Annotated in this window: 61 protein-coding genes (2 of these 61 only partly in view); 27 read left to right on the top strand and 34 right to left on the bottom strand. The window is 60.1% G+C overall.

Annotation, left to right across the window (positions count from 1 at the left end; genetic code table 11):
* Window positions 1-46: the final stretch of an ester cyclase gene (locus WG900_RS14335; RefSeq protein ID WP_264415333.1), read on the top strand. Its footprint begins 485 nt before the window's first position; the window shows 46 of its 531 coding nt (coding positions 486-531); its start codon lies beyond the left edge, outside the window; it ends in the stop codon at window positions 44-46.
* Between the two features lie 73 nt (window positions 47-119).
* Here WG900_RS14335 and WG900_RS14330 read toward each other — a convergent pair whose 3' ends face one another.
* The 19 genes from WG900_RS14330 to WG900_RS14240 form a co-directional block, all read right to left on the bottom strand.
* Complete coding sequence (locus tag WG900_RS14330; RefSeq protein ID WP_339967972.1) at window positions 120-458, bottom strand: nuclear transport factor 2 family protein; 339 nt, start codon at window positions 456-458, stop codon at window positions 120-122.
* Window positions 459-474: 16 nt separating this feature from the next.
* A complete protein-coding gene (locus WG900_RS14325) occupies window positions 475-1,107 on the bottom strand; it encodes a glutathione S-transferase family protein (protein WP_339967971.1) in 633 nt (210 codons plus the stop codon).
* 1 nt (window position 1,108) lies between these two features.
* Entirely contained in the window at window positions 1,109-1,534 is a 426-nt protein-coding gene (locus tag WG900_RS14320; RefSeq protein ID WP_339967970.1) for a limonene-1,2-epoxide hydrolase family protein, read from the bottom strand.
* The gene (locus tag WG900_RS14315; protein ID WP_339967969.1) at window positions 1,531-2,283 is read right to left on the bottom strand and encodes an SDR family NAD(P)-dependent oxidoreductase; all 753 of its coding nucleotides are present in this window, start codon (window positions 2,281-2,283) and stop codon (window positions 1,531-1,533) included. Before WG900_RS14315 ends, WG900_RS14320 begins: the two co-directional genes overlap by 4 nt.
* The gene (locus tag WG900_RS14310; RefSeq protein WP_339967968.1) at window positions 2,280-3,128 is read right to left on the bottom strand and encodes an alpha/beta fold hydrolase; all 849 of its coding nucleotides are present in this window, start codon (window positions 3,126-3,128) and stop codon (window positions 2,280-2,282) included. The genes WG900_RS14315 and WG900_RS14310 overlap by 4 nt, the downstream gene beginning before the upstream one ends.
* 1 nt (window position 3,129) lies before the next feature.
* Complete coding sequence (locus WG900_RS14305; RefSeq protein WP_339967967.1) at window positions 3,130-3,681, bottom strand: VOC family protein; 552 nt, start codon at window positions 3,679-3,681, stop codon at window positions 3,130-3,132.
* 16 nt (window positions 3,682-3,697) lie between these two features.
* Window positions 3,698-4,087, bottom strand: a complete 390-nt coding sequence (locus WG900_RS14300) for a MaoC family dehydratase (protein ID WP_339967966.1) — start codon at window positions 4,085-4,087, stop codon at window positions 3,698-3,700.
* Window positions 4,084-4,536 (bottom strand): hotdog family protein, encoded by a 453-nt coding sequence (locus tag WG900_RS14295; RefSeq protein WP_339967965.1) that lies wholly within the window; start codon window positions 4,534-4,536, stop codon window positions 4,084-4,086. Before WG900_RS14295 ends, WG900_RS14300 begins: the two co-directional genes overlap by 4 nt.
* Window positions 4,537-4,550: 14 nt before the next feature.
* Entirely contained in the window at window positions 4,551-5,714 is a 1,164-nt protein-coding gene (locus WG900_RS14290) for an acyl-CoA dehydrogenase family protein (RefSeq protein ID WP_339967963.1), read from the bottom strand.
* Between the two features lie 80 nt (window positions 5,715-5,794).
* Window positions 5,795-6,346: an NADPH-dependent FMN reductase gene (locus WG900_RS14285; protein WP_339967962.1), complete on the bottom strand. Its 552-nt coding sequence runs from the start codon at window positions 6,344-6,346 to the stop codon at window positions 5,795-5,797.
* The gene (locus WG900_RS14280) at window positions 6,343-7,107 is read right to left on the bottom strand and encodes an SDR family oxidoreductase (protein WP_339967961.1); all 765 of its coding nucleotides are present in this window, start codon (window positions 7,105-7,107) and stop codon (window positions 6,343-6,345) included. Before WG900_RS14280 ends, WG900_RS14285 begins: the two co-directional genes overlap by 4 nt.
* Window positions 7,107-7,832: an alpha/beta fold hydrolase gene (locus WG900_RS14275; RefSeq protein WP_339967959.1), complete on the bottom strand. Its 726-nt coding sequence runs from the start codon at window positions 7,830-7,832 to the stop codon at window positions 7,107-7,109. Before WG900_RS14275 ends, WG900_RS14280 begins: the two co-directional genes overlap by 1 nt.
* Window positions 7,832-8,767, bottom strand: coding sequence for a VOC family protein (locus tag WG900_RS14270; protein WP_339967958.1), 936 nt, complete (start codon window positions 8,765-8,767; stop codon window positions 7,832-7,834). Before WG900_RS14270 ends, WG900_RS14275 begins: the two co-directional genes overlap by 1 nt.
* A gap of 49 nt (window positions 8,768-8,816) precedes the next feature.
* A complete protein-coding gene (locus tag WG900_RS14265) occupies window positions 8,817-9,656 on the bottom strand; it encodes a fumarylacetoacetate hydrolase family protein (RefSeq protein ID WP_339967957.1) in 840 nt (279 codons plus the stop codon).
* 23 nt (window positions 9,657-9,679) lie between these two features.
* Window positions 9,680-10,453: an SDR family NAD(P)-dependent oxidoreductase gene (locus WG900_RS14260; RefSeq protein ID WP_339967956.1), complete on the bottom strand. Its 774-nt coding sequence runs from the start codon at window positions 10,451-10,453 to the stop codon at window positions 9,680-9,682.
* A gap of 10 nt (window positions 10,454-10,463) precedes the next feature.
* The gene (locus tag WG900_RS14255) at window positions 10,464-12,101 is read right to left on the bottom strand and encodes a class I adenylate-forming enzyme family protein (RefSeq protein WP_339967955.1); all 1,638 of its coding nucleotides are present in this window, start codon (window positions 12,099-12,101) and stop codon (window positions 10,464-10,466) included.
* A 138-nt stretch (window positions 12,102-12,239) separates the two neighbouring features.
* A complete protein-coding gene (locus tag WG900_RS14250; RefSeq protein WP_339967953.1) occupies window positions 12,240-13,019 on the bottom strand; it encodes an SDR family oxidoreductase in 780 nt (259 codons plus the stop codon).
* Window positions 13,016-14,017, bottom strand: a complete 1,002-nt coding sequence (locus tag WG900_RS14245; protein WP_339967951.1) for a quinone oxidoreductase family protein — start codon at window positions 14,015-14,017, stop codon at window positions 13,016-13,018. Before WG900_RS14245 ends, WG900_RS14250 begins: the two co-directional genes overlap by 4 nt.
* A gap of 19 nt (window positions 14,018-14,036) precedes the next feature.
* Entirely contained in the window at window positions 14,037-15,200 is a 1,164-nt protein-coding gene (locus WG900_RS14240; protein ID WP_339967950.1) for an acyl-CoA dehydrogenase family protein, read from the bottom strand.
* Between the two features lie 197 nt (window positions 15,201-15,397).
* Here WG900_RS14240 and WG900_RS14235 point away from each other — a divergent pair, with 197 nt between their 5' ends.
* From WG900_RS14235 to WG900_RS14215, 5 genes are all read left to right on the top strand, one after another.
* Window positions 15,398-18,076 (top strand): winged helix-turn-helix domain-containing protein, encoded by a 2,679-nt coding sequence (locus tag WG900_RS14235; RefSeq protein ID WP_339968144.1) that lies wholly within the window; start codon window positions 15,398-15,400, stop codon window positions 18,074-18,076.
* Between the two features lie 82 nt (window positions 18,077-18,158).
* The gene (gene kce, locus WG900_RS14230; RefSeq protein ID WP_339967949.1) at window positions 18,159-19,088 is read left to right on the top strand and encodes a 3,5-dioxohexanoate:acetyl-CoA acetone transferase; all 930 of its coding nucleotides are present in this window, start codon (window positions 18,159-18,161) and stop codon (window positions 19,086-19,088) included.
* A gap of 21 nt (window positions 19,089-19,109) precedes the next feature.
* Window positions 19,110-21,428: a 5-amino-6-(D-ribitylamino)uracil--L-tyrosine 4-hydroxyphenyl transferase CofH gene (cofH, locus tag WG900_RS14225; RefSeq protein WP_339967947.1), complete on the top strand. Its 2,319-nt coding sequence runs from the start codon at window positions 19,110-19,112 to the stop codon at window positions 21,426-21,428.
* Between the two features lie 12 nt (window positions 21,429-21,440).
* Complete coding sequence (gene cofC, locus WG900_RS14220) at window positions 21,441-22,091, top strand: 2-phospho-L-lactate guanylyltransferase (protein WP_339967946.1); 651 nt, start codon at window positions 21,441-21,443, stop codon at window positions 22,089-22,091.
* The gene (locus WG900_RS14215; protein WP_339967945.1) at window positions 22,088-23,008 is read left to right on the top strand and encodes a TIGR03619 family F420-dependent LLM class oxidoreductase; all 921 of its coding nucleotides are present in this window, start codon (window positions 22,088-22,090) and stop codon (window positions 23,006-23,008) included. Before cofC ends, WG900_RS14215 begins: the two co-directional genes overlap by 4 nt.
* A gap of 41 nt (window positions 23,009-23,049) precedes the next feature.
* Here WG900_RS14215 and WG900_RS14210 read toward each other — a convergent pair whose 3' ends face one another.
* Genes WG900_RS14210 through WG900_RS14200 form a run of 3 tightly spaced genes read right to left on the bottom strand, consistent with a single transcriptional unit; the run spans window position 23,050 to window position 26,305 of the window.
* On the bottom strand, window positions 23,050-23,865 hold the full coding sequence (locus tag WG900_RS14210) for an SDR family NAD(P)-dependent oxidoreductase (protein WP_339967944.1): 816 nt from the start codon (window positions 23,863-23,865) through the stop codon (window positions 23,050-23,052).
* Window positions 23,866-23,867: 2 nt separating this feature from the next.
* A complete protein-coding gene (locus tag WG900_RS14205; protein WP_339967943.1) occupies window positions 23,868-25,019 on the bottom strand; it encodes an oxidoreductase family protein in 1,152 nt (383 codons plus the stop codon).
* A 2-nt stretch (window positions 25,020-25,021) separates the two neighbouring features.
* On the bottom strand, window positions 25,022-26,305 hold the full coding sequence (locus WG900_RS14200) for an MFS transporter (RefSeq protein WP_339967942.1): 1,284 nt from the start codon (window positions 26,303-26,305) through the stop codon (window positions 25,022-25,024).
* Window positions 26,306-26,431: 126 nt separating this feature from the next.
* Between WG900_RS14200 and WG900_RS14195 the strand changes: the two genes are divergently transcribed.
* Genes WG900_RS14195 through WG900_RS14185 form a run of 3 tightly spaced genes read left to right on the top strand, consistent with a single transcriptional unit; the run spans window position 26,432 to window position 28,920 of the window.
* Entirely contained in the window at window positions 26,432-26,818 is a 387-nt protein-coding gene (locus WG900_RS14195; protein ID WP_339967940.1) for a nuclear transport factor 2 family protein, read from the top strand.
* A 4-nt stretch (window positions 26,819-26,822) separates the two neighbouring features.
* Window positions 26,823-27,266 carry a limonene-1,2-epoxide hydrolase family protein gene (locus tag WG900_RS14190; protein ID WP_339967939.1) on the top strand — a complete coding sequence of 148 codons (444 nt, stop codon included), beginning with the start codon at window positions 26,823-26,825 and terminating at the stop codon, window positions 27,264-27,266.
* Between the two features lie 4 nt (window positions 27,267-27,270).
* Entirely contained in the window at window positions 27,271-28,920 is a 1,650-nt protein-coding gene (locus tag WG900_RS14185; protein WP_339967938.1) for an FAD-dependent oxidoreductase, read from the top strand.
* A gap of 35 nt (window positions 28,921-28,955) precedes the next feature.
* On the opposite strand, the gene WG900_RS14180 is transcribed toward WG900_RS14185, so the two are convergent.
* From WG900_RS14180 to WG900_RS14145, 8 genes are read right to left on the bottom strand one after another with little or no spacing between them, the layout of a single operon-like run.
* On the bottom strand, window positions 28,956-30,023 hold the full coding sequence (locus WG900_RS14180) for a class I SAM-dependent methyltransferase (protein ID WP_339967937.1): 1,068 nt from the start codon (window positions 30,021-30,023) through the stop codon (window positions 28,956-28,958).
* Window positions 30,024-30,033: 10 nt separating this feature from the next.
* The gene (locus WG900_RS14175; protein ID WP_339967935.1) at window positions 30,034-31,095 is read right to left on the bottom strand and encodes an LLM class flavin-dependent oxidoreductase; all 1,062 of its coding nucleotides are present in this window, start codon (window positions 31,093-31,095) and stop codon (window positions 30,034-30,036) included.
* Entirely contained in the window at window positions 31,092-32,171 is a 1,080-nt protein-coding gene (locus tag WG900_RS14170) for an oxygenase (protein ID WP_339967933.1), read from the bottom strand. Before WG900_RS14170 ends, WG900_RS14175 begins: the two co-directional genes overlap by 4 nt.
* Window positions 32,172-32,189: 18 nt before the next feature.
* Window positions 32,190-33,107 carry a Rieske (2Fe-2S) protein gene (locus WG900_RS14165; protein ID WP_339967931.1) on the bottom strand — a complete coding sequence of 306 codons (918 nt, stop codon included), beginning with the start codon at window positions 33,105-33,107 and terminating at the stop codon, window positions 32,190-32,192.
* Complete coding sequence (locus WG900_RS14160; protein WP_339967930.1) at window positions 33,100-34,122, bottom strand: LLM class flavin-dependent oxidoreductase; 1,023 nt, start codon at window positions 34,120-34,122, stop codon at window positions 33,100-33,102. The genes WG900_RS14165 and WG900_RS14160 overlap by 8 nt, the downstream gene beginning before the upstream one ends.
* Window positions 34,123-34,124: 2 nt before the next feature.
* Window positions 34,125-34,502, bottom strand: coding sequence for a limonene-1,2-epoxide hydrolase family protein (locus tag WG900_RS14155; protein WP_339967929.1), 378 nt, complete (start codon window positions 34,500-34,502; stop codon window positions 34,125-34,127).
* 2 nt (window positions 34,503-34,504) lie between these two features.
* Window positions 34,505-34,822, bottom strand: coding sequence for a 2Fe-2S iron-sulfur cluster-binding protein (locus WG900_RS14150; protein ID WP_339967928.1), 318 nt, complete (start codon window positions 34,820-34,822; stop codon window positions 34,505-34,507).
* Between the two features lie 20 nt (window positions 34,823-34,842).
* On the bottom strand, window positions 34,843-36,114 hold the full coding sequence (locus WG900_RS14145; RefSeq protein WP_339967926.1) for a sulfotransferase family protein: 1,272 nt from the start codon (window positions 36,112-36,114) through the stop codon (window positions 34,843-34,845).
* A gap of 140 nt (window positions 36,115-36,254) precedes the next feature.
* On the opposite strand from WG900_RS14145, the gene WG900_RS14140 reads away from it, so the two are divergent.
* From WG900_RS14140 to WG900_RS14085, 12 genes are read left to right on the top strand one after another with little or no spacing between them, the layout of a single operon-like run.
* Window positions 36,255-37,040, top strand: a complete 786-nt coding sequence (locus WG900_RS14140) for an SDR family NAD(P)-dependent oxidoreductase (RefSeq protein WP_339967924.1) — start codon at window positions 36,255-36,257, stop codon at window positions 37,038-37,040.
* A gap of 38 nt (window positions 37,041-37,078) precedes the next feature.
* Complete coding sequence (locus WG900_RS14135; RefSeq protein ID WP_339967923.1) at window positions 37,079-37,852, top strand: hypothetical protein; 774 nt, start codon at window positions 37,079-37,081, stop codon at window positions 37,850-37,852.
* A gap of 11 nt (window positions 37,853-37,863) precedes the next feature.
* A complete protein-coding gene (locus tag WG900_RS14130) occupies window positions 37,864-38,370 on the top strand; it encodes a VOC family protein (protein ID WP_339967922.1) in 507 nt (168 codons plus the stop codon).
* A 5-nt stretch (window positions 38,371-38,375) separates the two neighbouring features.
* A complete protein-coding gene (locus WG900_RS14125; protein WP_339968142.1) occupies window positions 38,376-39,128 on the top strand; it encodes a tyrosine-protein phosphatase in 753 nt (250 codons plus the stop codon).
* 32 nt (window positions 39,129-39,160) lie between these two features.
* Window positions 39,161-40,024 (top strand): NAD(P)-dependent oxidoreductase, encoded by an 864-nt coding sequence (locus tag WG900_RS14120; protein ID WP_339967921.1) that lies wholly within the window; start codon window positions 39,161-39,163, stop codon window positions 40,022-40,024.
* Between the two features lie 24 nt (window positions 40,025-40,048).
* Window positions 40,049-40,435 carry a carboxymuconolactone decarboxylase family protein gene (locus WG900_RS14115; RefSeq protein ID WP_339967920.1) on the top strand — a complete coding sequence of 129 codons (387 nt, stop codon included), beginning with the start codon at window positions 40,049-40,051 and terminating at the stop codon, window positions 40,433-40,435.
* Window positions 40,436-40,437: 2 nt separating this feature from the next.
* Entirely contained in the window at window positions 40,438-41,262 is an 825-nt protein-coding gene (locus WG900_RS14110; protein WP_339967919.1) for an SDR family NAD(P)-dependent oxidoreductase, read from the top strand.
* Complete coding sequence (locus WG900_RS14105) at window positions 41,259-42,071, top strand: SDR family NAD(P)-dependent oxidoreductase (RefSeq protein WP_339967918.1); 813 nt, start codon at window positions 41,259-41,261, stop codon at window positions 42,069-42,071. The genes WG900_RS14110 and WG900_RS14105 overlap by 4 nt, the downstream gene beginning before the upstream one ends.
* The gene (locus tag WG900_RS14100; RefSeq protein WP_339967917.1) at window positions 42,068-43,237 is read left to right on the top strand and encodes a sulfotransferase family protein; all 1,170 of its coding nucleotides are present in this window, start codon (window positions 42,068-42,070) and stop codon (window positions 43,235-43,237) included. Before WG900_RS14105 ends, WG900_RS14100 begins: the two co-directional genes overlap by 4 nt.
* The gene (locus WG900_RS14095) at window positions 43,234-44,010 is read left to right on the top strand and encodes an SDR family NAD(P)-dependent oxidoreductase (protein ID WP_339967916.1); all 777 of its coding nucleotides are present in this window, start codon (window positions 43,234-43,236) and stop codon (window positions 44,008-44,010) included. Before WG900_RS14100 ends, WG900_RS14095 begins: the two co-directional genes overlap by 4 nt.
* Window positions 44,007-45,260 carry a hypothetical protein gene (locus WG900_RS14090; RefSeq protein WP_339967915.1) on the top strand — a complete coding sequence of 418 codons (1,254 nt, stop codon included), beginning with the start codon at window positions 44,007-44,009 and terminating at the stop codon, window positions 45,258-45,260. The genes WG900_RS14095 and WG900_RS14090 overlap by 4 nt, the downstream gene beginning before the upstream one ends.
* Window positions 45,247-45,792, top strand: a complete 546-nt coding sequence (locus tag WG900_RS14085; RefSeq protein ID WP_339967914.1) for a VOC family protein — start codon at window positions 45,247-45,249, stop codon at window positions 45,790-45,792. Before WG900_RS14090 ends, WG900_RS14085 begins: the two co-directional genes overlap by 14 nt.
* Here the strand turns inward: WG900_RS14085 and WG900_RS14080 are convergent.
* Window positions 45,789-46,604 (bottom strand): SDR family NAD(P)-dependent oxidoreductase, encoded by an 816-nt coding sequence (locus WG900_RS14080; protein ID WP_339967912.1) that lies wholly within the window; start codon window positions 46,602-46,604, stop codon window positions 45,789-45,791. The two genes, WG900_RS14085 and WG900_RS14080, sit on opposite strands and share 4 nt — an antisense overlap.
* Window positions 46,605-46,727: 123 nt before the next feature.
* Between WG900_RS14080 and WG900_RS14075 the strand changes: the two genes are divergently transcribed.
* The gene (locus WG900_RS14075) at window positions 46,728-47,507 is read left to right on the top strand and encodes a hypothetical protein (protein WP_339967911.1); all 780 of its coding nucleotides are present in this window, start codon (window positions 46,728-46,730) and stop codon (window positions 47,505-47,507) included.
* Window positions 47,508-47,509: 2 nt separating this feature from the next.
* Entirely contained in the window at window positions 47,510-48,841 is a 1,332-nt protein-coding gene (locus WG900_RS14070; protein ID WP_339967910.1) for an MFS transporter, read from the top strand.
* Here the strand turns inward: WG900_RS14070 and WG900_RS14065 are convergent.
* Window positions 48,836-49,711, bottom strand: coding sequence for an alpha/beta hydrolase (locus WG900_RS14065; protein ID WP_339967908.1), 876 nt, complete (start codon window positions 49,709-49,711; stop codon window positions 48,836-48,838). The genes WG900_RS14070 and WG900_RS14065 overlap by 6 nt on opposite strands.
* Window positions 49,712-49,826: 115 nt before the next feature.
* Here WG900_RS14065 and WG900_RS14060 point away from each other — a divergent pair, with 115 nt between their 5' ends.
* Both WG900_RS14060 and WG900_RS14055 read left to right on the top strand, forming a co-directional pair.
* Window positions 49,827-51,023: a DUF1214 domain-containing protein gene (locus tag WG900_RS14060; RefSeq protein ID WP_339967907.1), complete on the top strand. Its 1,197-nt coding sequence runs from the start codon at window positions 49,827-49,829 to the stop codon at window positions 51,021-51,023.
* A 12-nt stretch (window positions 51,024-51,035) separates the two neighbouring features.
* Window positions 51,036-52,250 carry a cytochrome P450 gene (locus tag WG900_RS14055; protein ID WP_339967906.1) on the top strand — a complete coding sequence of 405 codons (1,215 nt, stop codon included), beginning with the start codon at window positions 51,036-51,038 and terminating at the stop codon, window positions 52,248-52,250.
* 5 nt (window positions 52,251-52,255) lie between these two features.
* On the opposite strand, the gene WG900_RS14050 is transcribed toward WG900_RS14055, so the two are convergent.
* Window positions 52,256-52,702, bottom strand: a complete 447-nt coding sequence (locus WG900_RS14050; protein WP_339967905.1) for a nuclear transport factor 2 family protein — start codon at window positions 52,700-52,702, stop codon at window positions 52,256-52,258.
* A 127-nt stretch (window positions 52,703-52,829) separates the two neighbouring features.
* Between WG900_RS14050 and WG900_RS14045 the strand changes: the two genes are divergently transcribed.
* Window positions 52,830-53,906 carry a TIGR03857 family LLM class F420-dependent oxidoreductase gene (locus WG900_RS14045; RefSeq protein WP_339967904.1) on the top strand — a complete coding sequence of 359 codons (1,077 nt, stop codon included), beginning with the start codon at window positions 52,830-52,832 and terminating at the stop codon, window positions 53,904-53,906.
* A 2-nt stretch (window positions 53,907-53,908) separates the two neighbouring features.
* Window positions 53,909-55,039, top strand: coding sequence for a phosphotransferase family protein (locus WG900_RS14040; RefSeq protein WP_339967903.1), 1,131 nt, complete (start codon window positions 53,909-53,911; stop codon window positions 55,037-55,039).
* Here WG900_RS14040 and WG900_RS14035 read toward each other — a convergent pair.
* Window positions 55,024-55,225, bottom strand: the 3' end of a protein-coding gene (locus WG900_RS14035) for a MaoC/PaaZ C-terminal domain-containing protein (RefSeq protein ID WP_339967902.1). Its footprint extends 674 nt past the window's final position; only the last 202 of its 876 coding nucleotides appear in the window; the start codon falls outside the window, past its right edge — the gene reads right to left on this strand; its stop codon occupies window positions 55,024-55,026. The genes WG900_RS14040 and WG900_RS14035 overlap by 16 nt on opposite strands.

The raw sequence follows: 55,225 nt of genomic DNA, 5'->3' as shown, positions 1-55,225 counted from the left end.
TCTGGAAGTGATTCAGGCGCCGCAGCCGGTTGACCCTTACAAGTAAGACTTTTCAGCTTCTGGAGAGGAGGAGGGGGGAGGCTTTCGGGCCTCCCCTTTTTCGTATCCGGTTCCTGGACTTAGGCAGTCTGGTGGAAATAACGGACTTCCAGAACGCCGTCGGACACCTTGTAGGTCTCGATGCTGGGCATCGTCACGATCCCGTCATCCTGCTTCAGGTTGTTGTGGATCAGGGCGGCGGCTTCGTTGCCGTTGACCAGCAGTGTCACCACATCGGTCGTGCAGGAGCCGGCATATTGCTCCCACATGTCGATAATGGCCTGCGTGCCTTCCAGCGGTTCGCTGCCGACATATTCGATGGTGAAGCCTTCGGGGCCAAGCGTTTGAAAAGCCGCCAGAACGCCATCGCGGTCCTGCGCGTTCCAGAGCGCGTAGATCGAACGGATTTTTGTTTCCATGGTCGTGAACCTCAGGTCAGATGGGCTGGGCAAAGTCGTAGGCACCGCCGCGGGCAATGGCGCGGTGGAAGGCGGGGCGGGCATAGAGCCGCTGTTGCCATGCGGTGATCGTCGGATGGCCCGAGAAAGCGCCCACCGCCTTGGCCAGCTCGGGAATGAAGCTCATCTGGATGTCGGCGGCAGTGAACAGATCCCCCATCAGCCAGGTCTGGTCCCCCAGTAGCGTGTCGATATAACCGAGCGCCTGCTCAAGCTCTGCCGTGGCGGCGAGGTCGATCGGCTCGTCAACCAGATTGAACGCCCGGGCATAGACCTTGAACATCACCGGGTTCATGCCCGCTGAAACGGCGAAGTACAGGCATTCCAGAAAACGCATCTGGCTAGGCCCGGCCGGATCAGGCGCGAGGCGCCCTTCGCCATAGCGTGACAGCAGATACTGGGTAATCGCCCCCGATTCGCTGATCAGGCAGCCGTCCTCGTCCAGCACTGGCGACTTGCCGAGCGGATGCAGCGCCTTGATCGCTGGCGGGCCCATCAGCGTCACGGGATCGCGCTGATAGCTGACCAGTTCATAGGACAGTTCCAGTTCCTCCAGCAGCCAGACGATTTTCTGCGAACGCGAATTGTTGAGGTGGTGGAGCGTGATCATCCTACATCGCCGCCATGACGTCTTCGGCGCTCACGCCCATCTGGCGCATGACATCGCCGGTATCCCAGTATTCGCGCCAGCCGATGATCAGCCCGGCATCGTTCAGTTCGAAGACCGCGCAGACCCGCGATCCGACCTTGCGATCCGCTGCGTGCAAGGTGACGTGATCGGTGCGCTCGGTGAAGACGAACGGCCCCATCGCCGCCGACGCATGAATTTCGCAGCGGCATTCGTAATAGGTCTGGTACTGCTTTTCGAGCGCAGCGGCGATGGCGGTGCGGCCGACGATCCGGCTGGTTGCCGGAACCAGCGGTTGGTAATAGCCATCCTCGGCAAAATAGCTTGCCAGCTTGGCGAAGTCAGGTGTTCCCTCGACGTGGAAATCATCGAGAAATGCGATGACACGGGCATGGTTGGCTTGGCTCACAGGCTGAATCCTCCATCTACGATCAAAGTTTGCCCGGTGATGTATCGCGCTCGATCAGAGGCAAGGAAGGCCACAGCCTCACCAATGTCCGCGCCTGATCCAAACGATTGCAGCGCGATTTTCTTGCGTTGGGCTTCCCAGATCTGCGGTGTGTACATGGTCTGGAGATAGCTTGCCCCAAGGCCGGCATCGATAATGCCGGGAGCAACCATGTTGGCGCGAATGCCATTGCGCCCCTCTTCCTTTGCGATCGCGCGGCCCAGCGATTCCATGGCCGCCTTTGGGACTGATGACAGGGCGTCTCCCGGCGGAAAAGCATAGTTGGCGACCGAAACCACGATGACGAAATTGCCGCCGCCTTGTTCCCGGAACACCGGCAGAGCGGCCGCCACGACGCGGGTCAGGCCGATCACTTCCGTTTCGATCACCTCCCGCCATTGCGCTTCATCGATCTTGCTGACGTAGGGCTGTTCAATTGCGACGCCAGACGCGAAAACCACGGTGCCGATCTGCCCGAAATGGGCCTTCGCCCCCGCAATTGCGGCGCCAACAGATGCGCTATCGGTCAGATCGCAATGAACTGGCCAGCCTGCGCATCCCGGTGCCAGTTCTGCCGCCAGTTGCTTGGCCTTGTCGGCGCTCGAGTGATAGCCGATGGCCACGCCGTCCCATTCGTTAGCCAGTGCCAGAACGCTCTCCCGGCCAAGCCCGCCGGTCGCGCCAACCACAAAAGCCGCACTCCTGGTCATGCCGCTATCCTTTCCGGCGTCCGTGCCAGCCAATCGAGCAGTTCGGCGGCAAAGCCGTCATTGCGGTCAGCCGTGAACATATGACCGACGCCCATGGCCATGACCACCTGCAGCTGTGGCGTCAGTTCGCGGAACCGGGCGACGCCCTCATTGGTGAGGAGGTGGCTCAGTTCTGCGCGCACCAGCACGACAGGTGAAGTGATCCGGGCTGCCGCAGCCAGAATGGCCTCGCCCTCGCTGGGCGGATGCAGGAATTCGGCATGGCCAGTCGCGGGATCCCAGCGCCAGTGCCAGCGCCCGGCTGCATCGCGCCGCATCGAGCGGGCGAGGCGTGAGGCCTCGCCCAATCGCGGCTGATCCAGATGGCGGGCGAGCGAATCTGCGGCCTGGTCGAGCGTTTCGAATCCGGCTTCGCCCTCGGCAAAGAAAGCGCGGATGCCGTCAACGCCATCGTCGCGCATCATCGGGGCAACATCGGCCAGCATGACCAGCCTGACCCGGTCCGGATGCCGCGATCCACCGACCAGCGAAGCCTGCCCCCCGCGTGAGGCACCGACCAGTGTCACCGGGCGGTCGAAGTGCTGAAGCAGGCGTTCAACATCGCGTCCGTAGGCCTCAAGCAGATAGTCTCCGTCCGCCGCCCAGTTGCTCTCGCCATGTCCGCGCAGATCGAAAGTCACGCCGTAGAATCCGGCATCACCGACAATCCGCGCCGATCCGCGCCAGGCGCTGCGGCTTTGTCCGCCGCCATGGAAAAAGAGGACCGGCGGAGCTGCCGGATCGCCAAAGGCTTCCCCGACCAGATCCAGCCCGTCCCCCTTAATCCGGACGATTGACCCGGACAATTCAGCCTGCCGTGATTGGCACGGTTTCGGCGTGGCTGGGATGCTCGCCCGGGCCCTTGTAGGCGAACTTGTTCGGCGCATGGTGCCACTTGCCGTCGTTGCGGCTTTCATAGGGCGAAGCGACTTCGATCAGGCAGCCATGGGTGGACTGCGCGCCGACCCAGGACCACTTCTGCCAGGTCATGTCGGGATCGTTGTAGGTCTCTCCATCACCGGGAAGGTGCAGCCCCTCGGCCTTCAGCTTTGCCATCGCGCCGGGGACGTCATCGGTCGAGAAGCACAGGTGGTGAACATGTTCGCCCACCTTGTCGAGCCGGCGACCCATCGGGGTGCCGGGGCTGGGCTGGATGAACTGGATTTCGGTCGAATGGTCGTTGACGAAGGTTGCCCACTTCATGCCCTCGTCGTCCCCGCTGGAGAACTCGTCATACTTGACGATGCGCTGTTCCAGGCTCTGCGGATCGAGCACGCGCAGGATCTTGGTCCAGTCCTCGATCGCCTTGTCGAGATCGCGTACAACCATGCACACATGGGCAAAAGGTCCGCTGGGCATCAGTATTCTCCTATCATCAGATTATCAGGGTGGCGGTGCCGCTGTTGACCGTTCCGCGGTCCGCGACATTGAGAGTGAATTCGCAGGACACACGATTGCCATCGACTGCCGTCACTGTGCCGGAAGCCGTCAGGTGGTCTCCCTCATAAACATTGTCGAGAAAGCGCGAATCCATGGATTCGATGCGGCAACCCGGAAAGGCGGCCATCAGCATGTTCATCATGAAGGCCACATTCATCGGGCCTTGATTGATCCGCTTGTCGCCCAGACCCTTGGCTTTCACCACGTCGACATCAAGATGGATCGGATTGGGATCGGCGAGGAAAACCGCCCAGTGCTTCATCGCATCGGGACTGGCAGCGGGAATGACGAAAGGGGGGAGGGCATCTCCGACCGAGTAGCTCATGCGGCCAGCTCCTTGCGCGGCAGAACCCAGACATTGTCGGTTTCGAGCAAGGCATCGCCGCCGTCTGCGGGGTGCAGGCGCAGCCGGTATGTCAGTACGTCCATCACGCCCAGCTTGCGGCTCAGCTTGCGAACCAGGCTAAGGATTTCACCCGTTACCCTGTAGCTTTCACCCACCATCAACGGTGCGTTGAAGCGCACGCCGGACGAGCCCATCATCGGGCCATCCTCGACATCGAATTCGCAGGTATCGCACACGCCGGCGACGGTCTTGCCCATCGCGACCTGGGTGGCGATGTAGTAATAGATTGGGTGCGCAGAGCCATCTGCGGCAGGCTCGACCCCGGTCGAGCGGCACAGCGCGGCGTTTTCTTCTGCGGTGATGGTGAACACCTTCGTGCCATCAAGCGAGGTGCCGGCAACGGCGGGGGCGGGGGGGAATTCGTCCATCGGAACAGCCCTTTTCAGAACGAGCGTGGCAGGCCGAGATTCTCGGCAATGGTGTTGCGCACCATTTCGTTCGAGATCGGCGTCATGCGAAGGATGCGGTGGTCACGCCAGTAGCGTTGCATGTCGGTTTCCGCTGAATAGCCCATGCCGCCCAGAATCTGGATGCCAAGGTCCGCCGCTTCGACTGCGCGTTCGGTGGCGACCATCTTGAGCATGTTGGCCTCATTGCCGCAGGGCATGCCCTTCGCCTGCATCCACGACACGTTGTAAAGCAGCAGTTCGACGAGCTTCTGCGAAGTGGCAATATCGGCGACATAGTGCTGCAGGATCTGGAACTGGCCGATCGGTTTACCAAAAGCGTGGCGCTGCTTCATGTAGTCCAGCGCGTCTTCCAGCACACCGTCGATGGCGCCAAGGCACTGGGCGCCAACCATGATCCGTTCATTGTTCAGGCTGGGTAGCATCGCTTTCCACGCGCCATGCGGCTCGCCCAATACGTCGCTGTCGGGCACGAATACATTGTCGTAATGGACCTCGCAGCTGCCCATGGCGCGCATGCCCAGCTTGGGCAGCAGGCTCGCGGTTATGCCGGGGCTCTTGGCATCGACGAAGAACGCAGTCAGTCCGTGATGCTTTTTGACAGCATTGCGATCCGATCGCGCCAGTACCAGCAACCGGTCGGCAACCTTGGCGCCCGTGGTCCACATCTTGGCGCCGTTGATCACCCAGCCGCCATCCACCTTGTCAGCAAAGGTCTTCATCGCGCCAAGAACATCGGTCCCGCCATCGGGCTCGGTCATCGACAGCGAAACGCGCAGGTTCCCGGCGGCCATCTCGGGCAGCCATTTCTGGCGCTGCTCTTCGGTCCCGGCAACCGTAAGCGTCTTCGCCCCGCCGAATGAGGTCAGGCCCCAGACCCACAGCAGCCCGCCTGCCGTGCGCGCCATTTCCCGCGCGAAGATCATCTGCATGACGACATCGCCGCCAAGGCCGCCGTATTCCTCGGGAATACCGATGCCGAAAAAGCCCTGCTCTTTCAGCTTGTCCCAAATGACGAAGGGGTAATTTTCTTCGTCAGCCTCAAGCTGGCGCATGAGGTCCTTGGGAAGTTCGGCGTTCACCCAGCGACGTACGATGTCGCGGAAAGCCGACTGTTCCTCGGAAAGCTCAAAATCCATCGCTCGCAATACCTCTGACTTCCGCTCCCTGATCAATGCAGCCACGTTTGCGGACACCTGTCGCGCGATAGGGCGGAAGATCACCTTCGCAGAAATGAAATCTGCTGATCAACCATCATGCGGATCTGGCTTTGCACAGCATCAGACTGCACTGGATCAAGACCATCAGGTCCAGGAATGCTGTTGATCGCAACACCAATCGGTGTCGGCCAGCCCCGCAGGGCGTGGGTTATGCTGCGCAGCTGGTTCATTGTCGCAACAGCTGCCTGCCATCCGGCTGCAGTCGCCAGGCAGCCGACCGGGATACCGCTCAGATAGCAACGCTCATCCCGGCTTGTGTCCTCGATATAGTCGAGTGCATTTTTGACCAGTCCGGACAATGCTCCATGATATCCCGGTGATCCGATTATGAGCGCATCTGCATCTCGCACAGTTTCGACCAGCCGCAATGCTTCAGCGCTTCGCTCGGTCTTTTCCGGAGCATAGTGCGGCAGCGCAATGGCCTCGGCGCCAAGGAGAGTGGTTCGCGCGCCTAATGCCTCGGCAAAGCCCAAGGCACTGGCCAACGCTCTCTCGGTTGAACTCCCGGGTCTCGTCGTACCGCCGATAGCGACGAAATGCGGCTGGCTCATATCGACAGCCCCCCTTCAACAGCCAGGATCGAACCGGTCACATATGCGCCGGCGCGTGAAGCAAGGTAGATTGCGGCCCCGGCCACATCTTCCGGTGTACCGGTGCGGCCCCGAGGAACGGCCGATTCTACCATCTTGCGCATCGCATCGTCGGTGATCACCGTCATGTCGCTTTCGAAGAAACCGGGAGCGATGGCGTTCACGGTAATGCTTTCTGCCGCCAGCTTTTTCGCAAGTGACCTCGTCAGCCAATGGACCGCGCCCTTGGACGCCTGATAGCTATAGACCTCGCGCGGACCGACCTTCAGCGCGCCGACCGATCCGATATTGATCACGGATGCTGGCCGTTCTGTGCTGCCGCCGGCGCGCAGCAGCGGCAAGAGCTTCTGGATCAGGAAAAACGGTGCTTTCAGGTTCAGGTCCAGCACGCTGTCCCATTGTTCCTCACTGAAGGAATCAATCGGGGCGTCGGATAGTGTTCCGGCATTGTTGACCAGGATGTGCAACGCAGGCTCAAGCAAAGAGACCTGCTCGACCAGTTGGGCAATGCCTTCGATGGTTGAAACATCCCCGGCAATGCCAACAACGTCTCCGTCCATCTCGGCGGCGGCGGCGGCAACCTTTTCCGCATTGCGCGCGCAGATGTAGACACGTGCGCCTGCCGCGGCGAGGCCCGATGCGATCATGCGGCCGATGCCCGCGCTTCCCCCGGTGACCAGAGCCAAGCGGCCCTTGACCGAGAACAGGTCCGAAATGTCCATCAGCGGGCGATCTTCAGGATGATGTCGCAGACGCCTTCGGGATCGCCGACATTGAAGGCGTGATCGCCAGGATGGTCATGCACCGGCCAGCCCAGGGCCCGGGCACGATCGTGCATCATGCCCATGATCGTGTGCTGGGCCGCGACATAGTCGGCCGGGTGGGTGATCGATTCCGCGCCAACGGCAATGGCGCAACTGGTTGCGCGCATCGGCTGGTCGGAAAGATGATCGAGCAGCCATTTCTCACGCGCTGGGTCCATCATGTGCGGATGCTGCTTGGCCATTTCGCGCTGCTGAAGGTGTACGCCAGAGCCGATCGGACCTTCGCCTGATTCCAGCATGGCATCCAGCCCGGCTGCTTCGGCTTCGCTGGCAAATCCCATCAGCGAGGCAATGCGTTCCCCGGCATATGTGATGATCGAATCGAGGAAGATCACGCGCGACACCCGGTCGCCTGCCTGAGCCAGCACGCCGGGAGCTACCGTTCCGGCATAGGAGTGTGCGACCAGCACGACATCGGTCAGATCCTCATACTTCAGGACATTGACCACATCGAGCACGTGAACGTCATTCCCGGCGCTGCGGCTGATCAGATGCTCGCGCTCACCAAAACCGGTGAAAGTTGGCGTAAAGACCTTATGGCCCTTCGCTTCGAGGATCTCTCGGCAGAACTTCCACGTCCAGCCGCCCATGCCGCCGCCGTGCATCAGGACAAATGTCGTCATTATGCGGGTGCTCCGGGTTCGATATTGGTGACGAGATCCGGTGGAACGTCAGGTCCCCAGAGGTAGAAGCTGTCTTCCGGCGCGTGCTGGGCCGCAGGCCATTCGCAGTCAGCTGGAATATAATCAATGTCTGCCGAAAACTCGCAATAGCTGCCCCATGGATCGCGTGCGTAGTAGAAATAATTTCCCCCCAGAACATGGCGGCCTACGCCCCAGCCTTCCTTGAAGCCCGCGCGGAACATCTGCGCTGACCCAAGGCCGACTTCCTGAATGGAACCGACATCCCAGCTTGCATGGTGCATGCCGCGGTGGGTGGAGCCTACCAAGGCAAGCATATGGTGGTCGCTGCCATGCGCACCGTGCAGGAACGCTACGACGGGACCGCTGCCATCGGACAGGCGCAGACCGAGTACCTGTTCATACCAGGCTGTCGCTGCGATCGTGTCGGTCGTGTAAATCGCGAAGTGAGACAGGTTGCGGGGGTGTGTTTTTGGTGCTGCCGAATTAAAGATCGCACCCGATGTTCCTGCGGCCGATGAGACTGCTTCAAACCGCGTCTTGTCATCCGGCGAGCATTTTTCCGCGACCCGGATATTGAGCGGCAGGCCATCGAAGCCTTCGAACCAGATGCCCTCGGCGCTCGCTCCAGCCGGCGCGGAAATCCGCTTGACGCCCAATGCAGCAAGATGGTCTGTGAAAGCAGCTTCGTCATCTGCGTAAATGCCGAAGCAGATGTAATGCAGACGCTTTGCAGCGGCTTTGTAAAGGCGGCCCCAGCAATGCGGATGGCCGGCAGTGTAAAGCGCCAGGCCGCCGGCTTCGTCACGCACATCAAGGCCGAATGCGTCATAGAAGCGGCGCGCTTCTTCAAGATCAGGCACTTCGAGTCCGAAGTGATCGATTGAATGGACGGCCAGAACGTTCGGGCGCTTCATCACTCTCTCCTTCAATCCTGCCTCTCCGCTTGGAAAGGTCATCTCTCTGTTATTCGGCGACAATCGGGTTGCTGAGCAGGCCGATTCCTTCGATCTCGACTTCGCAAACGTCGCCTGCCTTCATGAAGACCGGAGGATTGCGGGCAAGGCCGATTCCGCCGGGTGTGCCCATGACCAGCACGTCGCCAGCTTCGAGTGTCATGAAGGTGGAGAGCAGCGAAATGGTGCTGGCAACGTTGAAGATCAGTTTGTCGGTGTTCGAACTCTGCATGACCTGACCATTCACACGGCACTCGATCTTCAGGCCAGCTGCGCCAGCGGGCAGCTCATCAGGCGTCACCAGCCAAGGCCCAAAAGCGCCGGTATCATCAAAGTTCTTGCCTGCAGTCCACTGCGGGGTGCGCATCTGGTAATCACGGATCGAACCGTCATTGAACGCGGAATAGCCCGCGACGTGGCTCAGAGCATCGGCTTCAGCGATGTTCTTGCCGCCCTTGGAAAGCACTGCCACCAGTTCGGCTTCCCAGTCCAGCTGGCTGGAAACCTTGGGTAGAATGATCGGCGCACCATGGCCGATAAGGCTGGATGGAAAACGGGCGAACAGCACCGGGAATTCTGGAATGCCAAGGCCTGCTTCCTCGGCATGGTCGCGATAGTTCAGGCCCAGGCAGATGATCTTGGAGGGGCGGACCAGCGGCGACAGGAAGGTGAGGCTCCCCTCATCCACTGCCTCTCCCGCTGCTGCTTTCGCTCCGGCTTCAGCCAGCGTACCGGCAGCAATGTGGGCATCGAGATCGGCAATGGCATCGCCATAGGCGATGGTGACCTTGCCACCTGCAAGGGCAGCAAGGCCAATGTTACCGTCTTTGGTGACTCGAGCGAGACGCATGGTATTCTCCGTGTAAAAATGGCTTATTTGCTGGCCTTTTGCCCGGTTCCGCCACCGGTTGCAGGCATGAGATTATTGCTCATCCCGCCATCAACGAGCATGTCGATACCGGTGATGTGGCTGGCCTGAGGGCCAATCAGAAACAGTATGGCATTGGCGACATCTTCGGCCGTGCCCAGCTTTCGCAGCGGGATCATGGCTTCGCGGGCTGCGCGGCGATCCGGATCGGCATAGCCCGCCTGCGTCATCGGGGTATAGGTCGGCCCGGGAGAGACAGTATTGCAGCGGATCCCGTCTGGCCCCCACTCAAGGGACAATTGGCGCACCAGCATCAGCAAGGCGGCCTTGCTCGATGAATAGAAGCCAAGTCCCGGCGTCGGCTGCGTGGCAGACATCGACGCGGTTGCCACAAAGGCTCCGCTGCTGGCCGCCAGATAGGGGTGAACGGCCTTGGCCAGCAGCCAAGTGGCGCGGGTGTTGATCGCATAGATCCTGTCAAACAGGTCCACCGTCTGATCGACCAGAGGCGCGCCCGCGATAATACCGGCGTTGCTGACCACGGCATCAATGCCGCCCATATGGGCAAGTGCCGCGGCAACGATCATATCGCCGCAATCCACACTGGAAAGATCAGCGACGCATGTACCAGCAGAAGCGCCAAGCACAGCTGCCACGCTGGCCAGACCTTCCGCATCGCGGTCACTAAGCAGCATCTGGTGTGAATTGCTTTCGGCCGCCAGAAGCTCTGCCACTGCGCGGCCAATGCCGCTTGCCGCACCTGTAATGATAACGCGCATCGTGGCCTCCTCAGTCCGTCAGTCCAAGCTCTGCCATCAATTGCTGGCGGAGCTTGAATTTCTGTATCTTGGATGCTGACATGGGCCATTCTTCGATGAAACGCACGTGTCGGGGCACCTTGAACGATGCAATGCGTTCTTTGGCATAAGCTATCAGCTCATCGGGAGAGACCGATCCGTCCCTGAGCTTGACGTAAGCAGCCGGAACCTCTTCCAGGCGTGCGTCGGGAATTCCGATGACCTGGGTTAGTTCGACTGCTTCATGTGAATCGAACACGGCCTCAACCTCGGCCGCCGCAACGTTTTCGCCGCCAACCTTGAGCATGTCCTTGAAGCGGCCATGAAAACGCAGATGGCCATTTGCATCGACCGAGCCGATGTCGCCGCTGTGATACCAGCCTGAGCTATCGATAGCTTCGGCAGTCTTCACCGGATCGCGATGATACCCGTCGAGCATGTTGTAACCGCGGATCCAGACTTCGCCGCGCTCGCCAACCGGCACTTCCTCGCCAGTCTCGAGCGAGACAATGCGGACCGATATGCCTTTGAGCGGGTAGCCGAGCGCTTCAAATCCGAGCTCAGGGTCCATATCGAAACCGCCCGTGGAAACGATGCCGCTCGCTTCCGACATGCCAAAGGTGCCCACTTGCAAGGCGTTTGGCATCTTGGCGCGATAGGCATCGCCAACGGATTTGGGCATCTGGCTGAAGCAGCTGTTCATCAGCCGGACCGATGTCATGTCGGCGTCGTCCCATGCCGGATGGGCGATCATCGCCTGATGGAAGGTGACGAACGGCAGAAACACCATTGTGGCCTTTTCAGCCTCTATCTGTCGCAAGCTTTCACCCGGATCGAAGTGCGGCTGGCCGATAAAGGTTCCGCCCACCTCGATCGCGCCGAGCATGGCCAGCATGGCAGCGATGTGGAACAGCGGCATGGGTGACCACACACGCTCATCGGCCGTAAACATCCAGCGATTGCGGGCAAGGTTGCTGGCCTCGCGGCAAATCGCTTCATTGCTGAGCAGGCAGCCCTTGGGGTTGGCCGAAGTGCCAGAGGTATACAGGATCATGCAGGTATCGCGCAGCCGGACCGACAGGCGTGCCTCGTGCACCTGGGTTTCATCGGTGGATTGCGCGGCGGCATCAAAATCGGCTTGTCCGACAAAACCTGCCGCCTGTTTGCCGCCATGCAGAATGAGGCGGCGCAGTTTTGGCGCCTTGGCAAGCGAAAGGGCCAATGGATCAGTGCAGTCGGCGATGGCCGGAAAGGCTTCACTCAAGCGTGTCGCGAAATCGACGAAATCGTCAGACTCGCTGTTGGTGATGACTGCAACTAGATCGGCATTTTCGACGACATAGGCGATTTCTGGCGCCCGATAGCGGGCATTCATCAGCACGGAAATGCCGCCAACCATCGAAACAGCAAACAGCGTTTCAACGAATTCGGTACCCGAAGGCAAGAGGATGCCGATATGGTCGCCGGGCTTGATTCCCAGCCCGATCAGCCCACGTGCGCGGCTCAGCACCGAGCGGGTAATATCGCCATATGTCCGCCGGCCCGACGGAAATACGATGGCTTCCTTGTCCGGATATTGGTCCCACGACTTCAACAGCATGTCACCCAGCGGGCTGACACTGATGCGCATCCGGGCAGGATCTTCGCTTATCCCTGACAAGGCAGCATTCTCCATCGGCAGGCGGCACGAACTGCCTGATTTGTCAGATTGGCGTTGCCGCGGCTTTGCCGGGCCTTTCCTAGGATAGGTCGAACAATCATGGAGGTGTCAGCCGCACCCGACCACGCCGCCATCAACGGGGATTTCGGCTCCGGTGACATAGCCGCCAGCGCGCGATGCAAGGAAGACAATGACTCCGGCAATTTCGTCTGCCCGGCCCATGCGGTGCATCGGGATATGGGCAAGAACTGCCGGATCGGTCTGTTCTTCGTCGCGCAGGTGCGCCGTCATCTTGGTCGGAAAGAAACCAGGCATCACGACATTTACATTGATGTTGCGCTGCGCAAGATCACCCGCCAGATCGCGGCTCAACATGTGAATGGCTGCCTTGCTCGCTGCATAGGAATAGGCACTCAGCCGCTCGGTCACTTTGCCAGCAACTGAACCGATGTTGATCACCCGAGCTGGATCATCGGACGATGCTGCCGCTTCCAGTTCCGGCAACAGCTCGCGGACAAGGGTGAAAGGCGCCTGCACGTTGACCATCATCACACCGGGCCAAGCCTTGTCAGGGAAGGTGTCCAGTGGACCGCCCCAGGTCTTGCCTGCGTTGTTGACGATCACGTGCAGCTTGCCGCCGAATGTCGCGCGCACACGGCCAGCAAGTTCAACTGCAGCCTCGGGAGTCGACAGGTCGCAGGGCAAGGGAATGCATGTCCCTAGCGCAGACATTTCAGCTGCAGCTGTTTCGCAGATGTCCGCCTTGCGCGAGGTGATCGCCACAGTCGCGCCGGCGCGCAACAGGCCTTCGGCGATCATGCGGCCGAGCCCCTGTGCCCCGCCGGTGACCAGCGCCGTCTTGCCGGTCAGGTCGAAAAGGCCGTTCATACGGTGATCACCACCTTGCCGAACTTGTGTTGTTTTTCGAGATAGAGGAGCGCTTCGCGGGCTTCTGCGAGGGGGAAGGATTTTTCGATGACCGGCTTGATCTGGTGCTTGTCGATAAAGGCCAGCATGTCGCGGAAGTCTTGCGGATCGCCAACCTGGCTGCCGACGATGCTGGCGCTCTTGAGGAAGATGCCCGTGGCGGTGACTTCGAACTTGTCGCCCGCCGTCGATCCATAGATCACAATGCGAGCGCCCGGATTGATCGCGCGGACATAGTTGGCATAACTGGGGGCGGGGGCCCCATCTAGCACGACATCGATGCCGCCGGTCAACTTGCCAACCTGCTTGCGCCATTCGGGATCGGTGAACAGGAGGCCGCCCAGAGCGCCCATTTCCATTGCCCGGTCCAGCACGTCCTGGCTTTCGCCGGTGACGTAGACCTTCGCGCCCAATGCCACGGCGAATGCCAGCCCGAAGGTCGCAACACCGCCGCCCACGCCGCTGATCAGCAGCGTATCGCCCGGCTGGAGCTGGCCCTTGAACATGAGTGCACGCCACGCGGTAAGGCCGGTAAGCACGGTGGCAGCGGCTTCTTCCCAGCTCATCCCCCTGGGCTTGGGCGCGATGCTGTCCACCGGCACGCAGACATATTCGGCAATCGTTCCGGGGTGGGGCATGCCCAGCAGGCCGAATTCGGCCTGCGGTGCGTGGCGGTTGCTACCCCAGTCCCGACCGGGGTAGATCACCACTTCATCGCCCAGTGCGACGCCGGTAACACCTTCGCCGATCATATCGACCACACCAGCGCCATCACAGCCCATCGTTGATGGCAAGGTCATGCCCGGATAGAGCCCGCGCGCGATCCACATCTCGCGGTGGTTCATCGAGGCTGCCTTGATCGCAACACGCACCTCGCCCGCCTTGGGCTCTGGCGTTTCGACATCAGCAACGCGGACGGCTTCGGGGCCTTCGGTGGTTTCGAGCAGCAGGGCTTTCATGGGATTGGTTTCCTTGAACTCAGAACGATCGGGGAAGGCCAAGAGATTCGGCTATGCCGTTCCTGACCATTTCGTTGGTGATGGGGCCGATCCGCCACAGGCGGGAATCGCGCCAGTAGCGCTGCATGTCGGTTTCCGCAGAATAACCCATGCCGCCCAGGATCTGGATGCCCATGTCGGCAGCCTTGTTGGCGTTCTCTGAGGCAAACAGCTTGAGCATATTGGCATCGGTGCCCACGTTTTCCCCGCGGGCCTGCTTGTCGGCGCAGGAATGCAAGAGCAGCTCCGTGGTGCGCTGCATCGTGGCAATATCGGCGACGTAATGCTGCAATATCTGGAATTGGCCGATGAATTTCCCGAAGGCCTTGCGCTGCATCATGTAGGCGAGCGCGTCTTCGAGAACGCCGTCGATCACGCCAAGGCAGAAGGCACCGACCATGATGCGTTCGTTGTTCAACGTCGGCAGCAAAGTGTACCAGGCACGGTTTGGCTCGGCGAGGACGTTCTCATCCGCCACGAACACGTTGTCATAGACCACGCTCGAACTGCCCATGGAGCGCATGCCCAATTTCGGCAGGTTGGTGATTTTTACGCCGTCGCTTTTGGCCGGAACCCAAAACAGGGTCAGTCCCTGATGCTTCTTTTCAACGTTGCGATCCGTGCGGGCAAGAACGAGCAGATAGTCAGCGACGTGGGCCGAAGAGGACCAGATCTTTTCGCCATTTATCACCCACCCACCATCAACCTTGTCTGCTGTGGTGGTCAGACTGCCAAGCACGTCGGTGCCGCCAGCAGGCTCGGTGAACGAGATGGCGGCCTTGAGTTCGCCGGCGGCAATCCTGGGCAGGTACTTGGCCTTTTGTTCCGGCGTTCCATAAAGGCCGATCGACTTTGTTCCGGCGAACGAAGTGATGCCCCAGATCCAAGAGAGCCCGCCGAGCGAGCGGGCCAGTTCCCGGGCAAGCAGCATCTGCATGACAACATCGCCGCCCTGACCGCCAAATTCCTCATCGATGCCGATGCCGTGGAATCCCGCTTCGCTGAACTTTTCCCATAAGGCATGGGGATAGTTGTGCTCGTCAGCTTCTAGCTTGCGCGCCCAGTCCTTGGGGCATTCATTGTCTACCCAACGACGCACCATGTCACGAAACGCGCGGTGTTCTTCAGGCAGTTCGAAGTCCATGCAGGGCATCACTCTCATCGATGGTCACTTGAACAATGACCTTTATTCAAATCAGTCCCTGTCCGCTTGTCCGACGCTGGCCACCTATCTGTGGGTAGGAGATCGCGCTTGCGCTTAAGAGATTCCTGTTGAATACGAAGCGCAGATCAGATGGCGGACAACCGGTCCTCCCGGTCTTTGGGCAGAGTTTGACTGATATGGGCGTTGTCTCGACAACCATCGTGCCGCCGCGCGCAGCACACAAATACGTCGTCCGTGAAACCATCGAGCGGCTGGTCGATGAGGTTGGCGCGTCCCGCGTGGTCACCGTCAGCAGTCCGGCAGGCTTCGGAAAGACCACGGCCATGCTGCGCTGGGCAGACCTGCTTCACGAAGGCGGCCGCCCAGTGCTCTGGATCGCCGCTAGGGCGGGCATCGATTCGCTCGATTCCTTCAAGGTCGCGCTGCAGCAGGCGCTGCTTGCTGCTGAACTGCCGACTGCCGATGCCTCAATCGAGCACGATGCCCGTGCCTGGCTCGCCAGCCTTTCCGACTTTTCCGGCCCGAAACCTGTGCTGTTCATTGATGACGCGCAATTACTCAACCCGGATATTCGCGATTTCATCGAACAGCTTATTGCCAGCGCACGCGACGCTTTGACCACGGTCATCGCCTCGCGCGGAGAGTGCGGCATCAATCTGGCTCGCTTGCGCTCACTTGGTTATCTGCTCGAAGTAAGAGTTCGACATCTGTGTTTCGATTCCGAAGAATCTGCGCGATTGATCCAGCAGCTGATCGAATTCCCGATCCCGTCGGAGGAGATCCAGCGGATTGTCGTCGATACCCAGGGCTGGGCGGCGGGATTGATCCTCGCCGCGGGAGCCTGGCAGCGGGATATGCTCGAAGGGTATCCTCCCGAAGGCGGGGCGACCGGGATCCGGCATGAATTTGCCAGCTATTTCCATGAAGAAGTGATGGAGGGCCTGCCGCAGGACATCCGGGACTTCATCGTCGGCACCTCGATCCTTGGTGAGCTGACGCCATCTGTCTGCGCTGCCGTGATCAACACCGAAGACGCGCGGATCATGCTTGAGAAGGTGTTTGAGCGGGGTCTGTTTCTCAACGAACTTGATCGAGAGCTCAGTCGCTATCGTTACTACAAGCTGTTCCGCGACATGGTGTTCGGACGGCTGATGATGCGCGCGCCAGAGCGGGCAACCGAACTGCATCGCCGTGCCAGCCGCTATTTCGCCGCGAATGGGGAACTTCAGCTTGCACTCGACCACGCAGTCCAGAGCGGCGACAAGGAATTTCTGGCTGATCAGTTCGAACTGCTTGCCGATCCGATGATCTATGGCGGGATGCTGAACCGCTTGGACGATCTGGCCAATGACCTCCCTTGGGAGCTGTTGCAGACCCGGCCATCGCTGATGCTCGCTATGTCCTGGCGGCGCAGTAGGCGGCTGGCGTTCAAGTCATCCGAGCGTTTGATTGAAGCGGCTGAGCAGGCTGTCGCCGCCAAGGTCGCAAGCGGAGATCTGGATGACTATGGTGCCGAACAAATGGGCCTGCGTGTCCGCCACCGCCGGATCATGCTTGAGGCGGCGCGTGACAACATGGTGTTTGTTGAGCGGCAGTCGGAAATCCTGCTGGACGATCTTGGCGATGAACATCCTTATCTGAGTTGCACCTTGCTCGCGCAGCTGCTGTCGGCGCGCCGCGAACTCTATCACTTCCATGACATGCTTCGCCTTGAGGCCGAGCTCAGGAAGGCCTTGGGCCGTCCGGGGTCGGATTTCGCTTCGATTGCGCTGAAATCCTCGGTTGCCCCCACTTTGGTGGCTCAGGGCAAAACGCAGATGGCCCGCCAGTTCCTCACAGAAGCGCATACTCTGGCGATGGATATGGAGGGCCAGGTTTCCGGGCTGGCAGCGCTGCCTGCCCTGCCGCTCGCGGAAATCCACTATGAATGCGGTGAACTGGAAAAGGCCGCTCGGTTGGTCGAAGGGTATCTTCCCTCGATCCGGCAATGGGGCTTTGTCGACCAATTGGCTTCCGGCTATCTGGTCCGTGCTCGTTTGGCGGCTGCCGAAGGCGACTATGCCTCGGCACTTTCGGGGCTGGAAGAAGCCCACCTTGTCGCCATTGAGTGCGGGCTTGACCGACTGCGGGCGCTGGTGATTTCCGAACAGATCCGCATGCTGGTTAAACTCGGACAGCTGGAACAGGCAGAGCAGCTTTTCTGGTCTAGCGACCTGAAATTTGAAGGCGAGCCGGTGCCGACACTCAATCCCACCCGGCTAAATGAATGGATGGCCACAGCGTGGCTACGGCTGGAAATGCATCGGTTCCGGCTCGTTCGCTCACGCAAGGTTGCCAAACGTTGGCTGGAATTTGTCCGCAAGCGCGGCGCAATACGCTCGGCCGTCACTTTTGAACTGCTGCTGGCGGAAATCGCGATCCTGTCGGGCAATCGCTCCGAGGCGCGGCGTTCGGTGCGTTCGGCGGTTGAACTTGCCGAGCCTGGCGGGTGGATTCGCCCGTTCATTGATGAAGGAGAGGCCATCGGCGCGCTTCTGGTGGAGGCCTATGGCAGCGGGCCGGTGCTGGATACGCCGGTTGACAAATTCGCCGCCAAACTCGTGTCCGTGCTCAAGGGCACAGCGCAGATGGAGGAAGTGGAGGACGACTACGGTCTTGCCAGTGGGCTGTCGCTGCGAGAGGTGGAAATCCTCACGCTGGTCAGCGGCGGTTTGAGAAATCGTGAGATCGGTGACCGGCTTGGTCTGACCGAAGGCACAGTCAAATGGTACATGCAGCAGATATATGACAAGCTTGGGGTGCGCCGCCGGCCGCAAGCTGTCATCCGGGCGAGGCAATACGGAATTTTATCCTGACGTCCTATCTTGCGAAAGGCTGATGCTGAAGGCGCGAGCCTAAACTGAGTTCCTGGTTCATGGGAACTTTTGGGAGCGGACATTGGCCAAGGGCAAGGTAATTATCAGCTGCGCGGTGACCGGCGCCATTCACACGCCAAGCATGTCACCGCATTTGCCAGTGACGGCGGACGAGATTGCCGAAGCTGCGATTGGTGCGGCAGAGGCGGGTGCGGCAATCATTCACTTGCACGCGCGCAATCCGGTTGATGGTCGACCTGACCAGAATCCCGACCTGTTCGAACCTTTCCTCAAGGTGATCAAGCAGCGCTCGGACGCGGTGATCAACCTCACTACAGGTGGGCACCCGTCGATGACGCTGGAAGAACGACTGCGTCCGGCAACCCGGTTCCAGCCCGAAGTCGCCAGCCTCAACATGGGCACGATGGGCTTTGGTCTGTTCCCGATGCTTAACCGCTACAAGGACTGGAAGCACGAATGGGAACCGCAGCTGCTCGAAGCATCACGCGATCTGGTCTTCAAGAATACCTACAAGGACATTGAAGGACTGCTGGCATTGCTGACACCGCTCGGCACGCGGTTTGAGTTTGAATGCTACGATACCAGCCACCTCTACAATCTGGCGCACTTCCTTGATCGCGGATTGGTGAAGGCGCCGCTGTTCGTCCAGACCTGCTTCGGCATTCTGGGCGGCATCGGCAGCCACCCCGATGACGTGATGCACATGAAGCGCACGGCTGACCGGCTTTTCGGCGATCAATATGAGTGGTCGGTGCTGGGTGCAGGTGCCAAACAGATGAGCATTGTTGCCATGGCGGCATCAATGGGCGGCAATGTCCGCGTAGGGCTGGAGGATTCACTTTGGGCCGGGCCGGGCAAACTGGCCGAAACCAATGCCGAGCAGGTCCTGACAGCGCGCAAGATCATCGAAGGCATGGGCCTTTCGGTAGCCACACCCGATGAAGCGCGCGAAATCCTGTCGCTCAAGGGCGGAGATCGCACGGCGATCTGATCCGGTTAGGAACTTAGCGACATGACCACCTGGTGGGATCCTGACGAGGCGCGAGACTGGCTGGAGCGGCTGGAAACGCGCCCGCTTGAATTACTGATGGCCGAGGCCGAGGCGCTGACGCTGGCCGGGCACGGCGCGGTTGTGACCTATTCGCGCAAGGTGTTCATCCCACTCACGCAATTATGCCGCGATGTCTGCCACTACTGCACGTTCGCCCGGCGCCCGTCCGAGTTGCCATCGCCCTACCTTGAGCTGGATGAAGTGCTGGCGATTGCCCGTGCCGGCGAACTGGCAGGGTGCCGCGAGGCCTTGTTCACTCTAGGTGATCGTCCCGAGGCACGATATGCCGTCGCTCGCGCATGGCTCGCAGAACGCGGGTTTTCGAGTACACTGGACTATGTCGCGGCTGCCGCGGCGCTGGTGCTGAAGGAAACCAGCCTGCTGCCGCATCTTAATCCGGGTCTGATGGGCGCTGCAGACTATGCGGCGCTGCGCCCGATTTCGGCGTCGATGGGGCTGATGCTTGAGAGTACATCGGAGCGCCTTTGCGAAAAAGGCATGCCGCACCATGGCTCGCCCGACAAGCAGCCACAGGCACGGCTTGAATCGATCAGACAGGCGGGCGAGGCGAAGGTGCCTTTCACGACCGGCCTGCTGATCGGAATCGGTGAGACGCGCCAGGAACGGGTCGAAGCTCTTCTGGCCATCCGCGATCTCCATGCTCGTTACGGGCACATCCAGGAAGTCATCGTCCAGAACTTCCGGGCCAAACCGGATACGATGATGCGCAATGCGGGCGATCCGTCCTTGCGCGATCATCTATGGACGATTGCTGCCGCCCGACTGATCCTTGGCCCGGAAATGACCATTCAGGCCCCGCCAAACCTTCAGCCGGGCGAACTGAAGCAATTGGTTCGCGCGGGGGTAAACGATTGGGGAGGCGTGTCACCGGTGACTCCTGATCACGTCAACCCGGAAGCGCCCTGGCCGCATCTGGTAAAGCTGGAAACCGAGACCGAGACAGCAGGTCGTCACTTGCGCCAGCGATTGGCGATCGGGCCGGCATTTGCCCGCGACCTGAACCGCTGGGCCGATCCGGCGCTCCGCACGCGCATCCGCCGCGCCGTCGATGCAAGAGGATTGCCGCGCGAAGTGGACTGGTATCCGGGCACCGGTGCTGCCGTGCCGGAATGGTTGCCGTCTGTAGTGACAGGTCGCGATCCGCAGATAGCGGTTACGCTGGGTTTGGTCGCGCAAGGCGAAGAGCTTAGCCAGCGGCAGGTCGCTCGGCTGTTCACGGCAGAAGGCCGGGACTTCGATGCCGTGTGCCGCATGGCCGATGAATTGCGGGCGGATCGGGTGGGTGATGCTGTGACCCACGTGGTCAACCGCAACATAAATTATACCAACATCTGCCTTTACCGCTGCGGGTTCTGTGCTTTTTCGAAGGGCAGCACCAAAAGCGAGCGCGGACCGGCCTATAACATCGATCACGCCGAAATTGCCCGGCGCGTGATCGAGGCGCGGGATCGCGGGGCAACCGAAGTCTGCCTGCAGGGCGGCATCCATCCCAGCTATGATGGACATACCTATCGCGGCATTGTCGAGGCAGTGAAGGCAGCCGTGCCGGACATGCATGTCCACGCTTTTTCTCCGCTGGAAGTGCATCACGGCGCGACAACCTTGGGGCTGTCCTATGAGGATTATCTTGCAGGTTTGAAGGAAGCAGGCCTTGCGACCCTGCCGGGGACGGCGGCAGAAATCCTGTCAGATGATATTCGTCAGGTGATCTGCCCTGACAAGATAATGACCGATGATTGGCTGTCCGTGATGCGCGCGGCGCACAAGGTTGGGCTGAAGTCCACCGCGACGATCATGTTTGGCCATGTCGAGACCTATGATCACTGGGCAATCCATCTGCTGCATCTCCGCAGGCTTCAGTTGGAAACTGGCGGGTTTACAGAATTCGTTCCACTCCCGTTTGTGCATATGGAGGCACCCAACTGGCGCAAGGGACAGACCCGTTCCGGGCCGAGCTGGCGCGAAGCGGTGCTGATGCACGCAGTCGCGCGCATCGCGCTGGATGGGGTGATCCCCAATATTCAGGCCAGCTGGGTCAAACTGGGGCCGGACGGAGCGGCAGTGATGTTGCAGTCGGGTGCCAATGACCTTGGCGGGGTGCTGATGGACGAATCCATCACCCGGGCCGCGGGAGGATTGAACGGGCAACTGTTCGATGTGCCGCAAATGCGGGCGCTGACGCAAAGCATTGGCCGTCCGCTGAAGGAACGCAGCACGGTCTATGGAAAACCTCAGCGTCAGATGGCCTGCGTGGACTAAGGCGGCACCACCTTGCAAAAGTGGCGGGCAATAGTCCCGATCAAACAAGGCGCGGCCAGCAAATCACGGCTGAGCGGTGCGCTTGACCATCCCTCCCGGCTTGCATTGGCGGGCGCGATGGCAGGGCATGTTCTTGGCGTGCTTTACCAATGCCCGGCAGTCAGCAGTATTTCGGTTCTGTCGCCTGAGCGTCCGGATAGTTGGGACGGGATCTGGGTCGAAGACCATGGGCGCGGTCTTAATGCCGAGTTGACAGCGTGGCGTGATGAACTGGACGGAGCGCCGGCTTTGGTGATCCACGCTGACCTGCCGCTGGTTTCCTTGACCGATGTAGGCGCGTTGCTGGCCATGGCCGAAAGGCATGGCTCCGCCCTTGCAACCGACCGGGCAGGGCATGGAACCAATGCCCTGGCGCTTGACCATAGTGCGGCCTTCCAATTCCGTTTCGGTCCGATGAGCCGCCTGCTTCACACGGCTCACGATCCTACAATGCCCGTGCTGCGATGCCTAGGACTGATGGCCGATCTTGATACGCCGGATGACCTGAATTTTGCTGAAAGCTGCGGTTTCAAGGTGCCTGCCGCCTGCCGTTGGGAAGGTTCGGCGCTTGCGCACGGATTGCACAAGACAGGCAAGACATTCGATCAGGAGTGCATTCCATGAAGCTCAACGTGGGCGTGCCCAACAGCATGAAGGTCGCCGCCATGGTTCAGCCATGGGAAGGCGCGCTGAGCGGCGCAGACGTTGGCGCGTTGATGGCTGCCGCTGACCGGCTGGGCTTCAACAAGTGCATGTTGGGCGAACATTTCATCATTCCCAAGGAGCATGTCGCACTTTCCGGTGACTGGTATTTTCACACCGTCGTGGCGCTTGGTTATATTGGCGGCCAGACGAAGAATCTGCGACTGTCGTCTTCGGTCTCGATCCTGCCGCTGCAGAATCCGATCGTGCAGGCCAAGGGTTGGTCCACGCTCGATTGGCTGACCGGCGGCCGCGCCGAGGCTCTGTTCGGGGTCGGCTGGCTCAAGGAAGAGTTCGACATGCTGGGCGTGTCGTTCGACAAGCGTGGACGCATGGCCGACGAATATGTCGCTGCGATGATCGAGCTGTGGACGAAGGACGATCCGGAATTCGAAGGCGAATTCGTCAATTTCCGCAATTGCGGCTTTGCCCCGAAGCCGGTGCAGAAACCGGGCGTGCCCATCTGGTTTGGCGGTGATGCCCAGGCGGTGCAGCGGCGGGTCGCCAAATTCGGCAACGGCTGGTCACCCTTCCGCACCCCGCCTGAAACTTTTCCGGATTGCATCGATTTCATCAAGTCGCAGCCCGAATACGATGGCCGACACCTTGATTTCTTCTTCGCGCTGGAAATGCTCAACGTCGGCGCGCATCACGAGATTCTCGACGATCCGCGAGCGCCAGGCACGGCAGACAAGCAGAAGATCCTCGATCAAATTGGCTGGCTGAAAGATCTCGGCATTACCGAAACCATCGTGCCGTTGCCGCCCGGGATCACCGGGGAACAGGCCTGGCTGGATCGGCAGCAGTGGGTGTCGGAAGAAATAATGCCGGTGGTCTGAAAAGGCCCGGTGCTGTGCAAGGCAGGACCGGGCCAATCCTTTTACGCCTGCATCGCCGCCATCATGTCCAGCATGTCGGCATAGTGCGGCTGGTGGTGGCAGATGCCGCCGTCGACTGAAATGATCTGGCCGGTGATGAACGAGCCAAGGTCGGACGCCAGCCACAGCACTGCGCCGGCAATGTCATCAGCCACGCTTTCGCGCGGAAGCAGCACATGCCGCTGGATCATGCCAAGCTGTGCCTCCGTCATCTGTGCACGGGCAACGGGGCTGAGAACCAGACCCGGCAAGATGGCATTGCAACGGATGTTGGCGCGGCCGAACTGCGCTGCCGTGTTGCGGGTCAACGCATTTACCGCAGCCTTGGAAGAGCTGTAGGCCGGATTCAACACGTCGCCGAGAATCGACACGCCCGAGCTGGTGTTGATGATCGATCCGCCGCCGCCCGCGATCATGTGCGGAGCGACGTGCTTGGTCATCAGCATGGTGCCGCGCGAGTTGATGTCAAACGCGGCATCCCACACCTCGGCTTCCATTGCTGCGAGCGAGCCATCCTTCATCATCTGGCCGGCGCCAGTATTGGCCGCATTGTTATGCAGCACGTCGATCCGTCCGAACCGTTCGACCACCGCCGCCACCATCGCAGCAATGCTGGCCTCGTCGCCGAGATCGACAGCATGTGCCATTGCCGTGCCACCTGACGCCGCGATCTCCTCGGCGACGCGCTCGGCACCTGCCAGATTGATGTCGGCGACCACCACGCTTGCCCCCTGTGCCGCAAGCATCTTTGCGCAGGCCTCGCCAATGTTCGCTCCCGCCCCGGTGACGATCGCTACCTTGCCTTCAACCAGTCCCATCATCACTCTCCAAGAAGTTTCCATGTGCCGTAGTCTTCGGCGGCCACAAAAAAGCGTTCGTTCATCGGGATGCCATTCTGACCCCAAGCATCGAGGTTGGCGACCCAGGCCTGAATGCCGTACATCACCCATAACCGTGTTTCTTCCCAGGCTTCCTCGAAGCTGGGCACGCCCTGAGCGCCGGTGGCGATCAGATAGTCGCGATATTGCCGCACCATGTCCTTGTGATGATGGCGGCGCTCTTCAATGCTCAGCGCCCCGATCACGAAATAAGTGAGATCGCGCCACGGACGTCCGCGCCGGACCAGTTGCCAATCGAGCCACAGCCGCTCGCCGCTTGGCAGGATGTAGGTATTGCCCTGATGGCAATCGCCCAACACGATGCAATGTGGTGTGGTTCTGGAGCGTTGGATTTCGCCCAGCCGGTCAAATGCGCGCTCCACCTTGCGCGGATCGGCGAGGTAGTGCTTCGGCGCGATGGCGCAGAAGCCCGGCTCTTCCAGATTAAGCGCGATCCATTGCCACATGATCCGCACCTGATCGCTATCGACTGGCGTATCCATTTCGGTCTGGAGCCAGGGCGCATTGGCCGGGCTGATCTTGTCACTGCCCCACAGGCTGCCATGCAATTTGGCAAGGCCTTCCAGATTTTCCATGATCATGTCGACGCCATTGGCATTGGTCGAATGGCCAAACCGTCCACCGCGCTGGACAAGGTCTTCCAGCACGATGAAGCCGTGCGCGCTGCCATCATCGTCCCAATCGGCGTAATAGCACTTGGCCGTCGGAACTTTCATTTCATGAACCATGAAGTGATAGAACCGGGCCTCCAGCGCATGAATATCGACGTTGTCGAACGAGCCTGACCAGTTGGCCTTCATGCACAGATTGGCTGGCAGTCCGGCAGCGATTCCTGCCTCGTTCCAGTCCACCTTTACACGCCATTTGGTAGTGTGGCTGTTGAGCAGTTCCACAGTTTCCATATTGCTGGCGACGACGCCGGGATATTTGTAGCTCATCATGCGGCTGAGCCACTCAGCGTTTACATTGTCCATCGACGTGGGCAGATGATCCGTCCGCGCCGGGAAGGGCCGGGGAACGCAGTTGGGATCGACAACCGGGTTGTGATATTGCGGTGGTGCTTGAGGATCCATGTTCAACTCCTTGAATTAGAGAGTTCTGGCTTTCTGCCAGCCTTTATCTGTAAGGATGCGAGCAGCAGGAATGCCCCGCCCAGCACGCAGAAAATCATCGCCGTGCCAATTCCCCAGGCAAGGCCGGCACTGCCGCCAACCACGTCGCTGATCTTGCCGATCAGCCAAGTTCCGAAGCCGACTCCAATCAGATTGGCACTGGTTTGCACTGTGGAAATTGCAAGTCCGCGCAGGTTCGGCCCGGCCTGGGTCACAATCATCGCGTTGACCGGGCCGTTGTACGATGAACTGAAGAGGCCCGCCGCCATGATGCATGCGGTCGCAAGAAGTCCGCTGGACAGGCTGACCGCCGCAACACCGCTTATCGCTGTCATGACGGGGATGGCTGAGGCAATCAGCGCCGTTCGGGCTGGATCGAACCCGCCACGCGCGGCATTGATTCGGTCAACGCCCCAGCCAGCACCAAGCCCGCCAATCGAACCGAGCAATCCGTAAGCGATGGCGACGGTCGTGCCGGCTTCGGCCAGAGGCATGCCGCGGCTTTCGACAAGGAAGGTCGCCAGCCAGGTGCTCATGCCATAAATACCAGTCGCGATGCAGGTGATGGCGGCGACACCATAGGCGATGCCGGGGCGAGCCATGAGCTCTTTCAGGCGGGGCCAGAGACCCGTGCTGACTTCGGGTTCCCCCTTGTCCATCTGCCCGCGCTTTGGTTCGCGCAGGGTTAGCAGCAACAATGGCGCCAGCAGGATACCCGGCAGGCCCGCCAGCACGAAGGTCCAGCGCCAGCCATAGGCTTCGACGATCATGCCCCCGGCGAAAAAGGCGATGGCAAAGCCGATGCCTGCACTCAGATACCAGATGCCAATCGCGGTAGCGCGCCTGTCCGTGCCGAAATAATCGGAAAGGATCGACATTCCCGTAGGCGATCCGCCTGCCTCTGCCACGCCGACGCTGGCACGGCCAAGCAGCAGGCTCCAATACCCGGTTGCGGCTGCACATGCAGCTGTCGCACCGCTCCATGCCGTGAGCGCGCAGCTTAGCAGCACCTTGCGGTTGGTTCGGTCCACGGCATAGCCAAACGGGATCGCGGCGAGGGCAAAAGGCAAGCCATAGGCGAGCCCGGCCAGCAACCCGAGCTGCTGACCGGAGAGGTTAAACTCGTCTCCGATCGGCTTCAGCACCAATCCGATAACGGCGCGGTCCATGCCATGACAGGTCTGTGCCAGCGTCAGGATCGCAAGCACGTACCAGCTATAGCCTGTAACGGTGGACCGGTTGGCCACGCATCTCTCCCATGTGTTTCTGCAGGACGAGCATTGCAGAGGGCCGGTGTGCGCAACCTGCCCAAGGAAAGGCGCGGGGGAGGCGGCCTGTGGCAGACCACGGCTCATCAAGGCGAGGGGCGAGAGATGGACAGCGCTGAAACCAACAAGGCAATCGTGCGCCGCTTTCTGGGCGCAGTTGCGGCTGGAAATATCGATGTGATCGAGGAATTGCAGGCCCCCGACTGCACCTGGTGGGTACTCGGACGCGGCGAAGTATCGCGCAAATCCTATACTGACGACGTTCGTGGCATGTTGCTCGCAGCCGATCCGCGCAAGGTCGAGATTATCGGGATGGTGGCCGAAGGTGATACGGTAGCTGCTGAAATCCGATCGGAATTCCACTTCGGCGACCGGGTCTATGCCAACGAGTATCATGACCTTTTCGTGATACGCGCCGGACAGATCGTGCACGGCCGTGAATATTTTGACACCGGTAAAGTGGCGGCCTTCTTTGGGCCGATGGAGGGCTGAAGCGATGAATGCGGAACAGATCGTGCGCGATTTCCTTGCGCTGTTTCATACCGAAAAGCTGGATGCGGTAGCGCTGCGAGCCATGTTGGCGGATGACGCCCGCTACCAGCCGATCGTGCCGATTGCGCCGGTGCGCCAGGGGGCAGATGCCATCGTCGAAGAGCTTGAGCGGCAGTACCAACTCTACGATGAATGCGCCTGCAACACCCTGAACGTCGCAGTTTCCGGAAGCACCGTGTTCACCGAAAGGGTGGATACCGTGCGCCAGCTGGCGAACGGCCAGCGCACCACGACCCATGTTGTGGGCGTGTTTGATCTGGATGCCAGCGGCAAGATCGTCTGGTGGCGCGAGTACTGGGATGCGCTCGACTGCGCAGGCCAGCTTGGCATTGATGACAAGGCGATGCGCAGCATCATGTGCGCGCAAACTGACGCTGCGGGGGAATGATCTGATGAACTACGATGTTGTAATCATGGGCTCGGGGGCAGCAGGCCTTACAGCGGCACTGGTTGCTGCCAAGGCTGGCCTGAAGGTGGCGGTGCTCGAAAAGGCCGCGCATTTCGGAGGGACCACGGCGATCTCGGGTGGTGGTGTCTGGATTCCCGGCAGTCCGCAAGCACAAGCCGCAGGGGTGCAGGATTCCGCCGAAGTGGCGCGAGGCTATGCAATGGCTGTCGTCGGCAACCGCGCTGAAAAGGCACTGATTGACGCCTACATCGATACTGGACCGGCAATGGTCGAGTGGCTGGCAGCGAACAGCTCTGTGCATTTCCTGCTCTCGCCGCCATCGAGCGACTGGTATCCCGAAGTTGCCGGTGCGGCCGACCATGGCCGTTTGCTGGCTCCCGCCGAATTTGATGGAAAGCAGCTTGGCGAGAACTTCAACCGGCTTTCCAAACCGCGTGAGGAATTCAACGCTCCAGGAGGCATGATGATCGATCTGTTCGATCTGCCCTATCTCGAGCGACTGCCTGCCCCCGGTGCGCTGTGGCACATGGCCAAGATCGCCATCCGCTTTGCGCTCGACAAGAAGAAGCTGGGTCGAGGTTCGCGCCTGACCATGGGCACCGCACTGGCCGGGCGACTGCTGCATTCAGCTCTCGAAGCAGGCGTCGATCTTTACGAGAATGCGCCCGTGGAAGGCTTGGTCGTCAGTGATGGCAAGGTCACTGGCGTGCGCGCCAGGATCAACGGTCAAGGTACCGAAATCGCGGCAGCAAAGGGCGTAGTGCTGGCCTCTGGCGGGTTTTCGGCCAATGCCGAGATGCGCAAGGTCTATATCCCCTTCGCCGATCAACACGTCTCGATCCTGCCTTATGCCAATACCGGCGACGGCATCAACGCGGCAACCGTGGCAGGGGCGGCAATGGGGGCGGAAAATCACGTCAACGCGGTCTGGACAGTTGCCTCAAAGCGCACCCGCGAAGACGGATATGTCGAACGGTTCGCGCATCTTATGGACATGTCGAAGCCGGGCTGCATCGCCGTGAACAAGCGCGGGCTGCGTTTCGGAAACGAGGCCAGCGTGCATTTTGTCGAAGCGATGCATGCCAATGGAGCCGTCCCGGCCCATATCATCGCCAATGCCAAGTTCGTGAAGAAGTACGGTATGGGGCTGGTTCTGCCCGGCGGCGGCAAGATCAAGCAGATGGTCGCTTGCGGCTATATGAAAACCGGGGCCACGCTAGCCGAACTGGCAGCGCAGATCGGGGTGGATCCAGCCGGCCTTGAAGCGACAGCGGCAAAGGTCGCTGCTGATGCCGAGAATGGCAAGGACACCCAGTTTGGCAAAGGCGAAACGCAGATCGATATCGAAATCGGCGATGCCAAGCACAAGCCGAACGCCTGCTTCGGTGCGCTGGGCGAAGGGCCTTACTATGCGGTCGAAATCTTCCCCGGCGATGGGTCTACCACAGTCGGTGTGCGGATTGACGAGCACTGCCGGGTCATCGGCCAAAACGGCGCGCCGGTCGGCGGATTGTGGGCAGCGGGCCTAGATGCCAATTCGATCTGGCAGGGCAAGTCACCCGCACATGGCTGCAACGTTGGGCCAGCCATGGTAACGGGTTTTATCGCGGGAAGATCTATCGCAGCCGCCTGATCCCTGTTGGCGGTCCCGGGGCCATCGCAAGCAAATCAGGTTGCACTGCCCTTTCGGATAACCGCAATCGCCAGCCATGAAACGCACGGCTGAGGATCGGCAGAAACCAACGCTGCATGATGATGCATTATCCTATCGAGGATATGCTCATGATCTCGTTCGGACGAGAGGCCGGCAATGAAGCTTGGCCCATTCGCTGCGCGCATGGTCGTTGACCACGAATGGGCGAATTCCGTCAGGTTGCCACTGCGCAAATAGGCATCCCAAAAGGGATCGGGTGAGGGGATAATCGCTACCTGATCGAGTAGAAGGCCGTGGAATGTACCATCGGCAAACGGGTCTTCGATTTGCTCAATTGAGCGTCCTGCAGAAGGACAGGTCATCTGCAAAATATCGTCTTCGGAAAGCAGGCCTTCGCGATGGACTGCAAGAATTGCCTGCCACCAGCAGTCGGCCATCCATTCAAAGCCATGGCTATCATTGCCGCGCCCCATGAATTGGCAGACGGCAACTCCGCCCTCTCGGAGTTCGCTTGCGCGCGCGATCAAAAAATCACGCCAATCGCTTGCGAGCTGGTTTTCGACCGCAGCGACGGCTCCTGGCGTCTTGCTGTAGATGGCCCAGCCGTGATCCGGCACGAGTACCGGATTGCCGCGCATCCAGTGTAGCGCGTTCGAACTCCAGCCAAAATCGACCCGGCCCGCTGGGAGTATCTGTTCAAAATAGGATCTGCCAATAGCTGCCGGATATACATTGGGCCGGCCATTCAGGTAACTTTCAGCTGGATTGGCAAGAGTTACAAATAGAGTATTGAAATCGTTGGTTGGCAGATCAACATGATAGATCTCAATCGCGCTTGTCCTGTGGCCCGATGTGCGGAGCGCGTCGACCGCCGCGGCTAGGGGCACCATAGAGTTGCGGCCCTGCGATGCCCCATAATCGGCAATAGTGATGACCGTTCGTTCCTGCGGATGGCGTAGGCCAACAGCATCAAGAAGTAATGGCAGTGCGGATGTCAGGTTAGCTGCCTGCAGCCGAGAATTGCGATTATAATACCCATCCCCCTGCATTGCAGCGGGGGGCGGATGAGCATCTTTGGCCAATGCTTTATCCTTACCCAGCCTGCCGCCGCTTGGCCTCGGCAACCATGGCATAGAGGCCGCTGTTATAGCTGGTCAGTTGCTCCATCGTCAGGTTGCGATAGGGCGTCATCGGGCAGAGCGAATCCACTACGTCCCAAAAGGGTTCGATCTTGTCGAGCACTTCATCGACCGGACCGCACTTGACGAAGGCTTCGACCATTTCGTCACTGACATTGTCGATCACGCTATCGACGTTGCCGTGCTCTCCTGCGGCAAGCTGGCAGGCGCGGGCCATGTCGCCAAAGCCGACGGCATCGAAGAAAGTCTCGTACTCCTTGTATCCGGCATATCCGGCCACCGTCGCGCGGCTGTCATTGATGGCCTGCTGCTTGTCGTCGTTGATCGCAATCCACGGCCAGGCGTTGATTTCAACATCACTGCGCGAACGACCAAAACGGGCGAGCTCTGCCTCGATGAACGCCTTCTTCTGCACGGTGTAGTCCACCGTCCACAATGCATGGACCATAAGGCCATTGCTGATTTCCAGCGCAAGGCTGGTCAACTTGTCCTTGAGGGCGGCAATCCAGATCGGAATTTCCTCGCGAACTGGCGGCGCGGTGAGCATCATTTCAGTCCATTCGGCGTTGAAATACTCGCCATGGATCGGCTCCATGCCCTTGTGGGCATTGGCGTTGACGTAACGCACCACTTTCACCACTTCGCGCAGGTGCGTCAGCAGCTTGCGCTTGGGCTCGCCATAGATCCCGCAGATTGCGCTGTGCAGCGATGTGCCAAGCCCCAGCACAAAGCGCCCCTGGCTGATCGTATCGAGTTCCATCGCCGCGAATGCGGTTTCGACCGGACTGCGGGTTCCCGCCACGGCAATGCCGGTAGAGACTTTCAGGGTGTCGGTCATGGCGGCAACTGCGGCCATGGGCACGAACGGCGGACCATAGATCTGGAGCGAAAAGCAGCCTTCGAAGCCTATCGCTTCCATCTGCTTGGCAATGCCGCCCATCACGGGTGCAGGCAGAATGGGCATGACGCCCCACCAGCGGCGTTCACCGCCGGTTGCGTTGGTCAGTCTGTTCATTTCCCGTCATATCCTATGATTTCGCTGCAGTCGGCGCTGACATTGTCGCGATAGGCAAAATCCCCACGCGCCTGACGTTCGGCCAGTGCAAGCATCAGAACGCGATACTTCTGCCCGGCCTCATCAAGCGGAGAATGGAGATCCTTGCGCTTTTCAGGCTGCATGTAGCGCGGGCTTTGCGGGCTGGTCATAAAGCTGTCCTGCCGCGAAACCTTGTAGCTGGCCTTCGGCATCAAATAGCGGAAGAAGTTGGTTTTCTTCACATTTGATGTGTTCATCGCGTAGTCCAGCCGGGTGCGATCGCGCGTTTCGGGAACGCAAGGGTGGAACAGTTGGACGTTGTCGCCGGGGCTGAACCGGCCATAGGCAATCGCGGCGTGGCTGCGCAGATAGATCCTGATCACCTGCCGCACCTGCTGCACATCGGCTTTCACTCCGCCAAAAATCTTCATGATCGGTGCGACTGACTTGTTCACGCAGGTGCGGACCATGGTGATGGTCTCGCTGTCGTGGAACACCTCGACGGTTTCCTTGTCCATCTTCTCATCGCCAACAACGTCGGCGTGAAGGAAATCGGCATGAGTTAGGTCAATCAGGTTTTCCAGACTGAGCGGTGCAGTGCAATCAAAGCGTACGGTACCCAGCATATGCATCGGCAGGCCGCCATCTTCGGGCAGATAGGGCAGGCTGGGGATATGCTCAGGCGCGGCGTTGGCCGGATTGCCGAACCAGCACCAGGCATAGCCGTATTTCTCGATAACAGGATAACGACCCACTGCATCGGAATAGGCACTTTTGGTGCCGGTCATGCCCTCGGACGGGTGAAACTCGGCCGCAATCGCCGTGTCTCCTTCACGCCAAAGGAAATAGGGTTGCGAGTAGATCGCGCGGCGGATCGGCTTTTTCGTAACGGCAAAGCTGTGAGCGAGCGGGAACCAGGCGTCCTTCAGCACTATGTCGTGCGGCACCCAGGCATTGACCTTGGCGGCAAATTCGCGCGGGTCGGCTGTTATCGGATCAACATAATCGTCCCCATGGGAGTTTGGGGTGATCGCAGCATCCTTGACGTCAAGCATGATCGTCTTCTCCGGTTTTCAGGCTGCGCTGGTCTGCGCAGTTCGGGCAGCAATTTCATTCCGCAGCGTGGCCGCATGGATGGACGCCGAAGGCTTGAGCACCCGTAATGCAGCACCATCGACAGAACTGTGCACGGTAAACGGCGCGCCGGCTCCCATCAGTTTTGCCCGCACTCCGGGCCTGTTGTCCTCCAGCCTTGCGCGCCAGCGAACCTGCGTAACCCCTCTTGCGGCAGGAACCGGGGCAAGCGTGGCAGTCAGGAGCGGATTGAACCCGTCATCACGAAGGAGCAGATCGCATTCCCCGGTCACGGGATCGGTTGAAATGCGCAGCGTGATCGGGAAATCCGAACTGAATGGCGAAGGCCAGTGCAGCCCCGCCCATTGGCACGAGCGTTCAAGGACAAGCTTGCCATTCTGCTCGGCCAGTTCGGCAAGCAGATACGGCGTGAAGCGCACGCCTCTGATCGCCAGAACCAGCGAGGGATCATCGAATAGCGCGGCGATGTAATGTTCATGTTCCAGCGCGACATTTGCGCTGCCTGACAAAGGCAGGGCCTTTGCACCCGGTTCCGGCGCTGGTGCCTTTGCGTCAAGGCAGACCCGCACAAACCCGCCACTTTCAGCAACGCCGAACGGAATCGCCCTGTAAAGTGCAGGGAATTTTGCGTCACTCTTGAGGTTTGGAATATCCTTGAGGTGGCCGGTTTTGCCATCATAGGTCCAGCCATGATAGCCGCACTGGATCATGCCATTGCCTAATACGCAGCCCAGCGAAAGCGGGGCGCGGCGATGCGGGCAGCGGTCTTCAAGCGCGTGCGGCACGCCTTGGTGATCGCGCCACAATACGATCGGCTGGTCGCCAATATCGACATTGATTGGTTTGGCCGAGGTTACTTCCTCGGACCGGGCAACCGCCCACCATGCTTCAGCCATAAAACAGCTCCGCTATTCTTTGGCGGTACAAGGCCGCCTTGTCCGGCTCGATACCAAATTGTGGCACCACCGGGGTAATCGAATCGGCATGGACGGCGCGCTCGGCCACTTGCGCGCGAACATCGTCAGCCGAACCGAGCACGGTGATCGCGCTGACCATCTCGTCGGGGCAAGCCCTGGCCATGGCGTCATAGTCTTGCGCTGCAAATGCTGCCTGGATCGCCAGCGCCGCGTTGCCGAAACCGATCTCGGTGAAGTAGCGCAGGTATTGCGGGGACTGGGTGTAGAAGGCGATATTGGCGCGCGCATCGGCGATGGCCTCGGCCCGGTTAGAATTGATTACGGTGAAGATCATCAGGTTGACGTCCACGTCGCTGCGGCTGCGGCCGGTCCTGGCCAAGCCGGCCTTCAGCGAATGGTCGACGCGGTCTTTCAGCCAGTTGGTGGTCCATAGCGGATGCCCCAGCAGGCCATCGGCGATCGCTCCCGCTTGTTCGCAGGCCTTTTCGAACACAGCCGGCAGATAAACGGGAATGGCACTGCGGCGGGCTGGGCGGAGCAGGCGGAAGTGCGAAAGGTCGAGCGTGCAATATTCACCCTCAAGCCGCGTCAGTTCCCCCGTGTGGCCTTTTGCAATCACTTCGCGGACCTGCCCCACAACTTCGCGCATGTGCGAAAGGGGTTTGCCATAGGTCATGCCGAAGCTTCCTTCGATTTGACTTTCGGCACTGGAGCCCAGTCCGAGCACGGTGCGTCCATCGCTGATATGGTCCAGGTCTATGGCGCTACAGGCGGTTTCCAGCGGGCTGCGGGTGAAAGCCAGCGCGATGCCGGTGCCCAGCTTGATCCGGCTGGTCACTGCTGCGGCCGCCGCCAGTGCCGTGAAAGGCGCGCCGAAGATTTGCGGAGCCCAGACCCCTTCAACCCCGGCAGCTTCCCATGCCTGCACCAGTGGCACCAGTTCGCTTGCCGGCAAGACGGGCAATTCTGCCCAGACGGGTTTTGCGGCGGGCATCGTCAGAATCCGGCCGCCGTATCGAAGTAATCGCGCCAGGCGACGATCTTTGAACCGTCCATCTCGAACACGCCCATCAGCTTGATCGAGACGATGAGTTTGCCGTCCTTGTCGTGGAAATTGTCAGTCCGCTCGGTCAGCACGACATTGCCGATTTCGGCGGCATGATGGACTATAACCTCGCCGCTCTCGATCGGCTTCATCTTCGCAAAAGCATCCATGAAGGCCTTTGCTTCGACAAAACCGACGGTGCGTGAAAGTCCGACGTTTTCCCAGACAGTCTGATCGGTGAACCGCTTTTCCATCGACGCGAGCATGTCGGCCAGCGTGGGCTTCCATTCATCGAAGAAAGCCAGGACCTCGGTCAGGGCGCTGCCCATGATCAGTCTTCCTTGGCTATGGTCACGGTCATGCCGTCCAGTTCCGGGGTAATGGGTACCTGGCAGGAAAGGCGGCTGTTTGCTGTGCGGTGATCGGAACTGTCGAGCAGATCGTTCTCGTCATCGCTCATCTTCGCGAGCCAACCCATCGCTGCATCGTCGATGATGACATGGCAGGTCGCGCAGGAGCAGCAGCCGCCGCACAGCGCCAGCAGTTCATCAACGCCTGCATCGCGGATCACTTCCATCAGCGACTGGCCGGGTGTGGCTTCGATGGCCCGGCTGCTGCCATCACGGTTGATCACATGGATAGTTGTCACATTACATCTCCTGAGGGGCGTTATTTCACTTCGCGTTCGACCGGGAAGTGATTGAAGTAAAATTCGAAATCCTTGCGAATGTCATCGGCGGTGATGCCAAAGTCGCGCTCCAGGTTGAACACGACACGGCCTTTGACGCTTGGGTCATGATCCGCATGATATTTGTGCAAGGTGGCGAGAGTCTCGGCGTCCAACGGGAGGCCTGCCTTGGCGTAGATTTCGCCAAGTATGGCATCGGGATTCTTGATCCACTGGTGGAAATAGACGTCCACTGTCTGTTCGGCTGGCAAAACATGGTGATCGCGCACGCAGCGTTCCAGCAAAATGCGATAGCGATCGATCCAGTAGCCTTTGGGTTCCTCTGGGTCAGTCTTCGTTCGAAGGATGCGCGAGGCATAGAGCCACATCGAAAGTGTCGAGCGGATCGAGGCGACAGGATCGCGGTGGGTGATTACATAGGTCGCATCGGGAAAGGTTGCCCTCAGTGCGGGCAATTGCTCCATGTGCTGCGGGCACTTGATCACCCAGCGGTTGGGGCCCCTCAGGAAGGTCAGCACCTGCAGTCCCTTCTTGAGGTAGGCATAGGTGCCACTCTGGTCATGGCTGAGGTAATAGTCCCGCCACTTGGGCGCGAGCACCAACCATTCCAGCAGGTAGGACGAGAAATCCAGCGCCTGCAATTCGATGTCCTCGCTGATGTGATCGGGCGAGAATTCGTGCATGTATTTCATCAGAGGCATCATCGCGTCCTGCTGTTCCCAGCCAGCCGCCGCACGGGTCCAGCGCGGATTGGGATCATCGGCGCTCGGCGCGTCGGCCGCCGTCGGGACAGGGGCGATAGCCTCCCACCATGGCATCGAACGCAACCGCTGATCTGCCGAAAGCAGGCCGAGCAGATGGGTCGTTCCCGAACGTGGCGGCCCGGCGACGATGATCGGCCGGTCAATCACGATGTCGAGAATTTCAGGATGGCGACTGCAGATGTCCTCCACCCGCAAGCGGTCAGAGGCATAGCGAACGAACATGGTCCATAGCGCGGCGTGGGAGACCGCACTGAGGAAGCTGTCCTCTTTTACGCATTGGCACCACAGTTCCAGCCGCGGGGCGAAATCCATCGAGCCGAAATCGCTGAGACCGGTTTGCGCATGTGCTGCGGCAAGGATCGCCTGAACCGAGAAATCGAAGCTGGCTTGCGCTGCTCCCGCCAGGGCGGCCTTCTGCATGGCGGTGAGAACCGGCGCATGCATGTCGGTGATGTCGAACACCTCGCCCTTTACGCTACCTGCACTCATGCCACACTCTCCTGATTGTGGCGGAACCTAAAGAGGCAGAAAAACGAACCTTGCCCTACCAAAAGATATGCGGCCTTGCCCGAATGGAGGGATAGCCAGCGCACAACAACACAAGACTGCTTGAGGATGCGCGCGCCACCATGGCTCAGAATCTTTTTGATCTAACCGGCAAGGTATCACTGGTGACCGGGGCAAATTCCGGACTTGGCTTCGGCTTCGCCGAGGGTCTGGCACGTGCAGGCAGCGATCTGGTGATCTGGGGTCGCCGGCAGGATGCCAATGAGCGCGCAGCGGAAAAGTTGCGCGCCTTCGGGGTGAAAGTTCACGCACAATCGGTCGATGTAGCTGACGAAGCCTCCATCGTGGCGGGCGTCGCAGAGGCGCTGGCGGCGATGGGCAGGATCGATACGGTCGTCGCCAATGCCGGGATCGCCAGCCAGAAGCCGTTTATCGAAATGGACGCTGAAACCTATCATGCGCTGATTGACGTCAACCAGCATGGCGTCGTCTTCACCCTGCGCGAGGTGGCTCGGCACATGGTCGGGCGCGCACAGGCCGGAGATCCGGGTGGCTCAATGATCCTGTGCGGAAGTGGCTCGATCTTTCAGGGCGTACCAACGATGACTCATTATGGCGCGGCCAAGGGTGCGCTGAATTCGCTTGCGAAGGGCATTGCGGCGGAACTTGGCCCCCACGGCATCCGTTGCAACGTGATCGCACCGGGCTTCATCATTACCGAAATGACCATGGCCGATCCCGTCGTTGGCGAGATGATCGCCGGGGTGGTGGCAGCCAAGGCGCCAATCGGGCGAGCGGGCCAGCCTGACGATCTGTGGGGCGCGGTGGTCTATCTCGCCAGTGATCTGTCCCGGTACCACACCGGAGATACCTTGATCGTCGATGGCGGCAAGATCGCGAACAACTGAAAATTGCACACGGATTTAATTGGGCGAGGGACACGGCGATGGCACCGACAAGCATGACCGAAATGCCACCACCGGTGAATACCTGGATGCTAGAGACGGGCAGTTTCTATCTATGGCCACTGATCTTTGTGCTCTGCGCAATCTGGGCGATCCGGACAAAGCGCCTGCCGGTCATGATGCTCCTGCTGCTCGCCGCTTCATCGAGCTTCTGGCAGGAGTTTTTTGGTGACTGGGGCGCCTACCTTTCGTGGAATCCGGTGTTTGCCCGCCTGCCGTTCTGGGGGGAAATGGCCTATACCACGCCGATCAAGCCGCTGTTCATTCCGCTAAGCTGGGGCTGGTGGTTCTCACTTTCGATAACCCCGCTGCTGATGTTGACGATCTGGCTGGCCCGCAAGTTCCCCGCCCTTTCCCTGAACGCGTGGGCGTTCATCGCGGTGTTTCCGCTCTATTCCGCCTATGAGCTGTGGGCGGAAGGTAACGCGGTGGCGCAAAGCTGGTGGTCGTACAATGCCGTCATCGGCCCGCAGTGGACCGCCGCCAATGGTGCGGGCATGTCGCTGATCTGGCCCGTGATCCTCGCCCTGTGGGCCACTTGGATCGTCATCCTGCTGGCGAAAAAGGATGAAAATGGCCTGTGGTGGCACGAACGCAAGCTGGGCATTGCAGCGGGCGGTTCGGGCTGGGCCCATGAAGCCAAACGGCTCGGCGCATTCATCGTGATGTTTCAGGTAACATGCTTTGTCGTTGTCACGCTGCCGCCCATCATCGCGCGGCTGGCCTTTGGCGGCCCGAGCGTGCTTGTACCTTAAAGGAGCAACGAATGTTTCCCCGCCCCAACGCCCGGCACAGCCAGATTGCCTACGTCACCAACGATCTTGATCGGGCGCTGGCAATCTGGCGCGATGAATTCGATGTCCCGGCATTCCATGTCTTCACCAATGACATGCCGGGGCTCGAATCCTCGCAGCCGTTCCAGTTGAAGATCGCCCTTGCCAATGTCGGTGGAACCGAGATCGAAGTGATCGAGCCGCTGCATGGCACTGCGCCGCTTCATGCCGAGCCGCTGCCGGCCGACGGCAGCTTCGCGATGTGCTTTCATCATGTTGCCATGCGGATCACTGGCACGCTCGCCGATTATGAAGCGCATATGGCCTCGCTCGATACAGATGCGCATCGCGTGGTCTGGACCGGCCGTTTTGCCGACCTTATGCGCTATGCCTACACAGATGAACGCACCACGCTGGGCCATTATGTCGAACACGTATGGTTCGACGATGAATTCTACGAGCAATTGGCCTCGGCCATACCCGTCTATCCGGCGCGGTGACGATCATGCCTTTCACCAGCCTCAACTTTCGCGATCTCGGCGGAATTCCGGCAAAATCCGGCCTTGTTCGCAAAGGCGTACTGTTTCGAAGCGAAGGACCGCGTAACTTCAATCCCGATCAGTTGGCTGCGCTTCAAGGCATGGGCTTTCGCTCGATTGTCGATTTGCGATCAGCCCACGAGCGTAAGGACGCGCCGCACGATTGGCATGGGCCGGACTGCCGTTGGCTTGGGCTGGACGTTAACGCCGACCTGCGCGTGTTCGGCCACGATGGCCGCGAACGTCTGATCAAAGGGCCCGAGCCGGAAATCGCGATCACGACGATGGCGGAAACCTACCGCGAAGTTGTTGGTGCGTTGATGCCGCATTGGCCGGTGATTGCCGCGGCATTGCTGGATGGCGAAGTGCCGATGATGCTCAACTGCACAGCAGGCAAGGACCGCACCGGCGTGGCGATTGCCCTGCTGCTGGAACTGGCAGGCGTATCGCGCGACGAGATCGTTGAAGACTACATGCGCTCGTCGATATTCGGCGATAACCTTGTTCGCGATGGAGAAGTGGAGCCGGGAATGATGGCCAGTTTCGGTTTCATGCCCAGCGCCGGACAAATCGATGCGCTGATAGGCGTGCGCGCCGACTATCTGGAAGCAGTCTGGGACGAGATCGGGAAACGCTGGTCTGATGTGCCGGGGTATTTCGAAGCAGCAGGCCTCGACAGCGCAATGCAACACCGCCTGCGTGCGGAACTCGTGGATTGAACGGGCTGAGGCCTGAAAAAGGGAACAAGGACATGAATACAGGTGGAGTTATCGGTCTTGGCGGCATCGGCGGCGGGGTTGCCCAGTGCTTGCAGCGTTCAGGGCAATTGTCGGCAATCTACGACGTCCGCGCAGAGGCTGCGGCAAACGTCCCAGGTGCGCCGCCCATGTCGGCAACACCGCGCGATCTTGCTGCGGCCTCTGATTGCGTTCTGATCGCCGTGCTGAATGGCGCGCAGACCATTGCCGTGCTGGACGGTCCCGACGGTGTTCTGGCTGCTGGAAAGCCAGGCCAGATGGTGATTCTGCTTTCGACGATAGCCATGGCCGATCTCGAAGCCGCACAAAAGCTGTGTTCCGCCGTTGGTGTAATCCTGCTCGATTGCGGCGTGACCAATGGGCCGAAGTCAGGGCAGAATGGCCTGATTTGCTTGGCGGGCGGCAGTGATGCCGATCTCGCCGCCGCGAAGCCGATCTTCGATGGCTTTGCCCAGCAAGTCATCCATATGGGCGGGCCAGGTGCTGGCATGGCAGCCAAGATCGCGCGCAACACCACCTATTTCGGCTGCATGCGCGCCGGATATGAAGGCGCGGTGATTGCGCGCAATTACGGCGTCGACCTCGATCAGCTGACCATGGCGCTGGCGGGCGATCCCAATTCTGGCGGGGGGCTTGAAGGCGCATTGTCGATGGTGAAGCGCCCGGATCCGGAAGGCGATCCGGCAGAAACGAAGCTTCGCGAGTATTTCCAGATGCTGATGATCAAGGATCTTGAAGTTGCGATCGCCGAAGCTGCCCGCTTTGGCGCGCGCCTGCCCATGGTCGAACTGATCAAGGAAAACGCGCTGTCGACGTCAGGCCTTGAATACCCCCTCGGCCAGCCGATCGACGGCTGAAGGTACGATTTCAGGAGAGATGCAATGAACGAAGAGAATTGGGCCAAGGGCCTTGAGGTGTTCGACGCAGTCTATGGTCCGGGCACCTCGGCCATGGTCACCCCGTTCAAGGATTCGCCGTTCAATCAGGAAATCGTCGGCAACCAGTTTGCCAACCTGTGGGGCAACGAGGCGTTCACCATTCGCGAAAAACGGCTGATGGTGCTGGGTGCAACCGCCATGCTGGGGCGGCAGGATCTGGTCGAAATCCAGATGACCGGTGCCTTGATCAACGGCGAATTCACCGATGAGCAGCTTGAGCAGATTCCGTTGTTCCTGCTGTTCTATGCCGGCGCCGGCAATTGCACGGCGCTGTTCCGCGGAATCGAGGCGGCCAAGGCGCGTGTGGCGGCGATGAAGAAGGACGCCTGACCATGCGCGAACTCGCCCGCCTGCCGCTCGACAAGGCTGTATTCCGTGAAAAATACGGGCCATGGGCAGTCATCGCCGGGGCTTCGGAAGGTACCGGCGAGTGCTATGCACGCGAACTGGCGGAGATGGGGATCAATCTGGTTCTGATTTCCCGCCGCCAGTCCGCACTGGAGTCACTGGGCGAGGCGCTCAAATCGGAATATGGCATAGATTACCGGGCCGTGGCGCAGGATCTGACCGAGGAAGGGGCGGGGCTCCAGATCGTCGAAGCAGCGGCGGGGCTGGATGTCGGGCTCTATATTTCCAATGCCGGAGCGGATGGTTTCGCCAGTTTCTTCGAAGACAGTACCGATGCCGCCCACCGGCTGGTGAGGATGAATATCTCGACGCTGATCGATGCTGCCAATGGCTTTGGCAAGAGGCTGCTGGTGCGCGGGAAAGGCGGGATCATCGTCATGGCATCTGGCGCAGGCCTTGGCGGTCAGCCCAATCTGGTACTCTATTCGGCCACCAAGGCGTTCGAGATCAATTTCGCTGAATCGCTATGGGCTGAATACCACGAACGCGGGATCGACGTGATCGGCATAGCCGCGCCGATCATGCACACACCCACGCTGCTGCGCATGGTACCCGAAGGCTTCGACGTTTCCGATGTCTATGACCCCGCTGACGTCACCCACAACGCGCTGGCAGGGCTCTTGGCGGGCGAGCCGTTGCAGATTGTCCCTGATGGGCCGGGACAGGAAAAGCAGCCTCAAGTGCAGGCAGACCGCAAGGCGCGGCTGGTCGGCTTTGTCGAATTCAACAGGATGTTTACCGGAGGATGAGCGAGATGGGCCGACTGGCGGGCAAGGTAGCAATCGTCACCGGCGGTGGCGGCGGGATTGGTTCAGCGGTGGTCCGCCGCTTCGTGGCCGAGGGGGCGAAAGTCGCGGTTGCCGATGTGTTTGCTGATGCAGCACAGGCGGTGGCGGGGCCACTGGGCGATGCGGCCCTGGCGGTACAGTTCGATGCGGCGGATCCAGCCTCGGTAGAGGCTATGGTCGAGCGGACCGTCAGTCATTTCGGGCGGCTCGACATCCTGCACAACAATGCCGCGATGACCGATCCCGCAAAGCACCCGCTCGATACCGATGCCGTGACCATTCCCATCGAGATCTGGGACGAAATTATCGACATCAACCTGCGCGGCTATCTGCTGGGCTGCAAATACGCGATACCGCACATGATCAAGGGTGGCGGAGGTTCGATCATCAATACCGCTTCAAACAGCGGCACGGCCGGCGATCTTGCCCGCATCGCTTATGGCGCGTCGAAAGGCGCGATCATCACCATGACCAAATATATCGCCACACAACACGGGCGGCAGAACATCCGCTGCAATTCGGTTGCCCCCGGGGTGGTGTTGACGGAGGCACTCTCGGCGACAGTTCCAGGCCTGGCCGACATCATCAAGCGCCACATCCTGACGCCCGAGTTCGGCGTCCCCGACGATATCGCTGCGCTTGTTGCATTTCTGGCTTCGGATGAAAGCCGTTACATAACTGGCGAAAATATATCAATATCTGGTGGAGGCCTTTCGCATCAGCCGCACTATGCCGATCTGCTGCAACTGATGGAACAACATCTGTCATGAGCGCGCCGCTGACTGTTTCCGGACTGGAACAAGCAGCGCGCGAACAGACCGGGCTAGTTGACTTTGGCCCTGACACTGGCTGGCGCGAGGGCTTCGAGCGGCTCGTCGCAGCACTGGAGGCAATGGGGCCAAACGATCAATTGCGCCATATTGCCACACACAACATTGTCGGCCAGTTGGCTACACGTCTGCGCTTTGTCGAAGACGACCGGCTGTTTCCTGAGATTGCCAGACAGGAAGTTGGCGACCCGCTGATTGTTATCGGCTTGCCGCGGACCGGAACAACGATCAGCTATGACCTGCTGTGCCTCGATCCTGAAGCGCGCGCTCCGCGTGAATGGGAATGGTACATTCCCTGGCCACCGCCAGAAATCTCTACTTTCAAGAGTGATCCGCGCATCGCGCAGGTTTCGGCGATGTATGACAACTGGTTGAATCACGCACCCCAGCTGCTCGATATTCAACGCTTCGATTGCACGCAGCCGGGCGAGTGTAACCACGGGATGCAGTATCACTTTGGCAGCACCAATTTTGCAGCAGAACTCGGTGTACCGGACTTTGCCCAATGGCTGCGCGAAAGCGAGGTTGCTGGACAATATCTATCGCACAAGCGACTGCTCCAGAACTTCCAATGGAAGGGGCCGCAGGGCCGTTGGACCTTGAAATCGCCGCAGCATCTGTTCGATCTGCCTGCGCTGCTCAAGGCATACCCGGGTGCCATGCTGGTCTGGACTCACCGTGATCCCGCGCTGACCTTTTCCTCACTCTCCAGCTTCATTGCGGGTTTTCTTGCGGCCTTTGGCGGTGACAAGGACAAGGCTGCTATCGGCCGCGACGTGGTGGAAACCTGGATTGCCGGGATGAACCGCGGGCTTGCTGCGCGCAATGATCCTGCCATCGAGGCGCGCATCATCGATCTGGCGCACAAGGATGTTGTCGCCGATCCGATGGGCGCGGTGCAGCGGATTTATGATCGCTTCGGCCTGACCTTCTCAGATGAACACAAGACGCGAATCGGTCACTTCCTGACCGAAAACCCTGCTGCCAAACGCATGGGCAAGCACAAGCACTCGCCCCAAGAATATGCCATCGACAATACCGAAGTGCGCGCGCGCATGGCGGACTATTACGACCGCTTCGGCGATCTACTGGGGAAACCAGCATGAGCGTACTTGATCGCTTCCGCCTTGATGGCCGGACCGCCATTCTCACTGGCGTCGGCCCTGGGGTGGGAGAGCATGTCGCCAAGGCCTATGCCGAATTGGGGGCCAATGTCGTGATTTCCGCCCGATCACAGGATCGGCTGGACCGCATTGCTGCCGAAATTAACGCACTTCCCGGTGGACGCGCGCTCGCCGTGGTCGCCGATGCGGGTGAGAAGGCGGATCTTGAACATCTGGTGGTCCGCGCGCGCGCTGCCTTCGGGCCAATCCATATCGTGTTCAACAACGCGGCGGCTGGTGTGGTCTATGCCCGCGATGGCGGGCTTTGGGCCAATACCGACGATGTCTGGAAAACCGCAATGGACGTCAATGTCATGGCGACCTGGCGGCTGACCGAGCTGACCGAGACCGACATGAAGGCGCACGGCAAGGGTTCGATCATCGCGGTCCAGAGCTGCGGCGGTTTCACGCCGATCCCGCCCGCCGTCGCCTATGGAGTCAGCAAGGCAGCGCTGCTGTTTCTTGTGCGTGAGCTGGCCAAGTCGCAGGCACCGCATACCCGGATCAATTGCCTGTGTGTCGGTTCGATGAGCCCGGATGGTCATGAAGCGGAAATCCACAAGGGGCTTGGCCTGGCCGAGCGCAATGCGATCAAGCGCTTCGGTGCCGCCGACGAGGCGGTGGGGGCGGCGGTCCTGCTGGCCAGTGATGCATCAAGCTACACCACCGGCAGCACCGTATTCACCGAAGGCGGCCGAGTGGGCACGATCTCGTGAGCAATCCGCTTTACACCGCCGATCAGGAAGCGGCGGAAATTCTGGCCCTGCGGCTGATAGAACGAGCTGACGTTCGCGCTGCACGTGAAGCGGCGCGGCGCGAAATGCGCGGCGATCCAGCAGTGGCCTTGCCCGACGGTGCACTGAGCCTCGATCATGCATTGGACCAATGGGTGCTGGCGCTCGCCATGCGCGAGGCGAATGGTGATACGGCTGCGCCAAGGGTGGTGTGGAACGTCTCCAACCCGCCGCGTCACTGGTTTGGACATAGCTATGGCGGGGCGGCTGTGGCCGTGGACAATCCTGACAATTTCAACCGGGAGATTCCCATCGACGGCGCGGGTAGCTACGCCATCGGCATTCGTTTCTCGGCAGACCCGCCGCAATTCAGTGTGGTTATCGAGATGGAGCCGGAGCACCATGCCGGTCTGGGGCGCAACATTGGTGCGCTGACCTTGCAGCAACTCTTGCCGCACTGCGATGCCGATCGCCGGGTGACTGTGACGGTTGGTCCTGATGCTGGCGGGCCCTTGCATCTGCAAACAAAACCGGGACGGATACAGATCTACACGCGCGACAGCCAGGCGGACTGGAATCAGCTTCCGGCCGAAGTCTCGGTCCGTCGCCTTGATCCGCCTGCCGATTGGCAACCTCGTAGCGAGGATCAGATCGCGGCGACGGTGATGACCGACATGCCTGCGTGGATTCGGTTCTGGCGCGGGTTCAAGGATGATTTTCTGGGCTTTCCGGAACCGAACCGGCTGGTCGGTCCGAACGGGCGCGATGGCAACTGGGGCTACCTGGCCGGAGGGCGCTTTGCCATAGCCGACGATGAGGCGGTGCTTGTCACGCTCGATCCGGTGGGCAGTTATTACACGGGATTCCAGATTACTGATCCATGGACCATCGCCCCCGACCCGATGTACCGCTTGGCGAGCCTCAACAAGGCACAGGTCACTCCCAATGCCGACGGCACTGTCACTTATGCGATTGCGCTTGCTGATCCCGGCGTGGCCAACTGGATCGACACTTGCGGACTGCATGAGGGCTGGATGCTGGCGCGCTGGCAGGGCGTGCCTGCAGGCCCGCCGCTGGACAGAATGATACGTGAGGTGCGGCTTGTGAAACTGGGAGCCAATCCGGCAGGCATTCCTCGCATCGATCTGGAAGGACGGTGCATGCAGATAGCTGGCCGGGCACGTGCATTTGCCCAGCGGACCAGTGTGAGAGGGTGGCATGATGCAGCCTGAGGGTTCGATCATCGAGCTGTGCCATGTCACCCGCGATCTCGATGCGGCGCTGCTGCACTGGACGCGCGATTTGCTAGCGGGCCCATTCTTCGTTTTTGACGTGCCGGTTTTGCCGGGTCAGCTCTATTACGGCCAGCCGACCGAGGTTTCGATGCGGGTTGGTTTCGGATTTTCAGGTGGTGTCCTGATCGAGCTGCTCGAGCAGACAAATGACGGGGCCTCGCCGTTCCGGGATTTTCTGGAGGCGCACGATGAGGGGTTGCACCACATCATGCCACGCTGCGATTTCGACGCCGGTTTTGCGCGCCATTCCGCCGCCGGGCATGAAGTTGCCTTTGCTGGGCGAATGCCATCTGGAGAACGCTTCTGTCTGTTCGATACCCGAGCCGCAAACGGAGCCTATGTCGAACTGATGGAACTTTCAGACGCTATGCTCGGCTCGCTTTCGCTGATGGCCAAGGCCCATGCGACTTGGGACGGGGTCACTGACCCGGTCCGGCCCATGTCGCGGCTCGCGGAATACGCATCTTAAAGCTTGGCACTGCCCATCTGGGCGAACAGCTTCTGGAAATCGGCGTAACTGGGCTGATGTGCCGTAACCCCGCCATCGATCGGGATCGCCGCGCCGGTAATGAAGCTGCTCTCGCTACTGGCGAGGAATGCGACGAGATTGGCAATGTCTTCGGGCTGGCCAAGCTGCGGGGTCAAGTGGTGTGACAGCAGGATGTCCTTGATCACGTCGGGGGTCGATTCCACCGCGAGCGGCGTCAGCACAAAGCCGATTATCATGCAGTTCGAGCGCACGTTCAGCTTACCGTATTGGGTGGCAATCATCCTGTTGAGCTGGATCAGCGCTGCCTTGGACGTGCCATAGGCGGTCAACGTCGATTCGCCCTGTACACCGAAACCGGAGGCGCTGTGGATGATCGAGCCGCCGCCAGCAGCGATCATGTGCGGGACCACGTGCTTGCTCATCAGCATCGCGCCGCGGACATTTACGGCCATCGCCATATCCCACGCCGCGACGTCGAGGTTGACCACGTCGAGGTCTTTCTGGCGCTGGGCGTCGTTCTGGATTGCTGCGTTGTTGTGCAGGATGTCGATCCTGCCGAACTGCGCAACGATGCCATCTGCAAGTGCCTTCACCGAAGCCTCGCCGGTAAGGTCAACTGCCATGGCGACGGAACCGGAAATGCTGTCAGCTGCTGTTTTTGCGGCACCAAGATCAATGTCTGCCAGAACGACAGTGGCACCGTCTGCTGCAAGTCGGCGAGCTGATGCTGCACCGATGCCGCCACCGGCGCCCGTCACCAATGCGATTTTTCCGTCAAGCCTGCCAGTCATGCGATGATCCTCTTCTCGCGCACCTCAGCGCCACAGCACATTCGCCGCGTGACCTGCCAAAGGGCAGGGCAAGGCGGGCCTTCTGGGTCTAGAAGTGGCAGCTATAACGGGGGGAGGCCAGATATGTCCGAGACGATACCAACGATGCCGGTGATGCCCGCGACGGAACCGGCGGGTACCATCTTCCTTATCGGGACCTGCATCATCATGGCGGCAATCCTGGCTTGGTGGGCGTTTGGCGGGGAGCGCAAGCGTCGTGGCTGGATTCTGCCGCTGGTCTTCGCCGGGACTGCGCTGTCGGCTGTGATGATCGAGCCGATCTACGACAATACCCTGCTCTATTGGTATCCTGATGAGAACAGTCTGGCGTTCTTTCGAGCCTATGGCCGCACGATCCCTTGGTATGTACCGTTGGGCTATGCCTGGTTTTTCGGCGGCTCGGCCTATCTGGTGTGGCGGGTGATCGATGACGGGGCATCAGCGGCGCGGATCTGGCAGCTGTTTGGTGCGACGGTGTTTGTCGACTGGCTGGCGGTTTCGATCTGCGAATGGCTGGATCTCAGCGCCTTTTACGGCAACCAGCCGTTCCATCTGTTCGGTTCGCCATTGTGGTTTTCTTTTTGCGACGCCACGGGCGGCTTCGTGCTGGGTGCTGCGATGGCGATTTTCGTTCCCTATCTGCAAGGCGCGAGGCGGCTGTGGTTGTTGCTGCTTCCCAGCTTTACTTATGCCTCCACCCTCGGCTCGACGACAGCGCCGGTCTCGCTCGCGCTCAATTCCGGCTGGCCTGCTCCGCTGGTCTGGGCGGGTGGCGCAGCAACGATGGCGATGTGCATGGTTGCCGTGCATGTGATAGCGCAAATGTCACAAGGGCGGTCCGCAAAACCGCTTCAGGGGGCATAGGCATGAAGCGATTTTCTGGGCGCGACTGGTGGTTCATCCTGCTGCTCGGCGCAATCTACATGGCCAATTTCATCGACCGGATGATCATCTCGGTCGTCGGCGAACCGATCCGGCGCGAATTCGGCCTCAGCGACCTGCAACTGGGTATCATGGGCGGCGTGGCTTTCGCGCTGTTCTATGGCGGCATCGGCATCCCGATCGCCCGGTTGGCGGAGCGGGTGAGCCGGGTTGGCATTGTCGCGGTGGCAACTGCGCTCTGGTCAGCTATGACCATGCTGTCTGGCGCTGCGACCAGTTATGCACACCTGCTTTTGGCCCGCATGGGCGTGGGTATCGGCGAGGCCGGATTCACGCCGCCGGTCGTCTCGATGATCGCTGACCGTTTCGATGCCGACAAGCGCGCGACGGTGTTTTCGCTGATCGCCGTCGGGGTGTCAGTGGGCGGCGCGGTGGGAGCACTGTTGGGGGGCTGGATTGCCCAGACGCATGGCTGGCGGATGGCCTTCATCATCATGGGCGGGCCGGGACTGCTGCTGGCGGTGCTGCTGTGGCTGACCATTCGCGAACCGGTGCGCCGCAATGCCGGCGATGCCGCACCGCCACTGAGCGAGGTGCTGCGACGTGTTAGACGTTCACCATCGTTCGTTGGTTTCACGGTCGGGAGCGGCATGGTTGCACTGGTCGGTTTCGGCCTCAACCTGTTCCTGATCCCATTGCTGATCCGGCGCTTTGGCTTTGATCTCAAGTCGGCGGCGCTCACCTTTGCGTTGACCTTCAGCATGGCGACTGCACTCGGCGGGGTTGTCGGGGGAATCCTGGCTGATCGTTTCGCGAGCCATCATCACCGTCGCTACGGCTTGCTGCCGATCGCGAGTTCGGCGCTTGCCCTGCCGCTTTATCTGGCGGCGATCTATCAGGACGATTGGCGGATCATGGCGGGCCTTTTGTTTGCTGCAACGTTCAGTCTCTACGCCTTTTTGCCGACGATCATGACTGTGACGCAGCGATTGGTTGAACCACGCATGAGGGCGACAGCGGCTGCGATCCACGCATTTGGCCAGACAGTCTTTGGATTGGGGCTGGGGTCGGCCTTCCTCGGATGGATGAGTGACTGGTTGGCAAGGCGAGCGTTTGGCGAAGGCTATGCCAAGACTTGCCTTGCGATGAGGGAGCAGACCCCATCAGCACTGTGCCAGTCAGCTTCGGGCACCGGTTTGCAACAGGCGCTGCTTTTGCTGGGTCTTTTCCTGCTGCTGGCTATCGCTTGCTATTGGATGGCTGCAAAGTCGATCGCGGGCGAGATTGCTGCCATCGAAGACCCACAAACGTCATGACGTTCGGTCAATCCATTCGTCAAGCCGCGCCCAGTGGGCGGAGCGCGTGCCGGCGAAATTCTGGCAATGCGCGGCCGCTTCAAGAAGGTGCAATTCAACCGACGGTGAACTGCTGAAATAGGCTGGCTCCTTGTCGGGGGCCGGGCTGGTGTCAACTTCGCTTTGGACCACCAAGACGGGCACTGCAATTTTTGCGGCTGCCGCATGAGCGATCCCCGGCGTAAGTGCCTCGCGGCCCAAGGTGACGGGGGTAGTTGAGCCATGGGCCTCATCCGCCTCGATCAGCGCCATCGGCACGTCACTGGCATAGAACAGACCCCGCATAGGCTCCCGCGCCGTGGCGAGGTAGCCGCTGGGGATGAGACCGGCCTGCAAGGCCGCGACATCGGTATCGCCCAGAATCATCGGTTCGTTGGCCCAGCCTAGGACGGCGACGCGGTCCATTGCCGGGTGAGCGGCGGCCTGAGCGATAATCATCATGCCGCCCATCGAGTGGCCCACGCCGGTAACGCTGATCGGGCCTGCCCACTGCGCAACAACCTGACGCAGCGCATCGGCATGGGCGCGGGCGATTATGGCGCCGCTGAGGCTTGATTCCGGCTCAGGACGCGAACTCTCGCCCATGCCCAGCATATCTATCGTCAGCACGGCTTTGCCCTGACCTGTAAACCAGCGCGCGAAGCTGTAGCTGTCATCGGCGAACGGTGGATGCCAATATCCCCGGGTATAGCCGCCACCATGGACGGCGAAGATCAACTGGGTCGGTGGTTCGCCCATGTCGCCCGGCAGGTGCAGCGTCGCCGCAATACAGGTTTGCTGAGCGAGACCAGTAGCCAAGGTAACGTCGAGCATCATGTCTGTGGACTTCATTGCGCGCCGCTCCCTTTTGAGGCTTGCAGCTTGGGCCGGAGTGCTTGCTGTCCACCTGTCGCCCGGCAGGTTGCGCGGGGCTGAGATCAGCAAGAACGGCCCGAAAGGAAAGAGGATGCCGAATATGGCTGGCGATGACCTTGAATGGGAAAAGCTGATCGATGGCCTGCGTCCGCTGGGTGATGCCATGCGTCGCCGCGTGCCCGAACGGTTGCGCAATGATCCGCAGATCATGGCGGAATCGATGCGCTTGCTGCTTTCGGGTGTAACGCGGGCGGCCACCGATGCGCTGGTTGGGGATCGGCGGCATCCCCTGTTCGTGCCCGAACTCAATATCAGCCAGAACATCTTCCAGCCCAACGCTGATACCATCTACAAGGCCTGCCTCATCGAAAAGGGCGGCTCATATGTGATCAAGGGCGATCGCGGCACCGTGCGCATGGTGATCCTTGCGCAGATGGGGCCTGATACGCTGCGCACCGGGCAGCATCATCCGCTGCTGGGACAGGTCGATTTCGATAGCTTGACGCTGGATGCCAATGGCCATTTCGAACTGGTGATGTCACCCGAACGGCCGGCTGGTTATGCTGGTGACTGGCGGCAGCTTGATCCACTTTGCGAGAAGTTCATGGTGCGGGTGGTCGGCTGCGACTGGGGGGTGGAGCGCGAGCCACGTTTCGGCATCGCCCGGCTCGATGTGAGCGAGGCCAAGGGCCGCCCAACGGCCGAGACCTTGCAAAGGGCCTTTGCCGAGATCCCCGGCATTGTCGGTGTCTGCGCCCTGGCTTTTCCGACCCATGTCGAGGAACTGCGTGCGCAAGGGCACCTCAATGCGCTCAAGATTTTCGACGTTTCGCAGATGTCGGGCCTTGCCGGTCAGTTCTATTATGAAGGTGCCTATGAACTGGCCGATGATGAGGCGCTGATTACCGAGGTCAAGGTTCCGGCCAAGTACCGCTACTGGTCGATCATCCTGACCAACGAGCTCTATGAGACCACGGACTGGTACAACAATCAGGCGAGCCTTAACGACAGGCAGGGCGTCGTGGATAGCGACGCGGTGTTTCGCACGGTTGTCTCTGCCCGCGATCCTGGCGTCCACAACTGGCTCGACACGTCAGGCTACCCTTCGGGGGCAATTCAGGGACGGTGGTTCGAAGCAAGCGAAAAGCCGATGCCGTCGATCAAGAAGGTCAAGCTGGCGGATGTCCATAAGCATCTGCCTGCCGATACAAAGCGTGTAACCCTGGCTGATCGTGCCATTGCCTTGCGCAATCGCCGTCTTGCCGCCCAGATGCGCATCATCTGGTAACTGGAGCAAATCATGAGCACCGAAACCCTCCCGTCCCATGTGCCCGCCGACAAGGCCGTGCGTCTGCCCTATTTTGCCCGTGAAGTGGTGAGGGATTGTCCCCAGGAAACCCTAATTCCTGAAATGCACCGCACCTTGGGGCCGATCACCTATGTCACCAACATCTTTCCGGGCGATAAGCCGGGCTGGCTGCTGACTGGCTATGACGACACCATGGCCATGCTGCGCGATGCTGAAAATTACACCAAGAACGGCATGGGCCAGTGGTCACAGTCCATTGGCGAAAACTGGCTGGTGGTTCCCACCGAAGTCGATCCGCCGATGCACGCGTTCTATCGCAAGGCCTTGAATCCCAACTTCTCGCCCCAGAAAATGTCGGCAATGAAGGATGACCTGCGCCGCCGGGCTGGCGATCTGATCGACAAGTTCAAGGACCGCAAGGACTGCGATTTCGTAAACGAATTTTCGGAACGCTACCCGATCTATATCGTGCTCGATCTGCTTGGTTTGCCTCAGGACCGCATGGCCGAATTTCTCGTTTGGGAAAAGGACATGCTCCATTCCAATGACTGGGAAGTGCGCAGCAATGCCGTGAAAAATGCAGTCAATTACCTGAAGGCGGAGATTGCCGAACGCCGAACCTCGCCGCGCGATGACTATATGAGCAAGATCTTTGATTTTGAAGCGGAAGACGGTCGCAAATGGAATGATGAGGAAGTGTTGGGGCACTGCTTCAACCTGTTTCTCGGCGGGTTGGACACAGTCACTTCCTTGCTGGGCAATATCTTTACTCACCTTGCGCGCTATCCAGAGCAGCAGCGTGAACTTCGCGAAAACCCGGATCGTATCGTTCTGGCTGTGGAGGAGTTCCTGCGTCTCTATGGTCCGGTAACTGCCTTCCGGATCGCCGCACGAGAGATTGAACTGCACGGGCAGAAGATCATGCCGGGCGAGTACGTTTCGGTGGCGACCCCGGTGGTCAATCAGGATCCCAAGCTGCACGAGAGCCCATCGGAAGTGCGCTTTGATCGCAAGGCCGCGCACGTTGCACTGGGTGGCGGCATTCACAAGTGCCTCGGAATGCATCTGGCACGTCTGGAACTGCAGACTGCCTTGGAGGAATTCCTCAAAGCCATCCCTCAGTTCCGCGTCAAGGACGGCTTCGAAGTGGGCTATTTTGTCGGCAACATTACCTTTGTGCCGCACCTTGAATTGCAGTGGGATTGACGTGATCAGGCAGGGTGCATGTCCACATGAAAGCGTGACAGGCGCAAGGCGGCGATCTTCCAGACGCCGCCTTCAAGCCTGTAGCTTTCATGATACTGGCCATATCCGGTGATCGATGCGATGCCGGGAATGGGGGACTTGCCCGACTGCCAAACGACACGGTCCTGCATTGCCCAGGTGCCCGTCGCGGCATCGGGGCCATCGAGCGTGATTTCCGGCGTATGAACCTGATGGCTGGTGGCTGCATCATCAACAGCAAACCGCACCTGGGCGATGATCGCCGGAATGCCCGTTATCGGCGGATTGCCAGTGTCCTGGCTCACGTCCATCACCGCATCCTCGGTGAACAGGGCGGAAAATCCCGACCAGCCCTTGGTGTCCAACAGGCGGCAGTAGCGCGCCTTCAAGGCACGGATATTTTCGATGGCAAGCAAGCTTTGCAGGGCGTCCATGGCGATCTCCTTCAACTGGCCTTGCCTGACATGCACCCTTGCGACACCCTGCCTTCGGGCAGGTTGATTGTTCGTGAGGCGCTAGGATTAAGATAACAATCGCGATTACTCCCGAAGGATAACCCAGATGATGCAAGAACCAGGCGCGCAGGCCCTGTTTGACAAGTTCGGCACCTATATCCTTCCCGGCCGCGTTGATGATCCGCGCCGCGGCATTGATGAGGCGCTGGAGGCAGAGCGCATCGGGCTGGGCGCCGTCTGGATTTCCGAACGATTTGCCCTGAAGGAGCCGGCCGTTCTGGCTGGTGCAGTCAGCGAGGCCACGTCACGCATTCGCATCAACGGCACGTTTTATGCCACTATGCGCCACCCGCTGGTCACGGCCAGCATTGCCAACATGATGCAGGCGATGAGCGATAACCGCTTTGGCGTGATGTTCGCCCGCGCTGTCCCCGCCTACATGAAGATGATGGGCGCCCCTGCCATCACGATGGAGCGGCTGGCCGATTATATTAGCATCTTCCGCCGTCTCTGGACGGGCGAGGAAGTCAGGTATGAAGGACTGCTCGGCACGTTCCCGTCGCTCAAGTTGACGGACTTTCACGATGGCCCCAAGCCGCCGATCATCTTTACTGCCATCGGCCCAAAGAGCCTCGAATTTGCCGGACAGTATTGTGATGGCGTCTTGCTGCACCCCTTTGTCTCGCCCACCGGTGTGAAAAACAGCACAAAGATCGTTCGCGATGCGGCCGAAAAGTCTGGTCGCGATCCGATGTCGGTACGGATCTATCACAACATCATTGTCGCGCCTGATCTGCCCAAGGACGAGGAAGACGCTGTGGTTCGCGGACGGGCCATTACCTATTTCGAGCTGCCCGGCTTTGGTGATCTGATCGTCGAGATCAATGAATGGGATAAGGGCGTGCTGGACCTTGTCCGCGCGCATCCGAAGATCGCGAGCCTTAATGGCAAGCCTGCTGACCAGGCCTATACGCGGCAGGAACTTGTCGATGTGGGGCAGTTGCTGCCTCAGCAGTGGATTGATGAAGGCGCTGCTGTCGGCACGGCTGCGCGCTGCGCCGACCAACTCATGGACTATCTCGATGCCGGCGCGGATGAAATCCTGCTCCACGGGGCGGGGCCGAAGGATATGGGGCCGCTGACCACTGAACTGAAGCGCGCGCTGGCGGCAAAGGGGCTCTGATCATGGCACTGACCGCGGGTGAGGTGCAGGACCGGCTGCGCGATTGGCTGGAAGCAAATGTCGATGGCTGGAGCAACGTTCGGTTGCGGCCACTGGCGGTGACGCTGGGGTCAGGCTTTTCTGCGGAAATCTTCTTTGTCGATGTCGATTATGACGATGCCAGCGGCGCGCAGACACGCACGCTGGTGGTGCGCCGTCAGCCCACCGATCTGGAAGTCGTGCTGGGTTCCAGTCTGGAATTGCAAGGCCGGATGATGGCGGCTCTGGACCGGCTGAAGCTGGCCCCCGTGCCGGACTGGATTGGCATGGAGCTTGATCCGGCGGTGCTGGGCAACCCGTTCCTCATCATGGGCCGGGTGGATGGTCAATCGGCTACTCAGAACCCCAACTATAACTCCACTGGCTGGATCGCCGACATGACACCCGCTCAGCGCGGCGCGACGTGGCGGAACGCGATCGAGGCCTTTGCCCAGTTGAGCAAGATTGACTGGCAGGCCGATGGATTTTCCTTCCTTGCCCGACCGGAATGGGGCGAGCCAGGGCTGGCTCAATATCTTGGTCATATCGAGGCCTGGTATCACGGTTGCCGCAAGGACCGGGCGATGCCGACCGTCGATGCCGCGATTGCCTATATCCGCACGCACGAACCAAAGAACATTCCTGTCAACGTGCTATGGGGCGACAGCACGCCATCCAATGTGATGTTTCGCCCCGATGGCAGTGTCAGCGGGCTGATCGATTGGGAACTGGCGGCGATGGGCCCGTCAGAACTTGATCTCGCATGGTGGCTCTATTTCGACGACCTGTTCAGCCGGCGCTTCGGCGTGCCACGGCTGGAAGGACTGCCGACACGGGATGAAAGCATCGCGATCTGGGAAGCTGCGGTCGGCCGCAAGGCGCAGCACCTTGATTACTATGATGTAGTCGTCGCCTTGCGCATGGCGCTGGTGGTGGTCGGCGCGTTTGACCGCCAGGTTGGAGTCGGCAACATCCCCCCGGAGAACAAGTCACTCAACGCCAATTTCATGACACTCTACCTTGCCGAGCGACTGGGCATGGAACTGCCGGAACTGGGGCCAGACTTTTATGCTTTCATGAGCAACATGACGCCGGTAGATCAGAAGGACGATTGATCTGCCATCAAGCCAAGGCCGTTTTCGATCACCCGGACATTGCGCTCGGCCGCATCGGCGCGGAAGTGAAGCGTCTCTCCATCCTGCCAGATGAAGGTGCGGATGGTGTCACCTGGATAGACCGGGGCGATGAACCGCAAGGCAATCTCGCGCAGACGATGGGCCTGGCCTTCGCAGCAGGCATGG

Source organism: Novosphingobium aquae, assembly GCF_037572715.1.
Taxonomy (GTDB): Bacteria; Pseudomonadota; Alphaproteobacteria; order Sphingomonadales; family Sphingomonadaceae; genus Novosphingobium; species Novosphingobium aquae.
This window is presented reverse-complemented; position numbering and strand designations above follow the sequence as displayed.

What these genes read in the sequence shown, in the direction of transcription:
- WG900_RS14330 (WP_339967972.1), bottom strand. Translation starts at nt 458, where the DNA reads ATGGAAACAAAAATCCGTTCGATCTACGCGCTCTGGAACGCGCAGGAC.
- WG900_RS14325 (WP_339967971.1), bottom strand. Translation starts at nt 1,107, where the DNA reads ATGATCACGCTCCACCACCTCAACAATTCGCGTTCGCAGAAAATCGTC.
- WG900_RS14315 (WP_339967969.1), bottom strand. Translation starts at nt 2,283, where the DNA reads ATGACCAGGAGTGCGGCTTTTGTGGTTGGCGCGACCGGCGGGCTTGGC.
- WG900_RS14305 (WP_339967967.1), bottom strand. Translation starts at nt 3,681, where the DNA reads ATGCCCAGCGGACCTTTTGCCCATGTGTGCATGGTTGTACGCGATCTC.
- WG900_RS14300 (WP_339967966.1), bottom strand. Translation starts at nt 4,087, where the DNA reads ATGAGCTACTCGGTCGGAGATGCCCTCCCCCCTTTCGTCATTCCCGCT.
- WG900_RS14295 (WP_339967965.1), bottom strand. Translation starts at nt 4,536, where the DNA reads ATGGACGAATTCCCCCCCGCCCCCGCCGTTGCCGGCACCTCGCTTGAT.
- WG900_RS14290 (WP_339967963.1), bottom strand. Translation starts at nt 5,714, where the DNA reads ATGGATTTTGAGCTTTCCGAGGAACAGTCGGCTTTCCGCGACATCGTA.
- WG900_RS14285 (WP_339967962.1), bottom strand. Translation starts at nt 6,346, where the DNA reads ATGAGCCAGCCGCATTTCGTCGCTATCGGCGGTACGACGAGACCCGGG.
- WG900_RS14280 (WP_339967961.1), bottom strand. Translation starts at nt 7,107, where the DNA reads ATGGACATTTCGGACCTGTTCTCGGTCAAGGGCCGCTTGGCTCTGGTC.
- WG900_RS14275 (WP_339967959.1), bottom strand. Translation starts at nt 7,832, where the DNA reads ATGACGACATTTGTCCTGATGCACGGCGGCGGCATGGGCGGCTGGACG.
- WG900_RS14270 (WP_339967958.1), bottom strand. Translation starts at nt 8,767, where the DNA reads ATGAAGCGCCCGAACGTTCTGGCCGTCCATTCAATCGATCACTTCGGA.
- WG900_RS14265 (WP_339967957.1), bottom strand. Translation starts at nt 9,656, where the DNA reads ATGCGTCTCGCTCGAGTCACCAAAGACGGTAACATTGGCCTTGCTGCC.
- WG900_RS14260 (WP_339967956.1), bottom strand. Translation starts at nt 10,453, where the DNA reads ATGCGCGTTATCATTACAGGTGCGGCAAGCGGCATTGGCCGCGCAGTG.
- WG900_RS14255 (WP_339967955.1), bottom strand. Translation starts at nt 12,101, where the DNA reads ATGCGCATCAGTGTCAGCCCGCTGGGTGACATGCTGTTGAAGTCGTGG.
- WG900_RS14250 (WP_339967953.1), bottom strand. Translation starts at nt 13,019, where the DNA reads ATGAACGGCCTTTTCGACCTGACCGGCAAGACGGCGCTGGTCACCGGC.
- WG900_RS14245 (WP_339967951.1), bottom strand. Translation starts at nt 14,017, where the DNA reads ATGAAAGCCCTGCTGCTCGAAACCACCGAAGGCCCCGAAGCCGTCCGC.
- WG900_RS14240 (WP_339967950.1), bottom strand. Translation starts at nt 15,200, where the DNA reads ATGGACTTCGAACTGCCTGAAGAACACCGCGCGTTTCGTGACATGGTG.
- WG900_RS14235 (WP_339968144.1), top strand. Translation starts at nt 15,398, where the DNA reads ATGGGCGTTGTCTCGACAACCATCGTGCCGCCGCGCGCAGCACACAAA.
- cofH (WP_339967947.1), top strand. Translation starts at nt 19,110, where the DNA reads ATGACCACCTGGTGGGATCCTGACGAGGCGCGAGACTGGCTGGAGCGG.
- WG900_RS14215 (WP_339967945.1), top strand. Translation starts at nt 22,088, where the DNA reads ATGAAGCTCAACGTGGGCGTGCCCAACAGCATGAAGGTCGCCGCCATG.
- WG900_RS14210 (WP_339967944.1), bottom strand. Translation starts at nt 23,865, where the DNA reads ATGGGACTGGTTGAAGGCAAGGTAGCGATCGTCACCGGGGCGGGAGCG.
- WG900_RS14205 (WP_339967943.1), bottom strand. Translation starts at nt 25,019, where the DNA reads ATGGATCCTCAAGCACCACCGCAATATCACAACCCGGTTGTCGATCCC.
- WG900_RS14195 (WP_339967940.1), top strand. Translation starts at nt 26,432, where the DNA reads ATGGACAGCGCTGAAACCAACAAGGCAATCGTGCGCCGCTTTCTGGGC.
- WG900_RS14190 (WP_339967939.1), top strand. Translation starts at nt 26,823, where the DNA reads ATGAATGCGGAACAGATCGTGCGCGATTTCCTTGCGCTGTTTCATACC.
- WG900_RS14185 (WP_339967938.1), top strand. Translation starts at nt 27,271, where the DNA reads ATGAACTACGATGTTGTAATCATGGGCTCGGGGGCAGCAGGCCTTACA.
- WG900_RS14175 (WP_339967935.1), bottom strand. Translation starts at nt 31,095, where the DNA reads ATGAACAGACTGACCAACGCAACCGGCGGTGAACGCCGCTGGTGGGGC.
- WG900_RS14170 (WP_339967933.1), bottom strand. Translation starts at nt 32,171, where the DNA reads ATGCTTGACGTCAAGGATGCTGCGATCACCCCAAACTCCCATGGGGAC.
- WG900_RS14165 (WP_339967931.1), bottom strand. Translation starts at nt 33,107, where the DNA reads ATGGCTGAAGCATGGTGGGCGGTTGCCCGGTCCGAGGAAGTAACCTCG.
- WG900_RS14160 (WP_339967930.1), bottom strand. Translation starts at nt 34,122, where the DNA reads ATGCCCGCCGCAAAACCCGTCTGGGCAGAATTGCCCGTCTTGCCGGCA.
- WG900_RS14155 (WP_339967929.1), bottom strand. Translation starts at nt 34,502, where the DNA reads ATGGGCAGCGCCCTGACCGAGGTCCTGGCTTTCTTCGATGAATGGAAG.
- WG900_RS14145 (WP_339967926.1), bottom strand. Translation starts at nt 36,114, where the DNA reads ATGAGTGCAGGTAGCGTAAAGGGCGAGGTGTTCGACATCACCGACATG.
- WG900_RS14140 (WP_339967924.1), top strand. Translation starts at nt 36,255, where the DNA reads ATGGCTCAGAATCTTTTTGATCTAACCGGCAAGGTATCACTGGTGACC.
- WG900_RS14135 (WP_339967923.1), top strand. Translation starts at nt 37,079, where the DNA reads ATGGCACCGACAAGCATGACCGAAATGCCACCACCGGTGAATACCTGG.
- WG900_RS14130 (WP_339967922.1), top strand. Translation starts at nt 37,864, where the DNA reads ATGTTTCCCCGCCCCAACGCCCGGCACAGCCAGATTGCCTACGTCACC.
- WG900_RS14125 (WP_339968142.1), top strand. Translation starts at nt 38,376, where the DNA reads ATGCCTTTCACCAGCCTCAACTTTCGCGATCTCGGCGGAATTCCGGCA.
- WG900_RS14120 (WP_339967921.1), top strand. Translation starts at nt 39,161, where the DNA reads ATGAATACAGGTGGAGTTATCGGTCTTGGCGGCATCGGCGGCGGGGTT.
- WG900_RS14115 (WP_339967920.1), top strand. Translation starts at nt 40,049, where the DNA reads ATGAACGAAGAGAATTGGGCCAAGGGCCTTGAGGTGTTCGACGCAGTC.
- WG900_RS14110 (WP_339967919.1), top strand. Translation starts at nt 40,438, where the DNA reads ATGCGCGAACTCGCCCGCCTGCCGCTCGACAAGGCTGTATTCCGTGAA.
- WG900_RS14105 (WP_339967918.1), top strand. Translation starts at nt 41,259, where the DNA reads ATGAGCGAGATGGGCCGACTGGCGGGCAAGGTAGCAATCGTCACCGGC.
- WG900_RS14100 (WP_339967917.1), top strand. Translation starts at nt 42,068, where the DNA reads ATGAGCGCGCCGCTGACTGTTTCCGGACTGGAACAAGCAGCGCGCGAA.
- WG900_RS14095 (WP_339967916.1), top strand. Translation starts at nt 43,234, where the DNA reads ATGAGCGTACTTGATCGCTTCCGCCTTGATGGCCGGACCGCCATTCTC.
- WG900_RS14085 (WP_339967914.1), top strand. Translation starts at nt 45,247, where the DNA reads ATGATGCAGCCTGAGGGTTCGATCATCGAGCTGTGCCATGTCACCCGC.
- WG900_RS14080 (WP_339967912.1), bottom strand. Translation starts at nt 46,604, where the DNA reads ATGACTGGCAGGCTTGACGGAAAAATCGCATTGGTGACGGGCGCCGGT.
- WG900_RS14075 (WP_339967911.1), top strand. Translation starts at nt 46,728, where the DNA reads ATGTCCGAGACGATACCAACGATGCCGGTGATGCCCGCGACGGAACCG.
- WG900_RS14070 (WP_339967910.1), top strand. Translation starts at nt 47,510, where the DNA reads ATGAAGCGATTTTCTGGGCGCGACTGGTGGTTCATCCTGCTGCTCGGC.
- WG900_RS14065 (WP_339967908.1), bottom strand. Translation starts at nt 49,711, where the DNA reads ATGAAGTCCACAGACATGATGCTCGACGTTACCTTGGCTACTGGTCTC.
- WG900_RS14060 (WP_339967907.1), top strand. Translation starts at nt 49,827, where the DNA reads ATGCCGAATATGGCTGGCGATGACCTTGAATGGGAAAAGCTGATCGAT.
- WG900_RS14055 (WP_339967906.1), top strand. Translation starts at nt 51,036, where the DNA reads ATGAGCACCGAAACCCTCCCGTCCCATGTGCCCGCCGACAAGGCCGTG.
- WG900_RS14050 (WP_339967905.1), bottom strand. Translation starts at nt 52,702, where the DNA reads ATGGACGCCCTGCAAAGCTTGCTTGCCATCGAAAATATCCGTGCCTTG.
- WG900_RS14045 (WP_339967904.1), top strand. Translation starts at nt 52,830, where the DNA reads ATGATGCAAGAACCAGGCGCGCAGGCCCTGTTTGACAAGTTCGGCACC.
- WG900_RS14040 (WP_339967903.1), top strand. Translation starts at nt 53,909, where the DNA reads ATGGCACTGACCGCGGGTGAGGTGCAGGACCGGCTGCGCGATTGGCTG.